Consider the following 57,086-nt stretch of genomic DNA (forward strand, 5'->3'; position numbering starts at 1 on the left):
CCGCCGACGACAAGCAATCTTGTGTTTTTCGCGCCCTTTAAGATGCTGATTAGCGCCCTGCCTGCCTCAACATGAAGATGTTCCTGGCCAGGAGCTGCTCCAAAAGCGTTTACAACCGCGTCGAAAGGCTTGATGTCTTCCGCAGTCAGTTCAAACACATCTTTCTCCAAAATCGCTATGTCCTGCTCCTGCACTTTTGAAGCGTTTCGGACAATGGCAGTCACTTCATGCCCTCTTGTTTTCGCTTCTTTCAAAATCTCTTTTCCAGCTTTTCCGCTTGCACCGATAATTCCAATTTTCATTTTCATTTCCTCCTTATTTGTAACGATTTTAGTTACATGTCAGTGGTGAGAAGTCATCTCTTTTTAATTAAAAGAGATGATTCATAACATCTTTTAATGACTTACTTGCCAGTTCATTTTCCATCGCTCTTTGGACACTTTCAAACGTTTCATCCAGGGCATTCTGAATTCTTTTCCCTACCGGACATTTCGGGTTTGGGTTTTCATGAACCGCAAAGAGTTCTTCTTGCTTTTGGACAGCCCGATATACTTCTAAAAGAGAAATATCAGCCGGATCTTTTTTAAGGCTTGCCCCCGCCACCCCGGCGCGTGATGTAAGAATATCCGCTTTTTTCAGCAGGCTGATCATTCTTCGCACGACAACCGGATTTGTGTTGACGCTGTCAGCGATGATTTCTGAAGATGCTTTTTCATCCATCGAAATGAGGGATAAAATATGAATGGCAACAGCAAGACGGCTGTTAATCATGTTTTTCACCACCGTTGTAACCATAATAGTTACATTTAATTCGTTTGTCAACATCTAATATACACTAAATACGGTGTTCTTGTGCACGTTTTTAGTCAATAAACGGCCGGATGCATTCCGGCCGCTTCTTATCAGAATAAGAAATATCTTTGTCCGAGCGGAACGTAATCGACGGGCTGGCAAGACAATTCCTCTCCATCAGCGAAAACTTGATAGGTTTTTGGATCAACCTCGATTTTCGGCAAAGCTGCGTTCAATTTCATATCAAGCTTGCTCAGCTTTCTGATATTTTTGACAGGAGAAATCCTTTTTTCCAGCCTTAAGCTTTCTGCCACACCCCGCTCAATGCTTGCCTGGGACATAAATGTAATAGAGGTTGAGCGGTTGGCTTTTCCGTAAGACGCATACATCTGGCGCATAAATACAGGTTCAGGGGTCGGGATGGACGCATTCGGATCTCCCATTTGCGCACGTGCAATCATGCCGCCCTTTAAGACCAGTTCCGGTTTTACGCCGAAAAATACCGGGTCCCACAGAACGAGATCAGCGAGCTTTCCTTTTTCCACCGAACCGACTTCATGGCTGAGCCCATGAGTAATCGCCGGGTTGATTGTGTATTTGGCAACATAGCGTTTTGCGCGCACATTGTCGTTTCCGTTTTCTCCTGCAAGAGCGCCGCGCTGCTTTTTCATTTTATCAGCTACCTGCCATGTTCGGATGATAACTTCACCGATACGCCCCATCGCTTGGGAATCCGATGATGTCATGCTGATCGCGCCGATATCATGGAGAATGTCCTCTGCCGCAATGGTCGCAGCCCTGATTCTGGAATGGCTGAACGCCACATCTTCAGGCACTTTCGCATCTAAATGGTGGCAGACCATCATCATATCCAGATGCTCATCCATCGTATTAACGGTGTAAGGAATCGTTGGCGTTGTGGATGACGGCAGAATGTTCGCGTAAGAGGCGAGCTTCATAATATCCGGGGCGTGGCCGCCGCCTGCTCCTTCAATGTGATAGGTGTGAATGACCCGGTCCCCGATCGCATCGAGCGTGTTTTCCAGGAAACCCGCTTCGTTAATCGTATCGGTATGGATGGCGACTTGAATATCAGTCTCGTCCACAACTTCCATACACGTTTTAATGGCGCTTGGCGTCGTGCCCCAGTCTTCATGAAGCTTAAGGCCGATGGCGCCCGCTTCCACCTGCTCGATCAGCGGCGCTTTATCGGATGCATTCCCTTTTCCTAAGAAACCGACGTTGATCGGAAACTCCTCGGCCGCTTCCAGCATCCTTGCCATATACCACGCGCCAGACGTACATGTTGTCGCTTTGCTTCCAGTAGCCGGGCCTGTCCCGCCTCCTAAAAGTGTCGTCACACCTGAAGAAAGCGCAACTTCCATCTGCTGAGGGCAAATAAAGTGAATGTGCGTGTCTACTCCTCCGGCTGTTAAGATTTTGCCTTCACCGGAAATCACCTCTGTACCCGCGCCGATGACCATATGCGGATCAACTCCGTCCATGATATCAGGGTTGCCGCTTTTTCCGACGCCGACAATCCGGCCGTCTTTCACACCGACATCCGCTTTGACAATGCCTGTGTAGTCCAATAGCACGACGTTGGTGATGACCAAATCCAAAGCGCCGTCCTTCCCTGTGATTCTGCCGTTTTGGCCCATGCCGTCGCGGATTGTTTTGCCGCCGCCAAAGATCATTTCTTCACCGTATACAGTGAAATCCTTTTCGACTTCAATCCATAAATTGGTGTCACCCAATCTGATTTTATCGCCCGTTGTCGGGCCAAACAGCTCTGCATATTCCTTCCGTGACATTTTCATCGGATCACACCCTCCATCCAGCCGGCTTGTTTTAGGTTGGCTAACGTTTTTTCTTTGCCGCGTTCATCGATAAACGTGTCGGCCATTCCGTTCAGGCCTCTAATTGTCTTTCGCCCTCCGATTTCCACAAGTGTGACCGTTTTCTGCTCTCCAGGCTCAAAACGGACCGACGTGCCAGATGGAACATCAAGGCGCATGCCGATCGCCAGCTCACGGTCAAATAATAAAGCCCCGTTTGCTTCCGCAAAATGAAAATGCGAGCCAACTTGAATGGAGCGTGATCCGGTGTTTTTTACCGTTACCTCCCGTGTTTCACGGCCTTCATTAATCGTTATCGTTCCCTCAGCAATTTGAAATGCTCCCGGCTTCATGACTTCACCTCCGCAGAAATCGGCTGATGTACCGTAACAAGCTTCACTCCATCCGGAAATGTGGCCTCCACCTGAATGCTGTCCAGCATCTCAGGCACACCCTCCATCACATCTTTTTCCGTTAACACATGGCGGCCGGCTTCCATCAGCTCTGCTACTCCCTTTCCGTCACGCGCGCCTTCCATGATAAAGCAGGTGATATAAGCGGCAGCCTCAGGGTAGTTGAGCAGAACGCCCCGCGCCTTTCGCTGTTTAGCTAATTCCCCCGCCGCAAAAATGAGTAATTTCTCTTGTTCAACCGGTGTCAGTTTCATCTGTAGTCCTCCTTCTTTTGTCTTTTAAAGCGGATTCGGTTACTGCGAATTTGTGGAGCATGCAGGCGGGACATCACCTCCCTCTCCTCGAGAATGGGGGTCATACGGTAAGATGCCTTTCAAAGCGGCGTGCCGTTTCTTCATCGGCCTTGCCATGGTCAACAACCGTTCCCCTGTCGATCACATAAAGATAGTCAGCACAGGTTAACGCGTTTTCCAGACTGTGCTCGACTAAGATAACGGAAATGTCTTTTTTTCTGGAAATTTCCATAATAACTTGTCTGATTAGTTCGACAATTGACGGCTGAATTCCTTCCATTGGTTCATCAAGTAAAATCATTTTCGGATTTCCCATCAGCGCTCTGGCAATCGCAAGCTGCTGCTGTTGCCCCCCGCTCAAATCGCCGCCTTTGCGGTCAAGCATCTCCTTCAAAACGGGAAACCACTGAAAAATCTCTTCCTTGACCTGCCCTGTCCGCCTCTTCTTTGGAAGCGGCTCTTCACCTAGCAGAAGGTTGTCACGAACAGTTAAGGAAGAAAAAATGTCTCTTCCCTGCGGAACGTACGCAATCCCCGCTCTTGCCCGTTTTCCCGCTTTTTCATTTTGAACAAACGTTTGATTAAAGCAAATATCTCCTTGTTTAGCCGGAAGCAGGCCGACGATGGTTTTCAGCAAAGTGGATTTGCCGACTCCGTTTCGGCCTAATACAGCGACAACCTGCCCCGGGCGAGCCTCCATGCTGAGGCTGTGCAAAACCATGGATTGATCATAACCGGATGTTACATTTCTGACGGCAATCATGACACACCGCTCCTCCCTAAATACACCGCTGCCACCTCTTCATTGCTTGTGATGTCATCCATTGATCCTTCACAAAGCACTTTGCCTTCATGCATCACCGTGACTTTTCTGGAAAACGAACGCACAAAATCCATATCGTGCTCGACAATCAGAACAGAGCACGTTTTCGCAATTTTCTCAAGCAGGGCTCCCGTTTTTTCCCGCTCCTTTCCCGTCATGCCGGCAATCGGTTCATCCAGCAGCAAAAGCTTCGGCTCCATGGCCAGCTGCATGCCGATTTCAAGCCATTGCTTCTGTCCGTGTGACAGGCTGCCCGCTGCGATGTCCCGCTTTTCCTCTAACCCAATCAGCCGCAGGATGCCGATGATTCTGTCCCTTTGCTGTTTCGTCATCCGCGCTGTCAGCAATGAAAGGATTGTTTTTTTCTGTTTCATGGCAAGCTCGAGATTTTCAAACACCGTCAGCTGCGAAAAGACACTTGGGGCCTGAAACTTTCTGGCGACCCCCAGTTTGGCGATCTGATACTCTCGCGCTTTTGTCAGTTCAATCGTTTCCTGAAACAGAACCTCGCCAGAATGCGGTTTCGTTTTTCCGCAAATGATGTCCAGCAACGTCGTTTTTCCCGCGCCGTTCGGCCCGATCAGAAAATGGATATCGCACTCCTGCACACTGATATCAGCGCCCTGCAAAGCCCAAAATCCGTCAAACTCAACCTTTACGTCACGGCAGGTAAGTATCGGTTTCATAAGCAACGGCTCCTTTCTTTTTTGAGGAAGAAAACCGGGTTTTAAGCTTCTCGAACAGCCCGACAATCCCTTTTGGCATATAAAGCACGACAATGATAAACAGCGCGCCGAGGAAGTACAGCCAAATATCGGGATAATATTCGCTTAAATAGCTTTTCATGCCGTTTGTTAACAGCGCGCCAAGCACCGCTCCGATAATGGAGTGCCTGCCGCCGATCGCCACCCACAGCACCATTTCCACCGAAGGGATGATGCCCATCATTTCCGGCGAGATCATTCCGTCCTGAAGCACAAACAGCATCCCGGCAGTCCCCGCCATCGCAGCGGATACACAGTAAATGAACACTTTAAAAACAGTGGAATGATACCCGAAAAAACGGACTCTGTTTTCTCCATCACGCACCGCCTGCAATAGCCGCCCAAAACGGCTTCTCGTCAGAAACAAAGCGAACACGACAGAAACACCGAGAAACAAAACTGTCGCAAAATAAAAAATCTGCTTCATTGCGGGATCGTCGAGAGCATATTGAAAAATGGTATAAAAATTCGTGAGGCCATTTGTGCCGCCGGTGATGTCCTGGCTGCCGATGAACAATGTGACAACCACCACAACAACTGCCTGAGAGATCAACGAAAAATAAACACCCTTTATGTTGTTGCGGAATGTAAAGAACCCAAGCAAAAAGGCCAAAAAGACAGGAACAATGACAGCCGCGGCAATCGCTGCAAAAGGATTCCTGAATATCGCCCAGATCCATGGCAGTTCATTGGCACCGGTCCATTCCATAAAATCGGGAATGCCTGTCGGCGAGGCTTCTATTTTTAAATACATCGCCATGCAGTATGCACCCAACCCGAAAAAGACGCCATGCCCCAAGCTCAAAATGCCTGTATATCCCCAAATCAGGCAAATGCCGACCGCTACAATCGCGAAGCATAAATATTTTGCCAACAGCCCTAATCGAAACTCCTGCAGAAAGAACGGAGCGGCGATAAAAAGGGCGAACATCGCCAGATACGGACTAAACTGTGAAAACCGCTTCATCCGGTTCCCTCCTAATCAAGTAATCTCGTTCTGACACTCGCGAGACCTGAAGGCCGCCATTGCAAAAAGAAAATAATACATGCAAACACGACAACCTTTGCAATCGTAGCGCTTGAGGAATACTCAACGAATGTGCTTAGCAAACCGACTGTTACCGCGCCGATTATGGTTCCTCTTAATTTTCCGATTCCGCCTAAGATGACGATCATGAAGGCGTCGACAAGGTATGACGAGCCGAGAGTGGGCCCGATCGAACCAAGCAATGTGAGTGAACTACCCGCGATACCGGCCAGTCCGCTTCCGAGAGCGAAAGCCAATGTATCGGTTTTTCTCACAGATACGCCGAGACACGATGCCATGCCCCGGTTCAGCGTAACAGCCTGCATCCGCCGTCCCGCAGAGGTTTTAAATAGATAGAAACCGAGCAGCGCCAGCGTAAAAAGAACGAGCGCCAAAATAAACAGCCTTTTATACGGGAAGGTAACGGAGAACAGCGTCACGCCTCCCGTCAGCCACTCAGGTGACCTGACAGCAACATTCGGCGCGCCAAAAATCGATCTGGCCGCCTGCTGCAGAATCAAGCTCACCCCCCACGTCGCCAAAAGGCTGTCAAGCGGACGGTCATACAGCCGCCTGACAATCACTTTTTCAATGACAATTCCAATAAGCGCCGCGACCGCAAACGCCATGATGATCGCAATGAAAAAGTAGTAAGAAAACAGAGAAGCAGGCAAATAGCTTATAAACAGCTGCTGAACGACATACGTCGTGTAGGCTCCGGCCATAATCAGCTCACCGTGCGCCATATTAATCATGTTCATCAAACCGAATGTAACAGCCAATCCAATCGCAATGAGAATCAAAATAGAGCCGAGGCTGATCCCGTTAAATAATTGAGTCACGATGACCGACATGTTTCGCCCCTCCCCCGAAAACGGCTTTGATTTATTTAGATAACCCCTTTGCCCAGTTGTATGTTTTCAAATACGGATCAGGTTTTACGGGATCACCTGAGTTCCATACTTCTTTAAACTGCCCATTTCCCGTGATTTGCCCGATTCTGACCGTTTTGTAAAGATGCTGTGTATCCCCGTCGATTTTCACTGTGCCGCCCGGAGCCTTGAATGCAATCCCGTCAGCCGCTTTCTTCACCTTATCAACATCAAAAGACTTCGCTTTTTTAACAGCCGCCGCCCAAAGGTAGACCGCATTATAGCCAGCTTCAATCGGATCGCTCGTCACCCGGCTCTCACCGTTCATTTTTTTATAATTTTTCACGAATGTTTGATTCTCGTTCGTATCGGTTGTCTGAAAATAATTCCACACCGCATAATGTCCTGTTAGCACATCAGGACCGATGCCCCGAATTTCTTCTTCAGCGACACTTGCCGACATGACAGGCATATCGTCAGCCGATATCCCAGCATCTTTCAGCTGTTTGAAAAACGCCACGTTGCTGTCACCGTTTAATGTGTTAAAAATGACATCAGGCTGTTTTTCTTTGATTTTGCTGACGAGCGTACTGTAATTTGTGTGGCCGAGCGGCGTATACTCTTCTCCGGCAATTTCTCCTCCGGCCGCTTTCACCTGCGCTTTAATGATGTTGTTAGCTGTTCTCGGGAACACGTAATCTGATCCAATCAGAAAGAACTTTTTCCCTTTGTTTTTCAGCAGCCAATCGACAGCCGGCACAATTTGCTGATTCGTCGTTGCTCCGGTATAAAAAATGTTTGGTGATGACTCCATTCCTTCATACTGCACCGGATAGAAGAGCAGCCCATTGTTTTGCTCCACAACCGGAAGCATGGCTTTGCGGCTTGCTGATGTCCATCCGCCAAAAACGGCAGCAGCTTTGTCTTGCTGAAGCAGCTTTCTCATTTTTTCCGCATATGTAGGCCAGTCTGAAGCGCCGTCTTCCACGATGGGTTCAAGCTTTTTGCCGAGAACTCCGCCTTTTTGGTTGATTTCTTGAATCGCCATTAACTCTGCATCATGGACAGATACCTCGCTGATCGCCATTGTTCCGCTTAACGAGTGAAGAATCCCGACCTTCACTGAATCCCCGCTTGTGTCGATATCAACAGTTTTTTTCGCACTCCCGCTGGCTTCCGACACTTTTTTCGGCCCAGTACATCCCGTCATCAAAACCATGATCAGAAACAATAAAAAAACGGCCTGTATTCCAACCCCTTTGTTTTTCATTCAGAACCTCCCTTTTCCTGGTTTCACTAAGTGATGTTATAAAAGTTGACAACTTATGTCATTATTATATAGAAGAGGTTCACTGATTCAAAGAATATTTGAAAAATTTAGATACTTTAACCAAATCGTTTATTCTTTTTGTTATATTTGGTTACATCAAAAAAGGCAAGAAACATATCGTTTCCCGCCTCTTTCGTATGATTACTCTTTATTTGTGAATGAATCCTTTGCTTTTCCAATATCCTTTTGGATTTCGCCTTTCGCCTTATCTTTTTTTCCTTCAGCCTGCATGTCCGCTTTATCGGTCACCTCTCCGACTTTATCCTTCGCTTCTCCTTTGGCTTTATTTAAGCCGCCTTTCATTTTATCTTTTAAACTATCGTTACCCATGTTGATTCTCTCCCTTCAGTTTATGTGTACTTGTTACCTTCCCGATCTGAGGGACGATAAACATTTGGATGTTATTTATCGATTTCGTAGCGCTCTCCGTAGCGGAGCATCTTGTAAATCGCAAGTCCGTCTGATGACTTTTTCTCAGAATATCGAACCGGCAGCAAGGCGAAAAATACATAATACGTAGAAAAATAGACAAACTGATAAAAAAACATATTCGGCTTTAATACACTGTGTGTAATCAGAAAATTGACCGCAAAAATCGTGATAAGGTTAAACAGGCTGCCCCCGGCATACACGAGTGCACGCGAGAACCGATTGTCGGTTTTCAGCTCACCAAATCTGCAAAAGGAATCTATGAAATAGATCGCTCTGACCCGTATCACCCCGATCTTGAACAGCGTTTTGCCCATTCCAATATCCAATGATCCTTTTCCGCCAAAAATCAAGGCCATAAAGCTGTGCCCTGAAACATGTATAATCTGTACAAGCGGCAGAACAATGAGGAAAGACCAGAGAAACTTCACCATATCATTGAAACCAAACATCGAATTCCCCCTCATGCGTGCATATCTGCATCCCAACACGGCTTGTGTTCAAAAACAGCGCTGTAGCGATTTTTCCTGTTCTCCCCGAAATTAAACGTTTCGATGCTCTCTTTTTTCTCATATAAAAAAACCATCTGGCAGCAGATGGTTTCGCCTCACACTTGATATAGGCAATCGTTCCTTTGAATTTTCTCTCTTGTGCTGACCACTTTTTCATAAAAATACACCGCTTCTTTGTAGTATTCGCGCTGACTGAAATAAGCGGCAGCATCCAAAGCGAATTCTTCAATGTATACGTAAAGGGCTTTTTCTTCCATATAGTCAAATACTTCTTGAATCATATCCAGATTGACAGATTCCACATATAACGCCTGCAAAAATTTATATTTTGCCAGGCTGAAGAGGTCGTTTCGTGTTTGAGCGATGGCCGTCCCTTTTTCATAATATCGCATCGCAGCTTGGACATCTTGTTTTTTGAAAAGAACGCGAGTCAGACTGAAGAGCGCTTTCGGAAGCTGTTCCAGCTGATGCTCCTCAAAGACAGGAAGCGCTTTTTCAAAGTATTCCGCAGCTTGATCCAGCTCTCCTTTGTCATCAAAGCAATTCCCCATATTGTAGAGGGATGAGCCAATCAAACGGGGCTGTCCTTCCAATAAAGACAGATGATACGCTTCATCCAAATGCTTAAGCGCTTTTTCATAATTTCTGTAGTCAATATAGTTTCCTGATATGACGAAATGGGTTTGAATTCTTCTGACTCTGTAAAAATCGTGAGCCTTGTACGTCTCAAGCGCCTGTACGGCGTGATTCATGGAAAAGTGCGTCTGCTTCATGATATAAAAGACTTCCGCTACTTTAAAATGAAATTCCGCTCTCTCAATTTCATCTTCTACAAACGCGAGCATCTTCTCAGCTTTCCGATAAAAGGATATGGCCAAGATGTAATTGTTCTGTTCAAATTCGTACATTCCCCTGAACAAATGAAAATAATACTCAGACAACCCGGAGATACTGTCCTGATTGCTTTCCAGCGTTTGGATCAATTCACGATATTGAAGCTTAGATTCCTCATGCAGGTCGGGCTTTACATAATCCAGCATAATTTGGTGCCGGTAACTGATTAGCTGATAGTACAGCAGAAGCAACTGATCCTCTTCCATATGTTCAATGTCTCGATCAATCTCTTCCTTCAGCTTAACGGCATCAGCCACTTGAAATGCTAAAATGTGCTTATACCACTTATTGATTTTCACTCCTACTTGAGATGACGGGATCTCGTACGCGGCCATGCCCCTCCAACCCTTTCTATTTTCTAATTGGTTATATTTTATCATAATGTATGGCTTTGGAATTAAAATTTCTTACAATGATCCCTTCCTTATGCCTATCTTTATATATTTCGGTATTTACAAGTATTTTTTGCACATTGATTTCTATAAAAAAGGCTTACCGGACTGCGCCGATAAGCCTTTTACTTCATATTAACCGCCAATATAAGACATTTCTACTTTCTTTTTGTCTGATGCTTTTGATAGAGTGCGATCGACTGAATACTGATCGATCCGATTTTTCCATACAGTGCCGATCATCTCCGACAATTCGTCATCGCTTAATTCCTGCCGAACCGGCCCTCTGAGGTCAAATCCGCTTGAAGCGAATAAGCAGGTGAACAGCTCGCCTCTCGCGGAAAGACGGGCTCTGTTGCACGATCCGCAGAACGCATCGGATACAGATGATATGACGCCGATTTCCCCGGATCCGTCCAAGTAGCGGAATCGGGAAGCCACTTCACCGTGATAATTTGGCGCTATCGGTTCAACCGGCATGTGTTCATTGATTAAATCAATGATTTCCGCCTTTGTCATGACATCCTTCTTTTCCCATTGGTTGGTATTGCCCACGTCCATAAATTCAATGAATCTCAGAATATGCCCTTTTTCTTTAAAATAACGGGCCATAGGCAGAATATCTTTTTCGTTGAGGCCCTTTTGGACGACCATGTTGATTTTAACACCTAGCCCCGCTTGCTTCGCCGCCTCAATGCCTTCCAGCACCTTGCTGACAGAAACCCCGCGCCCGTTTATTTTTTTAAATCGCTCGTCCTCTAACGAATCAAGGCTGATCGTAACCCTTTTCAGCCCTGCTTCCTTGAGTCTCTCCGCATAAACAGGCAGCAGTGATCCGTTTGTCGTCATGGCAATATCTCGGACACCCGGAATGCGGGCCAGTTTTTTGATTAACTCGGGCATATCCTTTCTCATGAGGGGCTCTCCGCCGGTTAAGCGGATTTTTTCAACGCCGAACCTTGTGACAAACAGCGTCGCAAGCCGTTCCAGCTCCTCAAATGAAAGCAGCTCCTCTTTTTTTAAAAAAGGATAATCCGGACCGAATAATTCAGCGGGCATACAATACGTGCATCGGAAGTTGCAGCGGTCTGTAACAGAAATGCGAAGGTCTCTCAGCGGTCTGTTCCTTTTATCCAACATCTGACGCGATTCTGTAATCATAGCTACAGCCCCTTCCTATCCCCCGATTCTCTCAGGGTGTGTATATACATTAAATGATTCGTTTCGGACAAACCCGATCGCTGTGATATTTAATTCTTCCGCCATTTGAACGGCAAGCTCCGTCGGGGCCGATTTGGAAATCACAATCGACACGCCGATTTTTGCCGCTTTTAACAGGACCTCTGATGAAATTCTGCCGCTGAACACAATCAGTTTGTCACGGACGGACATTCCGTTCAGAAGGCAGTGTCCGTATAATTTATCAAGCGCGTTGTGCCGGCCGATATCTGTTCGCATTAACAGCAGTTTCTCTGTATCGCAAAGCGCCGCATTATGGACGCCTCCCGTATCCTGAAACGTCTCGCTCCTATGTTGCATCTCTTTCATAAGCGACATACACGCTTCAGGCGATATATTGATGTGGCTGACAGCCGTTTTAGCGGTTTTGACATCCTGCTGAAAATAAAAATGACGGCCCTTTCCGCAGCATGAACCGATCACCCGTTTCGTATAATCCTTTTGATCCAATGTCTCAGGATGAACGAGATCGACATAAACAAAACCGAGACTTTCATCTATTGTAAACCTTTTAATCTCTTTTTGAAATCGTATAACACCCTCTGATGCGAGAAATCCGATGACAAGCTCTTTGATATGCTCAGGCGTACAAACAAGCGTCACAAATTCACTCCCGTTCAGTATCACTGTCAAAGGGTATTCCGTCACCATCCGGTCTTCTATTTTGCTGACTTCCCCTTTTTCATAGCGCCATACATCCCTGACCGCAGTTACTTTATCGTTCAACGTCTCTTCCCCTCCGCAATGTTCCTACCTTTATATTTTTTCACACTCCTCAGATTTTGTCGAATTCTGAGACATAAAAAAGCCCCTCTATTAAAGGGCTTTCACAGGACATGATAGCGGCGGTGTTTAGGCAGGACAACGCCTAAGCATTTAGCCGCAATCCTTCCTTTTATAACAGATGCATTGTCAGCGAGCGCGAGGATTGCCGACACGCTGAGAGCCCTCTGTATAAAGGGCTCTATGTTTGATTATGCTGATTTTTTTTCAGGATCACAAACAGGACAATAGCTGCGATCAAAGTGAGCATGCTGACAAAAAAGAAGGCTGCCAGCTTTAGAAAAACACCGAGCAATATGAATGCCACGGCGGCAATAAGAAAAATCAATCCTAATAATTTCATATATCCAACCCCTTTTTAAGGGTATCATTCCCGCCCAAGCTGATTTTAAACCAATGAAAAAAGGCGCCTGGGGAGCGCCTAAAGCGTTTAGATTCTTTACTCGGCAAATTTTTGTGCTTCTTTTTCCCAAGCCTGTTCAAACTCATCTGCGCTGTTTACTGAAATATATTCTCCGCCTCCAGCAACAGCCGCTTGTTTCATCTCTTCATTTCCTTTGACATCAAAGTTGAAGCCAATGATGTTTACAATGGTCTCCACATTCGATTCACGGAGCTTTTCAATTTCCGCCGCAGGGTCTCCGCCGCACGTTTCTTCACCGTCAGTGATTAAATACACCACGTTTTTACCGTTTGCGTCAAATGCTTCAAATTCTTTTCTTGTATCTGCAAGTGCTTTGGCAATCGGTGTCCAGCCGGTCGGCTTGATATCACTCAATGAATTGTCAAACAGCGCTCCTTCATATGGATGAAGGGCGTAAATGGTTTCCGTTGTGCTGCACGAAAGAGCTTTTCCGGACAGTTTATTGTTTCCAGCATGCCCGAAAACGCGAAGCATGAGATTTGTATCCTTCGGAAGCAGCTCGGCAAAAGACTTTACTGATTTTTTGGCTATGTCTATTTTGCGCTCTCCCCCTGTTTTTTGAACCATGCTACCGCTTCCGTCAAACAAAACAGCTACATTTGTATCAGCCTGTTTCCCAGCAGCAAAAGACGGGGACGCAAAAGAGACAGTCAGCAATCCAATGATACATACAGCCAGACATTTTTTCATACCTTACTTCCTTTCTTTATCAAATTTTCCAACAATACGTTGGATTCTTCTCTATGCTAGAATATGAAAAGACAAAAAGATATAGGGCAAGCTGCCTTTTGTGCGCTTTCACCCTCTGTCCAAAATCGATTGAAATACCGATGATTTTTAGACTTTTCCGCCCAGAAAGCGTACACAGATTGTGTGCCATTCATTCTTTTTTCGCCTTGATTATGACAGGGAAGCGGAAATCTGCTACTATGCGACAGGCAGACAGCTAATTGGTTTTGAAGTTTTTGTTACATACAAAAAAGAGGCTGACCGCTGGCAGCCTCTTTTTCTTATTTAGATAGCATCAGGGATTGCTGCGTGAAAATTTTCTCAACATCTTTTTGAGTATAAGCCGGGAAGTATTCACCGCCGCCTACTTTCGCAATCGCGTTCAGCTGGCCTTTGTATCCCTCTTTATAATCAAAACCGATCACATTCACAGTAATATTATCTTTTTGCAGTTCTTTTGCTGTTTTAATCGGATTTCCTCCGCACGTTTCCTCACCGTCTGTCAGCAGATACACCACTTTTTCTCCTTTTGCATCAAGCTGGTCAAAAGAAGACTTCGCCTCATTCAGCGCTTTGGCAATTGGCGTCCAGCCAGTCGGCCCAATTGTATTGAGAGAATTGAGAAAGCTTTGCTCGTTAAAACTTTGGAAACCGTATACGTTGCGGATAGCTTCACAGGACTGAACTTTTCCGGAGTTTTTATTGTTTCCTTCTGAACCAAACACACTCATTTTCACCTGAGTTCCTTCCGGCAGTGAGCTTGCAAACTTAGAAATTTCTTTTTTAGCGGAATTAAATTTAGAGACACCGTCTATTCTTTTCGCCATACTTCCGCTGGCATCAAGCAAGACTGCCACGTTTGCCGGAGCTTCAGACTCTGTTTCTTTCTTTTCAGCCGCAAAAGCAGGTGAAGTTAATCCAAATAGCAAGCCTGTCATCATGATCAGTGAAAATCTTTTCTTCATGTTCGTACCCCTTTACAATTTGGTTTCTGCGTACAGATGTTCAACGCTGAACATAACTTATCGTAATCGACAAAAACAGAGAAATAAATAGGGCGGGCTTCCTCATTGCCGTTGTTTACTTTTGCATAGAAACCTTTATTTTTATTAGTGATTTCCACCTAACCCCGCTATAAAAAAAGAAGATTGCCGGCCTTTCGGCTTTCGTTATATGAGTCTGCCGAAGTCTGTTGATAAATGTGGATTACTTTACCACAGGAAAAAGGGATCTATTCCCTTTGTATCATAAAGACTGCCAGGAGCCTATCTGAGCGTTTTCAACTGTTCTTAGACCAAAGATATGCAAAACAGAAAAAGACGCTCCATTGAGCGTCCTTGATTACTTTTTCGCCATATATTTATTCAAAAACGAGTCTGCGTCAGAAATTTGTGTGCCTTTGTAATAGTACTTCACAATTTGATCAACTGTTTTGCCTTCTTTCGCCATAAAATTCGCGCCATATTGGCTCATCCCGACACCGTGTCCAAATCCTTTTGTCGTGACGGTGATCGTGTCTCCGTTTCGCTTCCATTCAAAATCTGCTGAATTGAGGCCCAGCTTTTCGCGTATGTCTCTTCCTTTCAGCGTCTTGCCGTTAATAATGGCCGTTGCGACCTGGCGGCCCGGTGTCTCTCCGGTAATTTTCCCGACGTCGGAGGATCCATCCAGTTTGACGCCAAGCTTTTGCTCAAATTCCGCCGCTGTAAAGGTTTTCGTTGCCAAGTATTTCGGCGACTTTTTATCCCAGGCGCTTTTGACGCTTTTTAGATAAGGGATGGCACTTGTCCAATAGGCTTCTGCATTTTCAGTGTAGCCGTTGCTTGTGGAGAAAAAAGAGGCTTCAATCGGCTTGTTGTTGTACGTTAAGATTTTGCCTTGCGTGCTGGCGACCGCATCAGTGATTTTTTTCAGCTTCGCTTCATACCTCGCGCCCCACTGCTTTTTCAGCTCCGCTTTGCTTTTATACACTTGGAACATCTGTGTATCATCTACCAGCGAGCCTTTAGGAGCCTCTACCGCTGAATTTGAGACCATCAGCCTGACAATAAACGTTCTGGCGGCGAGAGCCTGGGATTTCAGCGCTTCAGATTCAAAGGTGGCCGGCATTTCGGAGGCGACGACCCCAATCACATACTCTTCAAGCGGAATGTTTTCTACGGATTGATTCGCGGTTCGATAGACGGGAATAGAAACAGGTGATGCTTTCAAGGTTTCCGCTCCTTTTGATGCTGGTTTCGTCCTGACTGCTGTCTTTCCTGATTCTGCACTGATGCCCGCTTCTTTGTTATGCTGGAACGGGATGACCAAAAGTGTGGGAATCAAGAGAATTAATGCACATAGTACAGATAGTGTGATTACGAATTGTTTCATATTCAGCTGCCTCCTGCTCGGAATTCGACTCTAGTCTAATCTATGGGCAGAGACAAGCTAATATGACTCTCGTTTTGGACAGAAACTTAATTTGTTATTTACGTATTCTTTTTTGCTATTTTGCGCATAATGATGATAATACACGAAAAATAAAAAACCAGTATGCCAGAGTGACATACTGATTTTCAAGTAAGTTTATGCGTTTAAGTCAGAAACGACTTCTTTGTTCTCTTGCTCAGAAGCAGACTCATCATTTACACGTTCGATGTCTGCGCCGATAGCCGCAAGCTTCTTATGGAAATCAACGTAACCGCGGTCTAAGTGCTTCAGTTCAGTAACACGTGTATGACCTTCAGCCACTAACCCCGCAAGAATCAGCGCTGCACCCGCACGCAAGTCCGTCGCTGCAACTTCTGCTCCCTGAAGTTGTACAGGGCCGTTAATGATGACAGAACGTCCTTCAATCTTGATATCACCATTCATCCGGCGGAATTCTTCCGCATGCATAAAACGGTTTTCAAAAACAGTTTCTGTAATCATGCTTGTGCCGCTTGCACGAAGCAGAAGCGCCATCATTTGTGACTGCATATCAGTCGGGAAGCCCGGGTGAGGCATTGTTTTAATGTCGATCGGTTTGAGTTCTTTCGGACCGATGACACGCAGGCCTTCACCTTCATCCTTAATCGTTACACCCATCTCTTCCATTTTAGCAATTAAAGAGGTGAGGTGTTCAGGAACCGCTCCTTTAACTAGTACGTTTCCTTCAGTGATTGCAGCGGCAACCATAAATGTGCCCGCTTCAATACGGTCAGGAATAATATGATGTTTTACACCGTGAAGCTTTTCGACTCCTTCGATTTTGATGGTGCCGGTACCCGCTCCGCGGATTTTTCCGCCCATGCCGTTGATATAGTTTGCTAAATCAACGATTTCAGGTTCTTTCGCCACGTTCTCCAGCGTTGTTGTTCCTTCAGCTAGAGCGGCTGCCATAATCAGGTTCTCTGTAGCTCCTACACTTGGGAAGTCCAGATAGATTTTTGCGCCTTGCAGACGGCCTTTTACTTCAGCTTCGATGAAGCCGTTGCCGACTTTGATTTCTGCGCCCATCGCTTCAAAACCTTTTAGATGTTGATCGATCGGTCTGGAACCAATTGCGCATCCGCCCGGAAGCGCAACTCTTGCATGACCTGTACGCGCAAGAAGCGGCCCCATGACAAGCACGGACGCACGCATTTTACGTACATATTCAAAAGGTGCTTCAGTTTGCAAAGCGTATGAAGCATTCACAGTCACTTCATTATTTTCAAAATGCACATCTGCTCCTAAATGACGCAACACTTCATTAATTGTATATACATCGGAGAGCGTAGGTACATCACAAATTACGCTTTTTTCTTCACTTGCTAACAAAGATGCAGCGATAACAGGTAAAACGGCATTTTTAGCGCCTTCAACTTTGACTGTGCCGTTTAACTTTTGACCGCCGCGGACGATGATTTTTTCCAAGGTATTCCCCTCCGCGTCCCTAAATTCTCTATATTAATATTCAGTCGTAACGATTGGTGTGCCAACCGTAACGGTATGTTTTCCGCCCATTCCTGCACTTCTAAGTGCAATTTGCAAATTCATTCTGTGTTTCGAGGTCATGATGGACTCTTCCCACTCATCTGTAAACGCAGAAATAGAAACGAAATTTGGCTCAACTACATGTTCTACAGATCTTGCTTGAAATTCGTTTAATAACTGATTTGCTTTTTTTTGCAAAACAATATTCATATTATCATCTACATGACCATTTAGACAAGTAAAAATAACTACTTTTTCTTGGAATATCCCGAGTGTGTCCCGTTCAAACTGTTCATATGTATCATTCCAGCTATCCGGTGTCTCAAGACTCATTTGCTCATATAATAAATACGAAGTTGGGTTATGTTTTTTGAGGGTTGTGACAAGTTGCAGTCTAAAAGAAGTGTGATTTTTTTTGTCAGTATATGTGCCGATTGCCTTTACGATTTTATCTTCCTGTGCAATTACCCAATGATATTGACGATACTCTAGTTTTAAACGTTGCACTTTTTGATAAAATTCTTTCTTGGTCATCGACATGTTTTGTTTTGCATGCAATGTCCACTTATCTATTGACACATCTTGGCGCTCCATCCCCTCTGCCATTTGGGCTAACGGCGTTAACTCACTCGCATGGATTGTATGGAAAACCGCAATGACGAAGCTTAACATGACGGATATGATAATGGCGTGGCTTACTTGTTTTTTCTTCATATTCATCTTTCCCCCTTATCCCCAGTTTTGCCGGGGGCAAGAGGCGCCATACGTAAAAATCTTCGTCAAAACTCGAGCTATTCGCTTCCCCAACCATTCCCGTGATTATGGGAGTTAAAACCTATTAAAATAGATAGGGAAGCTGCTGTGAATAATTGAGGTAATCTAAAAAGAAATTCGCAGCGGTCGTTCCAATGGCGATTGTCAGTAAAATCATCAGGAGTCTCGCCTGAATGACTTTGCCTTTTTTAATTAACGGATCTATATTGACGGCTTGAAGCGCCCACCAAGTCACTGCTATAAAAATCAGGTGAACGACAATGCCGATTGCAGCCTGCTGTCCCAATACACTCATCTATTACACTCCTTTCTCCGCGTTCATACCCTTTCTTATTATATAAGAAGCACAGATAAAGATGATACATTTTATACAGAATGGAATAATCATCTAAATCTAGGGCTAATCCCCGCTTAAAGTACGATTCTTTTACATGGTATACTTTACTGGAAAGGAGCTGGCAAATATGGATCATTCTTTTTTTCAGCCTGAAAAGCAATACGGTGAGGACCTGCCAATTTTTGAACAGGAATGGGAAGCTATTGCATTCTATTATGATTATAGACAGTCACAGATTGAAGAACTGAATGAATTGTGTCAGTTTTATAACATTTCTCTTACCTATACGAGAGAAAGCCTTGAAGAGCTTGAAAACCTTTATTTTCAAAGTATACAAGAGCTTTTGCTAGCTGATTGGAATCTTCCTATTGAAGAATTCGAGAAAATGATCAGTGTTTATCTTATAGATTGCGTGATTGCCCACCATGAAGATGCTGAATGGGTTGTAAAACCTTATCCGTATACAGACGGCGCATATACAATGGGCTTCAGAAGACACCGCAAATCATGGCACACAATGAATACCTGCGACGGTTTATACTTGCGCCAAAAAGAGGATCAGCCGCTGCTGTCTCTGTTTGACTCTCTTGTGCGTTCATAAAAAAATCCTTCTCGTAAAGAGAAGGATTTTTTCTTATTTCCCTGCTACATCCAATCTGTTCAAAGCCCGCTGTAACGCAAGCTCAGCCCGACGAATGTCAGTATCATCTGATTGAGAATTCAAACGCTCCTGCGCCCGCTGACGTGCAGCTTCTGCGCGCTCTTTATCGATGCCTTCTGCTGTCTCAGCAGTCTGGGCAAGGATGGTAACATGATCAGGACGGACTTCTACAAATCCGCCGCTGACAGCAACCAATTCAGTCTGTCCGTCTTTTTTGAGACGGACAGCGCCGATTTTAAGAGGAGCCACGGTTGGAATATGACCTGGCAAAATACCGAGATCGCCGCTTTCGGCTCTCACACTCACCATTTCAATATCCGCATCGTATACTGGGCCGTCGGGAGTAACGATATTGACTTTAACGGTCTTCATGCTTTTACCCTCCTAGGACCAGATTAAACTTCTACACCCATTTCTTTTGCTTTCTCAATAACTTCTTCAATACGGCCTACAAGACGGAACGCATCTTCAGGAAGATGGTCGTATTTGCCGGCTAAGATCTCTTTGAAACCTTGAACCGTTTCTTTTACAGGCACGTAAGAACCTTTTTGTCCAGTGAACTGTTCAGCCACGTGGAAGTTTTGAGAAAGGAAGAACTGAATGCGGCGTGCACGTTGAACGACAAGTTTGTCTTCATCACTCAATTCATCCATACCGAGAATCGCAATGATATCTTGAAGCTCTTTGTAACGCTGAAGCGTTGACTGTACTTCACGGGCAACTGCATAATGCTCTTCTCCCACAATTTCAGGAGCGAGAGCGCGTGATGTAGATGCCAACGGATCAACCGCAGGGTAAATACCCATCTCAGTTAATTTACGCTCAAGGTTTGTAGTCGCATCCAAGTGAGCGAACGTTGTTGCCGGCGCCGGGTCAGTGTAGTCATCGGCAGGCACGTAGATCGCCTGGATAGATGTAACTGATCCAACGTTTGTAGATGTGATACGCTCTTGAAGCTGACCCATTTCAGTTGCAAGCGTCGGCTGATAACCAACCGCTGAAGGCATACGGCCAAGAAGGGCAGAAACCTCTGAACCCGCTTGCGTGAAACGGAAAATGTTATCGATGAAGAACAATACATCCTGTCCTTGTTCATCACGGAAGTGCTCAGCCATTGTAAGGCCTGTCAAAGCAACACGCATACGTGCGCCCGGCGGCTCGTTCATTTGTCCGAATACCATGGCTGTTTTGTTGATTACGCCAGAGTCACTCATTTCGTAGAAAAGGTCGTTCCCTTCACGAGTACGCTCCCCTACACCGGCGAATACAGAGATACCGCCGTGCTCTTGCGCGATGTTGTTGATTAATTCCTGGATTAATACGGTTTTACCTACACCGGCACCGCCGAACAATCCGATCTTACCGCCCTTGATGTACGGAGCAAGCAAGTCAACAACTTTAATACCTGTTTCAAGAATTTCAACTTCTGTTGACAGCTGATCAAATGAAGGCGCCTGTCTGTGAATCGGATCCTTTTTCGCATCCGCAGGAAGCGGCTCATTCAAATCAATATTTTCTCCAAGTACGTTAAATACACGGCCAAGTGTTACATTTCCAACCGGTACAGAAATTGGCGCTCCTGTATCAACAGCTTCCATTCCGCGCTGAACACCATCCGTAGATGCCATTGCGATTGTACGGACTGTATCATCGCCTAAATGAAGAGCGACCTCAAGCGTTAATTCAATACCTACTTCGTTTTCACTAGCTGGCTGTGAAATTTTAATCGCATTATAAATTTCAGGCAAATGACCGTCTTCAAAACGCACGTCGACGACTGGTCCTAATACCTGGCTAACGCGTCCTTTCTTCATCGCTATCCCTCCTGACAAAAATCTTTCTATTCTAAAGCGGCTGCTCCGCCGACAATTTCCGTAATTTCTTGTGTGATGGCTGCTTGGCGAGCGCGGTTGTAAGAAAGCGAAAGTGAATCGATAAGTTCCTTCGCGTTGTCTGTCGCGTTTTTCATCGCCGTCATTCTTGCAGCGTGCTCACTTGCTTTACTGTCAAGAAGCGCGCCGAAGATTAAGCTTTCTGCATATTGAGGAAGCAAAACCTCCAGAACCTCCTCTTCAGACGGTTCAAATTCGTAAGATGCCGTTCTCTTTCCTGCGCCGCTTCCTAAATCAGATAACGGCAGAAGCTTTTTCTCCGTCACTTCTTGAGAAATGGCGCTGACAAAATGGTTATAAACAAGGTGCAATTCGTCAAACGCACCGTCTATAAACATTTGAATCGTTTGACGGGCAAGATCCTTGATTTCTGTAAACGTTACTTCATCTCCAAGTCCTGTTAACTCGGAAATGATCGGAATCTCACGTTTCTTAAAGAAATCACGGCCCACTCTTCCGATGACGATCACCGCATACTCATCCTTCGATTGATGACGTTCTTGCATGGCCTGATAAGCATTTCGTAAAACCGAACTGTTAAAAGCGCCGGCAAGCCCGCGGTCAGACGTAATGACGAGATATGCCGTCTTTTTCACTTCTCTGCTGAGAAGCATCGGATGCTTCACGTTGCCGGAAACTCTCCCGACGTTAGACACAACCTCTTGAATCTTATCCATATATGGCACAAATGATTTTGCATTATTTTCTGCACGATTCAGCTTAGCCGCAGATACCATCTGCATGGCTTTTGTAATCTGGCTCGTTTTTTTCGTTGACGTGATCCTTGACTTAATATCGCGTAATGAGGCCAAAGATTTCACCACCTTTTCTCTTCATCTGCGTAAAAAGAGAGAAAAAGAGAACCTTTTTCTCTCATCAGCATTCGAGTTAGTTGCTTGGTGCAAATGTGCGTTTGAAGCCTTCGATTGCAGCATTGAAGTCTTCATCAGCAGGAAGGTTTCCTGTTTTCGCAATTCCGTCAAGCAGGTCTTTATGGTTTTGGTCAAGGTACATGTAGTACTCTTCTTCAAAACGTCTAATATCCGCTACAGGAATATCATCAAGATGTCCTTTTGTCAGCGCATAAAGAATAGCTACTTGCTTTTCAACCGGAAGCGGCTTGTTCAGATCCTGCTTCAGCACTTCAACTGTACGCGCACCGCGGTTCAGTTTCGCCTGAGTCGCTTGGTCGAGGTCAGATCCGAATTGAGCGAATGCTTCCAGCTCACGGTATGACGCAAGGTCAAGACGCAAAGTTCCTGATACTTTTTTCATCGCTTTGATTTGCGCTGAACCGCCGACACGGGATACAGACAATCCGGCGTTGATCGCTGGACGTACGCCTGAGAAGAACAAATCAGATTGCAGGAAGATCTGTCCGTCGGTGATGGAAATAACGTTCGTCGGAATATAAGCAGAGATATCTCCGGCTTGTGTTTCTACGAACGGCAGAGCTGTAATTGATCCTGCGCCTTTCGCGTCGCTAAGCTTTGCTGCACGCTCAAGCAGACGGGAATGAAGATAGAATACATCCCCAGGGAACGCTTCACGGCCCGGCGGACGGCGAAGAAGCAAGGACAGCTCACGATAAGCAGCCGCTTGTTTAGAAAGATCATCGTATACAACAAGAACGTGCTTGCCGTTGTACATAAATTCTTCTGCCATTGTAACCCCAGCATACGGAGCCAGGTACAGAAGCGGTGCCGGCTGTGACGCAGACGCCGTTACAACGATTGTATAGTCAAGCGCGCCGTGCTTACGCAATGTTTCTACTACGCCGCGGACTGTTGATTCTTTTTGACCGATCGCAACGTATACGCAGATCATGTCTTGGTCTTTTTGGTTCAAGATCGAATCGATCGCAACAGAAGTTTTACCTGTTTGACGGTCACCGATGATCAGCTCACGCTGGCCGCGGCCGATTGGAATCAGTGCATCGATCGCTTTAATACCCGTTTGAAGCGGTTCATGAACGGATTTACGGTCCATAACGCCTGGTGCAGGGCTTTCGATCGGACGTGTTTTGCTTGTGAGGATCGGGCCAAGTCCGTCTACCGGCTGTCCCAATGGGTTCACAATACGGCCGATTAATTCTTCGCCGACAGGAACCTCCATGATGCGGCCTGTTCTTTTTACTTCGTCTCCCTCGCGGATCTCACTGAAAGGTCCTAAGATGACGATACCTACGTTTGATTCTTCAAGGTTTTGAGCCATACCCAAAACACCGTTTGAAAATTCGACAAGTTCACCGGCCATACAGTTGTCAAGGCCGTGTACACGAGCAATACCGTCACCGACTTGGATGACAGTACCTACGTCTTGAACTTCAATATCAGATTGATAATTTTGTATTTGCTGTTTTATCAGCGTGCTAATCTCTTCAGCTTTGATGCTCACTTAGGTTTCACCCCTTCTATCGATTTTCCCCGGCTAGCTGACGTTCAATGCGCTGAAGCTTTCCGCTTACGCTGCCGTCAAAAATCCGGTTTCCAATGCGGACTTTAATGCCGCCTATTAAATCCGTCTGCACTTCATTTCTGATTCTCAGTGAAGCGACTCCGGCTTTTGTTGCAAACACTTGTGATAATGATAAAATTTCCGCTTCCGTCAGCGGTTTCACTGAATATACGGTCGCGTCTTCTATTTGACGAGCCTCATTTGCGAGTTTGATGAACTCATCTGTGAGCTCAGGTACAATCGCGGCACGATGGCGGTCAATCAAAAGAAAAATCGTATTGAGTACAGACTGTGACAAAGAGCCAAATGTATTCTGAATCAGCTCTTTTTTCTTCGCAGCCGGCACCTTCGGATGGTTTAACACATCATTAAGCGCTTTTTCATTTTGAAATACTTGTTTTACAACAGTTAACTCTTCTTCTACTTGATTCAGCTGAGCGGACTCATTGGCGATATCAAAAAGAGCTAACGCATATCGTTTCGAGACAGCTGATCCACTCATCGGCTCTCTCCTACCTCTTTAAGATAGTCCTGGATCAATTTCTCTTGAGCTTGTTCATCCAGTTCTTTTTCGATCACTTTCGACGCAATCATGACAGAAAGAGACGCTACTTGCTCACGGAGAGCAGAAACCGCCTGTTCTTTTTCCTTCACGATTTCAGTTCTAGCTGCTTCTTTCAGACGTTCAGATTCTGCACGCGCAGCCTGAACAATCTCTTCTTTTTGCTTCTCTCCCAGTTTCTTTGCGTTTTCGATAAGAGTTTGGGATTCCTGTCTTGCTTCTTTTAAAAGAACGCGCTGCTCTTCAATCAGCTGCTGCGCTTCTTTATTTTTTTCTTCAGCAGACGTAATTTCTCCAGCGATGTGGTCTTCACGCTGTTTCATTATGTTTAATAGCGGCCCTAAAGCGTATCTCTTTAGAAGCGCTAATAAGATTAACATAGCTAACAGTTGGAACAGGATATCTCCGCCGTTAAACGACAATCCTAGTTCAAGTGGTAATTGAGACATCTACTACGGCAACTCCCTTCTGCAGGTTTTTCTTTGCTGATCCAGCAGCCGCACTTGTCTCTTTTCAGCCGGCAAGGCGGGTTGCTTATCAGACATAAAGCAATGGCGAAGGTTCTCTTGGAATGATCTTCGCCATTTTTAGTTCATATAAGGCTTTTATGCTTAGCCAAAGAACGCTAAGAATGCGATAACGACAGCGATAATAGGAAGGGCTTCAACTAATGCGATACCCATGAACATAAGAGTTCTAAGTTCCTTACCTGCTTCCGGCTGACGGGCAATCCCCTCTACCGTACGTGAAACAATCAAACCGTTACCAATACCTGCACCAAGTGCGCCTAAACCAATTGCAATCGCAGCTGCTATTAAATTCATGAAAAAGTTCCTCCTTTAAGATGTTATCCGTTTGGATATAATGTTTTAATGATCATGACTTATTTTATGAGACATGTACACCATCGTCAGCATTGTAAAGATAAACGCTTGGATGGCACCTATAAATAAACTGAACGCTTGCCATGCCAGCATCGGCAGAATGGCGCCGATTGTACCGACAAGACCGAGAGCGAAGCTATGCGAATAATGGTTTGTCGCCAGACCCGCAAGCAGGCCGAGAAGAATCTCGCCGGCGAAAATGTTACCATAAAGCCGCAAACCGAGAGTCAGCGTATTCGCAAACTCTTCGATGATTTTCATCGGGAGCATGAAGGGAACAGGTCTTAAATAGTCTTTTGAATATTCCTTGAGCCCTTTCATCTTCACGCCATAGTAATGGGTTAAAGCAACAACCATCACGGCTAGCGTTAATGTAATGGCAGGATCGGCTGTCGGAGATTTCCACCAGAGCTCATGTCCGATTGTAATAGAAAACGGCAGCCCCAGCATATTCGACACAAATATGTACATCAGCAATGTGACACCAAGTGCCAAGAAGTTAGCCCCTGTTTTTAAATCCATTGTACTGCCGATAATATTACGGACGAAATCAACAACCCATTCCATAAAATTCTGGGCTTTTCCGGGACGGATCGAAAGCGTTCTTGTCGTCAATATAGCAATCAATAAAACAATCACACTCGCCACAGTAATCATCAGAATGTTTGTCAGATTAAAAGTAAGACCTAGAAATTCAATAGTTTTGTATTCATGATTCAAAGGGTTTTCACCTCTCTTCCATTGATGAGCGTTTAAGCTGGATAAAGGAATCTATCATAATGACAGGATATATTGTCATTAATCCAATAACTGTACTTGCCATATGAAAATGCTCTGGATTTTTATAGGCGATAGCCGCAGCAAGAATCGCATTGCACCACCGCGCTGCGCTCCCAAGAGATCGTATGGACTTGCCTTTCTCAACAGCTCTGTCAAAAGCGTTCATCCTCCTGACGAGCAGCAAAAAATTAAACAAACTGAAAACAGTTCCCAGAATAAGGCCTAAAAAAACGGGTTTATACGCTGTTAAACCATAACCCAGTACATACACTGCCAAAATGAACAATAAATATTTGCGTTGTCTGCTAAATGTAAGCTTGGGATCGTCCATCAATTATCTGTCTCCTGATGAAAAAATAATGTCTATCTTGGATACGGCAAAAATCAGCGGTTAACCCTAGTAGAAGACCTTTTTTGACCGGCAAAACGGGCCTGTTCGAAAAAATCATTCATCCGCAAGCCTTGCAGGGATGCTGTTTCATTCGCTTAAATAAATCCTCATAATACGGGTTTTCTGAGAGGATTCACATTGAGGATGAGGACTATATTGAAAGCTATGAAAACCTTCTCATAATACCCTCGTTTAGCATACAATAGCCCCCAACAAGTGTCAATCTGTTTAAAGTTAAAAAACTTTTTATACTGTACGCCTCCACAGAATGTTCACATTTTCACCTATAATTGTATACAAACTGGCCGAATATCAAATAACTGGATAAAAAAGAAAACCCTTTTAAGGGGTTTTCTTTTTTTATTTTGTTCCAAACATACGGTCTCCCGCATCTCCAAGCCCCGGAACAATATAACCTTTTTCGTTTAGTTTTTCATCAAGTGCCGCAATGTAAATATCTACGTCAGAATGATGCTTCTGCAATTCTTCCACACCCTCAGGAGCCGCTACAAGACACATGAAACGAATATGTTTCGCACCGCGTTTTTTGAGGCTGTGAATGGCTTCAACTGCGGAACCGCCTGTGGCCAGCATCGGGTCAACCACGATGAATTCACGCTCTTCTACGTCGGACGGAAGCTTGACATAGTATTCCACGGGTTTTAAGGTTTCAGGATCACGATACAGACCGACATGTCCCACTTTTGCCGCAGGGATCAGCTTTAAGATGCCGTCAACCATTCCCAATCCAGCTCTGAGAATAGGAACGACTCCAAGTTTTTTCCCTGAGATGACTTTCGATTTCGCAGCCTGAACCGGTGTTTTGATATCCACCTCTTCCAGGGGAAGATCGCGGGTGATTTCAAATGCCATGAGTGTTGCAACTTCGTCTACAAGCTCTCTAAAATCCTTCGTACCTGTATTTTCATTCCGTATATATGTCAGCTTGTGCTGAATTAAAGGATGATCAAATACATAAACCTTTCCCATACAGTGTTTCAGCTCCTTTTTTATTGTCCCATCAACAAATACACACTTCTATTGATTCTACAAAAAAAGACATGGAGTTTCAAGAACATCGTCAAAAAACCCGCCGGCCATAAGCCGAGCGGGTTTTTTGATTTTAGTAGTCTAATTCTTTATATAAAGGAAACTTATCGGTCAGAGCAGCTACACGCTGTCTTGCTTCCTCAAGTTTTCCTTCATCTTCGTGATTTTTCAACGCAAGCGCAATGATGGCTCCGACTTCGTCCAATGCGTCTCCGTCAAAACCGCGGCTTGTCACAGCAGCTGTACCAAGACGGATGCCGCTTGTTACGAAAGGTTTTTCCGGATCGTATGGAATCGCGTTTTTGTTAGACGTAATACCGATTTCATCAAGCACGTGCTCAGCAACCTTACCTGTCAATCCGAGAGAACGCAGGTCAACAAGGATAAGGTGGTTGTCAGTTCCGCCAGAAACGAGCTGGACGCCCTCTTTCGTTAATGCTTCAGCCAGGCGTTTTGCATTGGAAATGACGTTTTGCGCATATGTTTTGAAATCGTCCTGCAATACTTCACCAAATGAAACTGCTTTTGCGGCAATAACGTGCATTAGCGGGCCGCCTTGAATGCCTGGGAAGATGGATTTATCAATTTTCTTGCCGAACTCTTCACGGCAAAGGATCATACCGCCGCGAGGTCCGCGAAGTGTTTTATGTGTTGTTGTTGTTACGAAATCAGCGTAAGGAACAGGGTTTGGATGAAGGCCTGCCGCAACAAGTCCTGCGATATGCGCCATATCCACCATGAAATAAGCGCCGACTTCATCAGCAATTTCACGGAATTTCTTAAAGTCGATTTCACGAGGATACGCACTTGCTCCTGCTACGATAAGCTTCGGCTTATGAGCGAGGGCTTTTTCACGCACGTCATCGTAATCAATATATTGAGTTTCTTTATCTACACCGTACTCAACAAAGTTATATTGAACACCGCTGAAGTTGACTGGGCTTCCGTGTGTTAAATGACCGCCGTGGGAGAGGTTCATCCCAAGTACAGTATCGCCTTGTTCCAAAATCGTGAAGTACACTGCCATGTTTGCTTGCGCGCCTGAATGCGGCTGAACGTTTACATATTCCGCTCCAAAGATTTCCTTCGCGCGGTCACGAGCGATATCTTCAACGACATCGACGTACTCACATCCGCCATAGTAACGTTTGCCCGGATATCCTTCAGCGTATTTATTTGTCAAAACAGATCCTTGTGCTTCCATCACCGCTTCACTTACAAAGTTCTCAGAAGCAATCAACTCGATCTTTGTCTGTTGGCGTTCACGCTCATTTTTAATGGCGTTAAACACTTGTTCGTCTTGCGCAGGTAAATGTTTCATCAGCGAGATCCTCTCCTATCCGTATCCTGTTCTTTGTTTTTACCACCACTATTGTACATGGTTTTTAAGACCGATGTAAAAGATTATTTTAAAAAAATCAAAATTTTTATTGGTAAAAACGAATATTGACGACTTAAATTTAAAGTAAAGTTCGGAATTTATTCCGCCGCTTTAAAATAAAAGAAAAGACTGGCCATGCAGTCCTTTCATTCACACCCATAAACCGCCCGTACTCCGCCGATCAGTTTCGGCCGCGTACGCGCTAATGTCACATGCGCTGCTCCAAGACTGTTTTGAGAGACGCGCACAGGGACAGCCACCGGCTTCAGATGCATGCCGATAAACGTATCGCCTATATCTATTCCAGCGTCAGCTTGAATGGTTTCGACAAGAACGGGAGACTTCATCTGCTTAAATGCATAAGAAGCCATCGCCCCGCCCGCTTTTGGAACGGGTACGGCAGAAACAGTCGGAAGCATAAACAGCTTAGCCGTTTCTTCCTCTATGACAAGCGCCCTGTTCAAATGCTCGCAGCATTGAAACGCGAGATGGATTCCCGTTTTTTCCTGAAGATCAGCAAGTCCGCTGTAGATGCTTTCAGCGATGTCTACACTGCCCGATGTGCCGATCCGGCTGCCGGCCACTTCGCTCGTGCTGCATCCAAGGACGAAGAGCTGATCTTGTTTCAATCCCGCTTGCTCCTGAAATTCAGACAGCATCGTACTCCACGTTTGTTTGATCTCATCCATTGAACTGCACCCCTATAGGTTTTTCTCTTCATAATCTGAGATTTTTCCAATACGCGTTTGATGTCTTCCCCCGGTAAACTCAGTGGTCAGCCAGATTTTTGCAATTTCACGAGCCAAGCCGGGGCCGATCACCCGTTCACCCATCGCGAGGATGTTTGTGTCATTATGCTCTCTCGTTGCTTTGGCGCTGAATGTATCGTGCGCCAGCGCACAGCGGATGCCTTTGACTTTATTAGCGGAAATGCTCATGCCGATGCCTGTCCCGCAAATTAAAATACCTCTGTCAACTTCACCGCTTACCACTTTTTCGGCCACCGGAAAAGCATAGTCCGGATAATCTACAGATCCGCTGCCGCAGTCACAGCCCATATCAATATATTCAATTTGCAATTCGTCCATTAACTCTTTGATTTCATTTCGAATGTGAACGCCGCCATGATCCGATGCTATGGCTACTTTCATCAGCTTTTCCTCCCAGCGTGTGTGATGCGGCGCCCGCTATGTTCTATGTTGACCGCGCTGCCTATCCGCTCTTTCATTCACACCATGTGATGTGCTTTTCACTATATTCTACTCCTTCACGCAGGATTTGCAAATGACCTGTTTGCAGATTTTCTGACAACTTACATGCCGTCTTTTTTCAGCTGTTTTGCCAGCTGCCGAAGAAGCTCTTCAAGCTCATCTCTTGTTTGTTTATAAATATCAATTGAGCCGCCGAACGGATCGATGACGTCCCCATGGCTGCCTGTGACGTATTCTTTCAGCGTAAACACTTTATCACGATAACGTGCAAATTGGCTGGCAATAAGCTGCTTATGCTGATGGGTCATAGTCAGAACCAAATCAGCCGATTCCATATGCTCTTCAGTTAGCGGAGAAGACGCATGATTCAAGGCAATATGTTTTTCAAACAGCGCTTCGACAGCTTGAGGCGTCGCTCTCCCATTAGGCGAAGCAAACACGCCCGCCGAACGGACACTGACATTCAGCCCTTCCGTTTCCGCAATTGATTTAAAAAGCGCCTCAGCCATTGGGCTGCGACACGTATTTCCAGTACAGACAAAAATAATATTCATGTCAGTCACCCCTTATTTTTCTCTATTATATATGAAGAAAAAAGAAACGGCGACTTCGTTTCTTTTATTGGTATATTAAATTGGCAAAAGCAGCTTGAGGCCGAATGCGATTAATATGATGCCCCCGAGCGCTTCGCTGTATGTGCCAAGCCACGACTGCACTTGTTTTCCGATCAGCAGGCCCAGCCACGTCAGCATCATGCTGAACAGCCCGAACAGGGTAATGGTGAGGAGCGGATGCGATCCGTAGATCCCCAAGCTCAAACCGACGGAAAAACTGTCAAGGCTGACGCCGACGGCAAACAGCAATAAGCCTGGCCCTGCCGGCGACATGAGTCGATCTTCTGACTGTTTGAAAGAAGCCATAAGCATTTGAACTCCAAGAACAAAAAGCAGCGAACCCCCGATATAAACCGCTAACACGCCGAGGAGACCTGACAGCATGTTACCGGCCGCCATCCCTGCAAGCGGCATGATGACGTGAAAGAGGCCGATGATGAAACCAATATTGAATATTTGCTTCTTTCTGAGTTTGACCATGCCCATTCCAAGACCAACAGAAAAAGCATCCATCCCTAAAGCAAACGCCATGATGCTTAATGTCATCAGTTCGCCTATAAACAAATCCGACATACATAAATAACCCCCTTGGACACGCCCGCTTTTTTAGCCTATGCGTGTCCAAAAAGGGTTAGAACATCTGACTGTATTCAGCGGATCACTCTTCCTCCGGCGGCTTTCATCAGTCTGTTCATAATGGCGAGACCGACACCTGTGTCCGGAAAGGATTCCGAGATAATAAAATCCACCTTCTTCTCATCAAAGCGGCGCAAGGCATCATACAGTCCTGCCGCAACCGTCTCAAGCCGCGCCCGTCTGCCGCAGCTCTTCACATAATCAGCGGAATACACACCCGCGTTTTCTTCTGTCGTCAGAACACCGACCCGTCGGCCGCCTTGTTGATATTCCTGAATGAGTTGCTGAATGCGCTCCGGGCCGTCTTCGCAGATGGCAAGCGGCGCTGTCGGCGCATAATGTGTATATTTCATGCCCGGAGAAATCGGCTTCTCATTTTGATCGCTGAGCCCTTTATCCACAAGGATCGGCCCGATCTCCGCTTCAATTTGTTCTTTCGTAATGCCGCCCGGACGCAGGAGAACAGGAATGTCGCCGGCACATGAAAGCACGGTTGATTCAACCCCGATCCCGGTCGGGCCTCCGTCCATAATACCGGCTATGCGGCCGTCCAGATCGTGAGCGACATGTTCCGCTTTTGTGGGACTTGGCTTGCCTGATAGATTGGCGCTCGGTGCGGCAATCGGCAACCCCGACTCACGAATCAACGCAAGGGCAAGCGGATGATCCGGCATTCTAACGGCAACCGTTTCAAGTCCTGCCGTTACACGAGGTGAGAGCGCACCAGGCTTGCAAGGCAGAATGAGCGTGAGAGCTCCCGGCCAAAACCGTTTCATCAATGTTTTTGCCTGTTCAGGCGCCGGACCCGTTAAATCGTCAAGCTGGCTGATATCCGCAATGTGGACAATCAAGGGATTATCGCTCGGACGGCCTTTTGCCTCGTATATCTTTTTGACGGCATCTGTGTTTTTCGCGTTTGCACCGAGTCCGTATACCGTTTCTGTCGGGAACGCAACGACCTCATTTTCCCGGAGCAAAGCAGCTGCTTGTGCAATTTGTGGATCATTTGTGGATAACTCGCCAATGACATCCACAAACCATCTTTTCGTTTTCATTTTTGACCAAACTCCTTATTCACAACAATAAAACGACTGTTTTACGCGTGTAATCCTTTTGAAAGTATAAAAGATGTCCTGTAATAAAACAAGCGTTATCCACAAATTGTGGACAACGCTAATGAAGAAGTGGATAAGTATGTGTATAACCCCACTTATCCAGATGCTTTTTTCATCAAGACGGCCCCTTCCGTTTGCCGCGATTCACGGAAGTGATGAGAGGTAAACAGCTCTTCCGGTACGCTTTCAGCTGGTTCAAATCCCATAGCCTTCAGGAAATCAGCCGAGGAATGCTGATTCGCTATTAAATATACCGTTTTGATCTGGTGCTTTTCGCACAGCAGTTCCATGCTTTGAAAGAGCGTCACAATGTGGCCTTGGTGAAGCTTGTCCGATATCACGAGTGATCGCAGCAGTCCTTGATCACAGCCTATTTTTTCAATTCCGAGACATCCGGCAATGTTTTTCTCGCCGTCCTCCAGCATAAGAAATTGGGCAAAGTCTTCCTTCACGCCTTCATGATTGGTTTTCGCCTGTTTTAAAAATTCCTCAAGCACGCCTCTGTCCTTTTCCCTTGCCACCCGCAGTTGATAAAACATCCGTTCACCCCGTTTTTGCATTCTTTCTTCAAATCTATGAGGCAAATCTATTTTTAGACCAGATGATTAGGAAAAAAGGTCGGAAATCCATTCGACTAAGAAGAATTTCACTTCTGTGCCGTCTTCCTTTTCTTCTTTCTCTTCGTTTTTGGCTTTTTCTGCTTTAGCGGTTACATCCTCAAGCACTTTTTCTGTTTGCTTTTTTGAAGCTTCTTTATCTTCTTGTTCTTTGACGGCTTCCCCGTTGGAAAAATCGAGAAAGCAGAGCGGCGGGAACAGCACACACCACCAGTTGGCCCCTTCGCCGTTTCCAAGCGTAATCAGAATCGCTTCATACTCACCGGCTGGATAAACCATGTTGCCGTAAAGCTTTGTCGGAAATGAGATTTTGTCAAAATCAACGGATATCGATTGGCTGGCTCCTTCTTCCTTCATCGTTTCCTTAGCGATTTCTTTGATTTCAGACAGCTTTGAGCGAATCACACGACGAGCTTCTTCTATAGAAGTAATATCCTTTACCCAGGTTGTGATTTCTTTATTCACCGCGTCTCTGATATGACGCTTTAATTGCTGATCCTGATCACTATCGCTGTTTGCCAATATTCTCAAACGAATCGCCTGATCCGGTATGACCACCGGCTGATTCTCTGATTGCTGTGCCGTCTCTTCTTTAGCCAGCCCTACAAGCGCTCCGGATAATAAAAGAAAGATATATATACAAATGATTACTGTTTTTTTCATCGGTCCCCACCGTTCCTCTCCGTGCTTTGTTTCTAGCCCTATTATGGACAAGGAGAGCCGGCGGTAAACGTACGGGGTGAAAAAAATCTAGCAAGCTGTTAATCTTATTTATGGTACGATAGTGTTTTAGGAGGTTTAAGATGAAATATAATTATACAGTGCTGTTATCAGCCTTCACGATGTCGGTTTTTTATTCAATTATTTATATTCATTCATTTATCATTGCCGCTCTCATCACGATGGCATTTTATTTTCTGTTTCCTTATTTGATATTCGCGCTGCCGCTTCAATTCATGATGAATAAAAAACCGAAACGGTTCAGCCCTTTGTACCTGCTGTATTACCTTGCTGCGGCTTTTATAGCCAACGCGGTCATTTTCGGCGTGCTTCAGCCTTCAGGACAAGCTCTGTTTCAAAATACAGCTTTCTATCTTTTCGCTGTATTAACGGCGCTTGTCTATTGGATATGGGATTCTGTTTTATTGCAAAAAAAGGAAGCCTAAGGGGCTTCCTTTTTTACTAGAACAAAACCGTCAGCAAATAACATAGAATAGAAGGTATCGCTGCAACAAAGAAAGCAGCCGCTATTTTTAAGCGGGCTGTACGGCCTTCTTTGGTTTCTGAATGGTAGTTCGCCCGCTGATCACTTCCGCTTACAGCCAAACCCGATGTGATGATCGCAAGCCCAATTAAAACGAGAGACCCAACGCCAAACATCGTTTCATATGAAAATGCCTCCGGAAAAATGGTGCCAACCATGCTCTCAACCGCAATGAGCAAAATTCCTACTGTCAGGGCCTTTTTCATCTTTAACATCCCCTTTGCTGGTGTTAAAACAGCTTGATTCATCAACTCGCCGGCAAGCTGCTTATTTATTTTTATGAATCACAGCGCATATGGTTCTGTCTTTACCGTTAATATCTTTCAGCACTTCCACTTCCGCACTCTTAAACGCCTTGAGAATCAGGTCTTTGACAACATCTCCCTGTCTCCAGCCGATTTCAAAAACGACAAATACTTTATCCTTCATGACCAGCGGAATGTCTTCCATAAACCGCTTATAAAATTTCAGCCCGTCTCCGCCATCGGTAAGAGCGTGCAGCGGTTCATGAAAACGGACAATCTCTGATAGGTCAGCCATTTCTTCTTCTGAAATATAAGGAGGGTTGGAGACAACAATATCCGTTTTTTTTCCCGCCTTAATAAAAGGCTCAAGCAGATCGCCCTGATAAAAGCGCACATCCGCTCCGAGCTTTTCCGCATTGGCGGAGGCGACTTGCAGCGCCTCTTTCGAAATATCCACAGCAGACACAGAAAAGTTTTGGTTTTCAAGCGCAAGCGTGACGGCTATCGCGCCGCTCCCTGTACCGACGTCAACGACTTCCAGCTTGCCGTCTTCAGAAAAGACACGCCGATATTTGTCAAGCAGATGATAGACAACCTCTTCTGTTTCCGGACGCGGGATCAGCACGTCATCATTCACCATAAATTCCCGTCCGTAAAAAAACTCTTTGCCGATAATGTACTGAACCGGCACGCCTTCTTTATGCATCTCAACATGGCGCTTAAAGCGATACAGCTCATCTTCGCCAATCGGTTCCTGTAAGCTGGCGAGCAGCTTGCTTCTGTCCATTTCGGTATCATAAAGCAAAAGAAGCTCAGCCGCATTTTCTTCTCTTCCCGCTTCGGTTAAATAAGAAGAAGCCCATTTCAGGGCTTCAAATATCGTCTTCATCTTAGCCTTCCGACTGCTGAAGCTTGCTTGCCTGATCTTCAACGATCAGCGCTTCAACCACTTCATCAAGTTTTCCTTCAAGGATCTGGTCAAGCTTTTGAATCGTCAGGCCGATTCTGTGATCCGTCACACGGTTTTGCGGGAAGTTGTATGTGCGGATACGCTCAGAGCGGTCACCTGATCCAACTGCTGATTTCCGTGTTTGATCATATTCAGCTTGGGCTTCCCGCTGAAATTTATCATAGATTCTGGCACGGAGAACCTTCATTGCTTTTTCTTTGTTCTTGATTTGAGATTTTTCATCCTGACATGATACAACAACACCTGTCGGCAAATGTGTCAGACGAACGGCAGACATCGTTGTATTAACGCTTTGTCCGCCCGGTCCGCTTGATGCAAACGTATCGACGCGGATATCCTTCTCATGAATGTCAACCTCTACCTCTTCCGCCTCAGGAAGACATGCTACTGTTGCAGTAGAGGTATGAATACGGCCGCCTGATTCTGTTTCAGGCACACGCTGTACGCGGTGGGCGCCGTTTTCGTATTTGAGTTTCGAGTACGCACCGCTTCCCGTAATCATAAAGATGATCTCTTTGTAGCCGCCCGTTCCGGTTACACTCGCTTCCATGACCTCTGTTTTCCAGCCTTGAAGCTCGGCATAGCGGGAATACATTCTATACAGGTTGCCCGCAAATAAAGCGGCTTCCTCGCCTCCTGCAGCTCCGCGGATTTCCATGATAACGTTTTTGTCGTCATTAGGGTCTTTCGGGATCAGGAGCACCTTGAGACGTTCTGACAGTGTTTCCGTTTCCTTCTGAAGTTCGGAAATCTCTTCCTTCACCATATCGCGCATCTCAGCGTCCAGCTTCTCTTCAAGCATCGCTTTTGCATCAGCCAGCTGTTCTGACGCATCTCTGTATTGTCTATATACGTCAACTGTTTCTTGTATATCAGATTGCTCTTTTGAATATTCTCTTAGCTTTTTCGGATCGTTGACTACTTCTGGATCGCTTAAAAGCTCATTTAATTTTTCGTATCGTTCTTCGATTGACTTTAAACGGTCTAACACGGTCTTCACCTCTGTTTTCCTGTGCGTAACATTCTCATTATAGTATAGTGATGAACCCCAGTCAAAAGCATTTCAATCCCTGCCGGAAATGCCTCCTCTGCTATACTGGGAAGCAAGGAGGGATGAAGTTGCTGAAATCCATACATCATATTGCAATCATATGTTCAGATTATGAAAAGTCGAAAGCTTTTTACGTACATAAGCTTGGTTTTCAGGTGATTCAAGAAACGTACCGTGAAGAGCGCGGCTCCTATAAGCTCGATTTGTCGCTAAACGGCTCGTATATCATTGAGCTGTTCTCGTTTCCCGATCCGCCCCAACGCCTAACCCGGCCTGAAGCGGCAGGCCTGCGCCACCTCGCCTTTACAGTCAGCAGCTTGGATGAGGCGGTTCAGAGGCTTCATGAAGAAGGAATCGAAACAGAGCCGATCAGAACAGATCCGCTGACCGGCAAGCGTTTCACCTTCTTTTTTGACCCTGACCAGCTTCCTTTAGAGCTCTATGAACAATAACGGTTTTTGAAGAAAAAAAGGAGATACACACTTTCTTTGCCGAATCCTTTCTTGTTTTGTCTAACAGGAAGGGAACTGCATTCTACGGTCGAATACCTAGCTAAAAAGGAGGTATGGGATCATGAATACAAATATGGTGGCAAGTGAACTCGGCGTCTCCGCAAAAACGGTACAGCGGTGGGTGAAGCAGCTGAACCTCCCGGCCGAACGCAATGAGCTCGGGCACTACTCGTTTACGGCAGAAGACGTGAAGGTTCTAAAATCTGTTCAAAAACAAATCTCTGAAGGCACAGCGATTCAGGATATTCATGTGCCGCCAAGCGCTAAAAAGCGCACGGGCTTTCTTGTCCAAAAAACAAATGGCAACACAGAGCGAAGAATGGAACAGCTCGAACAGAAACTCGACACCCTTTTACAGCAAAAGCAGGACGAAAACGAACTGCTGGCAAGGATCGGGGAACTGGAACGCCAGCTGAAGCACAAGGCCGATGAAGGTGTATCATATCAGCTGCTTCAGCATCGCAGAGAAATTGATGACATCCTTGCAGACCTGCAATTACTGACCACACAAATGAAAGAATTCACCGCTCAGGCGATTCCCGAGACCGCTGCTGCTTCCGAAAAAACCAAAACAAGAAAAAAACCGCTCATGTCGCTGTTCAAATTTCAAACCTAAAGCAAAAAGCTCCCCGTAAAGGGAGCTTTTTTGATTACGCAGTAAGCGCGATAATAATCGGAAGTGAAATCAATGACAGAATCGCACTGATCACAAACGCTGTTGCAGTTTCTTCTTCTTGTTTCTCGAATCGAGTCGCAATCATGGCTGCTACTGCAGAGCCAGGGAATGCTACAAGAAGGATCGCTTTTGTCATTTGGTCAGCTGGAAGGCCGACTGCAAGAGCAATCAGGAACATTAACGCAGGCTGAACCGCAACTTTTAGTAACGCAATACCGATAGCCGGCATACTGAGTTTAATTTTACGAATACCAACGGTAACACCGACAGCAAAGAGAGCAACACCAGATGTTGTGCTTCCAAGCTGATCAAGCATTTTAACAGCCAGCTCAGGAAGAGTGAAGTTGAAAACCAACACTAAAACCATACTGATTAATGGAGCAGCAGCAAGCGGCTCACAAAGACCATGCAGAATTGATTTCCCTGTCATCTTCCAGAAGCTGTCTCCGTTCTCTTCGTTTTTCTTAGAAGACTCACCGACAGTAGCAATAATGATCGCGAGCGGATCAAGAATCGCGTTTACCACGATACCTGTAACCGCGATCGGAATCGCAACTTCATTCGCTCCGAACAAGCTTCCTAATACCGGAATACCCATAAAAGCAAATGTTGGCTGTGCAGAGTTCAATGAGAAAACAGATGAGTTCGTTAAATCATACTTGAAGATAAATCTGCAAACCAAAAGGATAATGATATAGAAACCAACAATCCCAATAAGTAAAGAAACCATCAATGGAACTTGTGATAAAAATTCACTTCTGGAAGTTGTCAAAATACCAGCAATAAAGTGAGCTGGAAGTGCGTATTTCGTTACTAACGTACTTACCCCTTTTGCCGACTTGGCATCATAACTTCCAAAATGTCCTGCAAACCAACCCAGCACGATAACAAAGAAGATCGGTGCCAGGAGGATTAAGATATCTAAGATGCTCAAAATATTCTCCTCCAAATCCTATGTCCGTATACTTTAGCTTTATACAAAGCTTTCCCTCGGACGAAAAAATTTACTCGCTAATTATTTTGCGATGACTTTTTTGTATTCTGGTGTCCACATTGCATCAAGAACTGCTTGTTTTACATCTTCAGGCTGACGATTTGCTACGCCTTCTTTAATAGCTGCTTCAGCAACGGCAATCGCCACTTTAATAGAAACTTCTTGAAGCTTATCGATGCTTGGAAGCAATCCTGCTCCAGGTGTTTCGAAGTCAACCATTTCAGCAATCGCATCAGCAGTTGCAGCAAACATCGCAGGCGTGATGATACGAGCTTCAGCTACAATTGAACCAAGTCCAAGACCAGGGAACGCGAATGCGTTGTTAGATTGTCCGATTTCATAAGAAACACCATTGTATTCTACATTGTCAAATGGGCTTCCTGTTGCGATAAGCACTTTTCCGTCAGTCCATTTGAACAAATCTTCTGGAACAGCTTCAGCAAGGTGAGTCGGGTTAGACATCGGCATGATAACCGGACGGTCCACGTGAGAAGCCATTTCTTTTACAATTTCCTCTGTGAACGCACCTGAAACTCCTGAAGTACCAATCAAGATTGTTGGTTTCGCTTGGCGAACCACTTCATCGAATGGAATTTGGCCTTTTTCATCGCGTTTCCAGCCTTTTACTTCATCCGCATTGCGAAGGTAAGGTTTTTGGAAATCAAGGATGCCTTCGATTTCTTCAGTCAGCAAGCCTCTGTAATCAATTGTATAGAAGCGTTTGTTAGCTTCTTCTTCAGATAATCCAGCAAGCACCATTGTGTCGCGGATTTGGTCAGCAATACCGATACCGGCAGAACCAGCACCGAAGACAACAACACGCTGATCTTTGATAGAAGCGCCAGTTTTCTTCATCGCTGCAAGCACACCAGCAAGTGTAATCGCGCCTGTACCTTGGATATCATCATTAAATGTAAGAATTTCATGGTTGTATTTTTTCATGATATTGCGTGCATTTTTGTTACCAAGGTCTTCCCAGTGAAGAAGGGCTTTAGGGAAGAATTTCAATGCCGCTTTCACATAAGCGTCAATGAAAGCTTCGTAGCGTTCACCTTGAACACGTTCATGCTTGTTACCAATATATAAAGGATCATTCAGAAGTTTTTCGTTGTTCGTACCGACATCAAGCACAACCGGGATAACACGGCTAGGGTCAATACCAGCTGCAGCAGTGTAAACAGCCAATTTACCGATTGCAATGTTAATACCGCCTACACCCCAGTCACCGATACCGAGAATGCTTTCAGAGTCAGTAGCAACAATAAGATCAATATCTCCTGCTGTCGCATGAAGGTTTTCAAAAGCTTTTTCAATCCCGTCAATGTTGTCGATTGACAAGTAGATACCTTGAGGTCTTCTATATTCATGGCTGTATTCCTGAATCGCTTCACCAACTGTCGGTGTGTACACAACAGGAAGCATTTCGCGTAGATGGTTTTTCAGCAATTTATAGAAAAGAACTTCGTTACGGTTTGCAAGATCACTTAAGTAAACATTTTGACGAAGGCGATCAGGCTGCGCTTGGAATTGCTCGTACGCGCGTTGTGCTTGTTGATCAAGAGAAAGTACAGTTGGCGGCAGAAGTCCTTCTAAGCCAAGCTCTTGTCTTTCTTCTACTGAAAAAGCAACGCCTTTATTTAAGGTTGGAATTGATAAAACTTCTTTTCCTCTAAGAGTTGTTTCTAAGTGGCCTTCTTTTGTTTTTTTTATGTTATTCAAGCAAATCTCCTTCTTTCTTGAAATAGTTAACCAAGTTAAGTAATAACCCTCTAAAAAATGACCGATCATGTTCTTTATACGACTTTGTGACAATTGTTCGAACAATGTCTCAAAACTATTTACATTACGTAAGCTATTGTATTCCTGTCAAAATCAAAATTCAAGAGAAGAAAATTACTTAATTTTTTAATAGACTTAATTAAATTTTTTAATTAAGTATTGTCAGAATATAAAAAAAACACCGGTGTTTCGGCCGGTGTTTTCTATCTATATACCCATGTTTTGGACTATTTTTTGGATTTTCCTGGGACTTCATGATGATGCCTGCATCTTGCTTCATACGATTCGGATGCACCGACCATGATGACCGGATCATCGTAAGAAGCCGGCTTGCCGTCAATCAGGCGCTGTGTTCTGCTCGCCGGTGATCCGCAGACGGAACAGACGGCTTGCAGCTTCGTCACACTCTCCGCAATCGCCATAATATCCGGCACGACGCCAAACGGCTCTCCCCTGAAATCCATATCAAGGCCCGCAGCAATCACGCGATAGCCTTTATCGGCAAGTGATGATAAAACCTCAACAATGTCCTGATCAAAAAACTGCACTTCATCAACCGCAATCACATCGGTACTCTCACTGATGTGATCCCAGATGTCCTCAGCAGAAGAAATGGCATAGCTCGTCATGGATGTTCCATTATGGGAGACAACGGCATCTTCGCTGTAGCGATTATCAATCACAGGCTTAAATACCCTGACTTCCTGCTTGGCGTAAGTTGCTCTCTTTACTCTTCTGATCAGCTCTTCAGATTTCCCTGAGAACATGCTTCCGCAAATCAGCTCAAGCCACCCGCTTTGTTTCATTATGTACATAGGCTCCGCTCCCCTCTCTCTGCCAGCTGTGTTTTAGACAATATAAAAAACAGGCAAGACTGCTTCCTGCCTGTTGAAAAATCTATTATTACTTAAGACCGTATTTTTTGTTAAAGCGATCAACACGACCATCAGCAGAAGCGAATTTTTGACGGCCAGTGTAGAATGGGTGGCATTCAGAGCAAATCTCAACGCGTACCTCTTCTTTTACTGAGCCTGTTTCAAATTCATTTCCGCAAGCGCATTTAACTGTTGCTTTTTTGAAATTAGGATGAATTCCTGCTTTCATTGTATCCATCTCCTTCCGCCCTGAATCCCGTGTGGAAACAGAGTTATTATTCCGGAACGTTGTCCGAAATGCATATGAAAAAATTATATCAGTAATTTACTTCTTTTGCAAATGTAATTTATCGTCTTGCTGATGATAGATTTGCCTGTTTCCATTCTTGATTGAGAATATCAAAAAATTCCTGGTTTGTTTTGGTTTTTTTCATCTTTCTCATGAATTTTTCTGCGAAATCAGGTGAATCAGACATTGTTTTGCGGATCGACCATAAACGATCAAGATGCTCTTTAGGCACAAGCAGTTCTTCCTTACGCGTTCCTGAACGGCGGATATCGATGGCCGGGAAAATACGGCGCTCTGCCAGAGAGCGGTCAAGGTGAAGCTCCATGTTACCCGTTCCCTTGAATTCCTCATAAATCACATCATCCATACGTGATCCTGTATCGACAAGAGCCGTAGCAAGAATCGTTAAGCTGCCGCCCTCTTCGATATTTCTCGCAGCCCCGAAGAAGCGTTTCGGACGGTGGAACGCCGCCGGGTCAATCCCGCCGGAAAGCGTTCTTCCGCTCGGCGGAATTACTAAGTTGTAGGCACGCGCAAGACGTGTGATGCTGTCCATCAGGATGATGACGTCTTTTTTGTGCTCTACAAGACGCATCGCGCGCTCAAGGACAAGCTCGGCCACTTTGATATGGTTTTCCGGCACTTCATCAAACGTTGAGCTGACGACATCCCCAGCTACAGAACGCTCAATATCAGTCACTTCCTCCGGTCTTTCGTCGATCAGAAGCACGATAAGCTCTGCTTCAGGCTGGTTTGCTGTAATACTGTTGGCAATTTCCTTCAGCAGCATCGTTTTTCCTGCTTTCGGCGGTGCAACAATCAATCCGCGCTGTCCAAATCCGACTGGTGCGATCATGTCCATAATTCTTGTAGACAAGAAGTTCGGCTTTGTTTCAAGCACCATTTGACGGTCTGGATAAAGAGGCGTAAGAGCCGGGAAATGCACACGTTCTTTTGCAGATTCAGGATCATCCCCGTTTACTGCTTCAACGTGCAAAAGTCCGTAGTAGCGCTCATTTTCTTTTGGCGGACGAACCTTGCCTGAGACTTTGTCTCCGTTCCGTAAATCGAAACGGCGAATTTGTGAAGCTGAAATATAAATGTCTTCTGAGCTTGGAGAATAGTTGATCGGTCTCAGGAAGCCGAAACCTTCAGATTGGATGATCTCAAGAACGCCTTCCATAAACAGCAGATCTTCCTGTTCTGCATTCGCTTTCAGAATGGCGAAAATGAGCTCTTTTTTTGTCAGTTTGCTGTAATAGGAGATTTTATAATGTCTTGCAAGTTCATAAAGCTCTTTCAATTTCATATTTTCCAAAGAGGAAATTGATACGTCTTTCATAAAAACACCACGCTTTTCATAGTCAATATCTTACTCTGCACATGTAAATCTGCTGCTTTTGCACATCATCCGCCAAAGCACATTCTTTTTTCAACATAAAGGAACTTCTATCGGTAACACTTCCACCCATGATCGGCGCTTTTGTTAAAAGGATTGTCTTAATGAGTTTTGAAGGAAGCGAGGACAAAAACATGAGAAGAACAATACTTATATCGTCTGTATGCGGTAGAAATTGAAATTTTCCTAGTGCTTAAAAGAAGGAATTACGCAGTAAATTTCGCAGCACTCTTTATTTTTACCTTATTTCAAAAAATTATTCAACTGAAATAAGGTTTTGACACGGAATTGATAGAGTTGACGCTTTTCTGCAAAAGAAAAACGGGCTCATACCCGCTTTTTCTGATTGTTATGGACGGATGACAAGGTTCGGCTTCTTTTTGAGGCTGTGTCTGCCGTCAACGAAGCGGACAGTACCTGATTTTGCACGAATCACTAAGCTTTCAGTTGTACCGACAGAACCTTTGAATTGAACGCCTTTTAGCAGCTCGCCGTCAGTTACACCTGTAGCTGCAAAAATCGCGTCTTCACCCTTCACAAGGTCTTCCATACGAAGAACTTTGCTTACATCAACGCCCATGTTATGACAGCGTATGATTTCTTCTTCGCTTTGCGGAAGAAGTTTACCGATAATTTCTCCGCCCAGCGCTTTTAACGCAACAGCGGAAAGCACCCCCTCAGGCGCTCCGCCTGACCCGAACAGAATGTCAACGCCCGTGTGTCGAAAGCCGTGTTGATGGCGCCTGCGACATCGCCATCATTGATCAATTTGATTCTGGCGCCTGCCTCACGAAGCTCAGAAATAATTTTTGCGTGTCTTTCACGGTTTAAGATTGTGGCAACAACGTCCTCAATGTCCTTGTTTTTCGCTTTTGCCACCGCTTTAAGGTTATCAATGACAGGTGCTTCAATGTCAATGCAGCCCACCGCCTCCGGACCGACTGCGATTTTGTCCATATACATGTCAGGAGCGTTAAGAAGCGTGCCATGGTCTGCGACCGCGATCACCGTCAGCGCGTTCCAGCCGCCGCTTGCCAGAATGTTTGTGCCTTCAAGAGGATCAACTGCGACATCGACGCGCGGGCCGTACCCGTTTCCGAGTTTTTCCCCGATATACAGCATCGGCGCTTCGTCCATTTCGCCTTCACCGATCACAACGGTTCCTTTCATCGGAACTGTATCAAAAACGTCTCTCATTGCGCTTGTCGCCGCTTCATCAGCCTCGTCTTTTTTCCCCGGCCCATCCATCTTGCAGATGCCAATGCCGCAGCTTCAGTCACACGTACCAATTCCATAGATAAACTTCTTTCCATTTCAATACGATCTCCTCTCACAAGAAACCATTATGAATTTTGAAGCTGTTCTATTTCTTCGTCAGTCATTCGTTCACGCCAGATTGTCGCTCCAAGCCCCTCAAGCTTCTTCTCAAGGTTGCTGTATCCGCGGTCGATATGCTCCAGACCGGTAATTTCCGTGACGCCGTCAGCCATCAGGCCGGCTACCACCAGACAGGCCCCGGCACGCAGATCGCTCGCCTTCACTTTTGCTCCTTGAAGCTCGACAGGACCTGTGATGATGGCAGATCTGCCTTCTACTTTCATATTGGCACCCATTCGTCTCAGCTCATCAATGTGCTTGAATCTTGCCGAGTAAATGGTGTCTGTGACGACGCTTGTTCCCTTTGCCCTTGTCAGGAGCGCCGTCATCGGCTGCTGCAAATCAGTCGGAAAGCCCGGGTATACAAGAGTTTTGACATCAACCGGCTTTAAATCCTTCTGCCCGCTGACGATAAGAAGCTGGTCGTCGCTCGTTTCGATGTGATAGCCCATTTCTCTCAGCTTTGCGGTTAACGATTCAAGATGAGTGGGAATGACGTTATCGATAATGACTTCCTTGCCCATCGCAGCCCCTGCAATCATAAATGTCCCGGCCTCAATTCTGTCCGGAATGATCGTATGCTTGCAGCCGTGCAGTTCCTTCACACCGTCGATTCGGATCACATTGGTTCCCGCACCTTTGATTTTGGCGCCCATGCTGGTAAGCAAAGTCGCGACATCAATGATCTCTGGCTCCTTGGCAGCATTTTCGATAATCGTTTTCCCTTCTGCCAAAACAGCAGCAAGCATAATGTTAATGGTTGCCCCTACGCTTACGACATCTAAATAAATCCGTGCTCCTCTCAGCCTTTCAGCACGCAAATAAATGGCGCCCTGTTCATTGGTCACTTCAGCCCCGAGCGCTTCAAAGCCTTTGATATGCTGGTCAATCGGCCGGGGCCCTAAGTGACAGCCTCCGGGCAATCCGATGACGGCCTGCTTGAAGCGGCCGAGCATCGCCCCCATTAAATAATACGATGCGCGAAGCTTTTTCACTTTCCCGTTAGGAAGCGGCATGCTGATCATCGACGCGGGGTCAACAACCATTTCCCCATTCTCAAAATGCACGTTGCCGCCGATTTCCTTTAACAGGTCACGCAGCGTTTCGATATCTGAAATCTCTGGAAGCCCTTCAATTGTCACCTCGGAATTTGCCAAAATGGTTGCAGGTATTAATGCCACAGCACTGTTTTTAGCGCCGCTGATATGTACTGTACCGTTTAACGAGTCACCGCCGGCAATATTCAACTTTTCCATGATAGTCTCCTTCCATAAGAAGATAGCTGCGGAGCTAAATAAAATGTCATTTTATTCTGTCTCAGCAAATAAAGCTCATGTCCAAAATCTAGCCAATTCGCAGAGAAAGAATACAATACAATGTAAAATATCAGGAAGAAAATAGCGAAGCTTTGCGGGGTACAGGTTTCGAAAGTTGCACAGAGCCCCGCCGGCTCAAGAGACATCGTCGTCATCTGGCAAAAGCAGTACGCAAACCCTTCATTCCGATATAGCTTCTGCAGCCCAATGATTCCTTCTCTGTAAAGCGGCGTCAGCATCTGCAGGTCCGCTGTGAAAAACAAAAGCCGCGGCAAACAGGCAAAAACTGTATGCCGCCCTTTGCCATTATTTATTCCAGTCTGCCAGGAATTGTTCGATTCCTTTGTCTGTTAACGGGTGTTTCGTGAGCGCATGAATAACTTTCAGCGGCATTGTGCCGATATGAGCCCCTCTTAAAGCAGCTTCTGTCACGTGCTGCGGATGGCGGATTGACGCTGCAATGATTTGTGTATCAAGACCATGAATGTCAAAAATCCGTCTGATATCTGAAATCAGGTCAAGTCCGTTGTGGCCAATGTCATCTAAACGTCCCAAGAAAGGTGATACGTACGTTGCCCCTGCTCTGGCAGCGAGCAGCGCCTGGTTAGCATTAAAAATCAATGTGACGTTTGTTTTGATGCCTAAATCAGTAAGTGCTCTTACCGCTTTTAAACCGTCAGGCGTCATCGGGATTTTCACCGTAATGTTTGGAGCGATTTTCGCCAGTTCTTTTCCTTCCTCGATCATTTCCTCAGCTTTCAAAGAAATAACCTCTGCGCTTACAGATCCTTTCACAACGTCTGTGATCTCGCGAAGGCGGTCGTGGAATGATACGTTAGCTTCTTTTGCTACTAAACTAGGATTCGTCGTTACACCGGCGAGAATTCCTAATTCATTCGCTTCTCTGATTTCATCGATATTAGCTGTATCAACAAAAAATAACATTTACAAAAAGCCTCCTTGAGTAAGAAATTTTCTGAACTGTGAATATGATTGCGCTTTCTAAAGATAGACAGAAAACCGCCTGTCAAGCTGTCAGGCGGTTATATCATTCCAATTGAATTAAGCTTGGTTTGAAGAACCAAATTCACGCATTTTACCGATAACTGTTTCTTTGATTGCTTCGCGAGCTGGTCCAAGGTATTTACGAGGATCGTACTCGTCAGGCTTAGCTGCCAATGTATCGCGAACAGCTTTTGCAGAAGAAATTTGGTTTTCAGTATTCACGTTGATTTTAGCTGTACCAAGTGAGATTGATTTTTTGATGTCATCAGTCGGAATTCCAGTACCGCCGTGAAGAACTAGCGGAAGACCAGTTGACTTTCCGATCTCTTCCATTTCTTTGAAACCAAGGTTTGGTTCGCCTTTGTAAGGGCCGTGAACAGAACCTAATGCAGGTGCAAGGCAGTCAATGCCAGTGCGCTCAACAAGCTCTTGGCACTCTTTAGGATCAGCGTAGATTACGCCTTCAGCGATAACGTCATCCTCTTGTCCGCCTACTGTTCCAAGCTCAGCTTCTACAGATACTCCGTGGAAATGAGCAAGCTCAACAACTTTAGAAGTTGTTGCTACGTTTTCTTCAAATGGATGGTGAGAAGCGTCGATCATAACAGATGTGAAACCTGCATGAATCGCTTTCGCACAAGATTCAAAGCTTGAACCGTGGTCTAAGTGGATCGCAACAGGAACTGTCACTTTGTACTCTTCCATAAGTGCTTTTACCATAGCTACGACTGTTTTGAAGCCGCCCATGTAGCGTCCCGCACCTTCGGAAACACCAAGGATCACTGGAGATTTTTCTTCTTCAGCTGCTTGTAAAATCGCTTGAGTAAACTCAAGGTTGTTTAAGTTGAATTGTCCTACTGCATAACCTTTTTCTTTAGCTGTATTCAACATTTCTGTCATTGAAACTAAAGGCATGTCGAACGTCCTCCTTATGTAGCCTGATTGTCTTCTAGCGAAAAAAGCTCTCCATCCTAGCATGACCCATTAAATGCTGTCATATGTAAATACCAGATCGCTTTTTCTCCATAACTAGAATACCAACTTTTCGACAAATCGGCAACATAATGACATGATTCATTTGTTTCTTCCTTTTGTCAATTAGACTTCAGGGGCAGATATTTTTTGACAGCTTCTCTGATTTCGTCGATATCAAACGGCTTCGCAAAGTGCGTTAAAGCGCCCAGCTCCTTTGATTCCTGGATCATGTCGAGTTCTCCGTATGCCGTCATGATGATCACCCGGATGTTTTCGTCAATGACCTTCATCCGTTTTAGAATTTCGATTCCGTCCATGCCGGGAATTTTCATGTCCAGCAGCACAAGGTCTGGCCGTTCTTTTGTCACGATGTCAAGCGCCTGAAGGCCGTTTGCAGCCTGAAACGTCTGGTAGCCTTCTTTATTGAACACTTCGTTAAGCAAAATACGTATGCCGTATTGATCATCCACGATTAAAATTTTTTCATTCATCATTTTACACCCCAATATTATGATTTTCGTCAAAAGTAAGCAGTAGTGTATGTATTCTGTTTGATTTTCCTATTTCCTTTAATTATAATAGTCTACTTTACGACATTTTCTGAGCATTTTCTCTTTTGTTGTATACTGATATTGTACGTTATAAAGGAGGATTCACTTATGTTGAAAATATTTACGACGCAGTTAACAGGTATTTTTTCCCGCATTCAGGATAAGGAATCTGACGCGATTGAAGATGGGGCGCGGCTGCTTGCTCAAGCGGTGATCAGCGGGCATTCCATTTATTTATACGGAGCAAATGAGCTTCAGGGCGTCTTTTATGAGGCAACCGAAAGCAGAGAGCCATTCCCATCCGTTAAAGCCTTTCCCGAAAGCGCTGAGGAAGTGACAGAAAGCGACAGAGTGCTGATGTTTTGCTCGGGGACAGGCAAAGCCGAGGAGCAGGCGCTCGCGAAAGAGCTCTATGAAAAAGGCGCGGGAGTCGTATGCGTATCGCCAGCTGCCAAAGAGAGTGCTGGAGTTGAACAATATTGTGATGTGCATATTGATTCTAAATTAAAAATGCCGCTTGTTCCCGATGAAGACGGCACCCGTTACGGGTTTCCCTCTTTAATGACAGCACTGTATGTCTACCATGCTTTATCGTTTACATTAAAAGAAATTCTGCAAGAGTATGCATAATATCTTATTGTACATGCTGTATCTTGCCGGAAACAAATAAAAAAGACTTGCCCGCTATTGACAAACGGCAAGTCTTTTTTTATTACTTCTGATTTGCAGCTTCGACAGACGCTCCGATGAAGCCTTTGAATAGAGGCTGAGGTCTTGTCGGTCTTGACTTGAACTCTGGGTGGAACTGAGAAGCCACGAACCAAGGGTGGTCTTTCAGCTCGATGATTTCAACTAGGCGTCCGTCAGGGCTTGTTCCTGAGAATACGAAGCCTTTGTCTTCCATTTGCTGTCTGAATTCGTTGTTGAATTCATAGCGGTGGCGGTGACGCTCGTACACCACTTCATCCTGATATACTTCAAAGGCTTTCGTGCCTTCTTCAAGCTTACAAGGATATAGGCCGAGTCGCAGCGTTCCTCCGAGGTCCTCAACATCCTTCTGCTCAGGAAGAAGGTCAATGATCGGGTATTGAGTTGACGGGTCAATTTCCGCTGAGTGAGCGCCTTTTAAGCCCAATACATGTCGTGCGTATTCAATTGATGCAACCTGCATACCTAAGCAAATGCCCAAGAATGGAATGTTGTTTTCACGCGCGTATTTTGTTGCGACGATCTTGCCTTCAACACCGCGGTCTCCAAATCCGCCCGGCACGATGATGCCGTCCGTTCCGTTTGTCAGCTCTTCGATGTTGCTTTCGGTCACTTCTTCAGCGTTGATCCATTTCACTTTTACATCTGTGTCAAACGCATAGCCCGCATGGCGGAGTGATTCAACGACAGAAATATATGCGTCAGGAAGCTCAACGTATTTACCGACAAGGCCGATTGTGATCGTTTGAGACAGGTTGCTGACTTTGTTCACAAGCTCTTTCCACTCGGACATTTCCGCCTCTTTGCATTCTAACTTCATGTGATCGCAAACCAGTTTATCAAGCCCTTGTTTTTGAAGCTCAAGCGGAATGGAGTATAGGTTGTCCGCATCTTCACACTCGATAACCGCTTTTGTATCGATGTCGCAGAACAGCGCGATTTTATCTTTCATATCTTGAGAAATCGGCATTTCTGTACGAACGACGATGATGTTTGGCTGAATGCCCAAGCTGCGCAATTCTTTTACGCTGTGCTGTGTCGGTTTTGTTTTCAATTCGCCAGCAGCTTTGATGTAAGGTACAAGCGTACAGTGGATGTACATGACGTTTTCACGGCCGATGTCGCTCTTCATTTGGCGGATCGCTTCAAGGAATGGCAGTGATTCGATATCTCCGACAGTACCGCCGATTTCTGTAATGACAACATCTGCGTTTGTTTCTTTCCCCGCGCGGTACACACGGTCTTTCAATTCGTTTGTGATATGCGGAATGACCTGTACGGTTCCGCCAAGGTAGTCTCCGCGTCGTTCTTTTTTAAGAACTGTTGAATAAATTTTACCTGTTGTCACGTTGCTGAATTTATTCAAGTTGATGTCGATAAAACGCTCATAGTGACCAAGGTCCAAATCAGTTTCAGCGCCGTCATCCGTTACAAATACTTCACCGTGCTGATATGGGCTCATTGTTCCCGGGTCAACGTTGATGTATGGATCGAATTTTTGAATCGTCACGTTCATTCCGCGGTTTTTCAGCAAACGTCCTAATGAAGCTGCTACAATACCCTTTCCAAGTGAGGATACAACTCCCCCGGTTACAAAAATATATTTCGTCATTTCGTTTGCTCCTCTCTTCGCTCTTAGCTACATTTTTAAAATGTACTGTTTTATAAAAAATCATTTAGCCTTTTAAATGATTTATAAGAAAAATGAGGGGTGAAAATAAGAAAGCTCCCTTTCAATTTCTTGAAAGGGAGCATAACATACTATGTTCTCTCTTCGTTTTTGAAGAGCCCAAAATACATACTACATAGTTCGACTATGAAAGTCAAGATCGTTTGAAGATGAATTCTTTGACTATTTGATTTCCTCTTCGTCCTCATCATAGTCTTCTTCATCTTCATCATCTTCATCGATAATATCTTCTTCGATTTCAAGACCATCGTCGTCTTCATCAAGATCTTCTTCATCGTCAAAATTGCCGGCGTCAAGATCGAGTTCTTCCTCAACTTCATCTAAATCAATGTCGTCTTCGTCAATTTCTTCAAACTCGTCAAGATCAAGATCTTCCTCGACTGCTTTCTTCGCTTTTTTCTTTTTCGCCTTGACTGTAGGCTGAGTTTCTTCATCAAGCTGATCATACGGATACCAGCTGCGAAGCCCCCACGTCTGGTCAGAAAGCGCCAGGAAGCGGCCGTCAATATTTAAATCGGTATAAAATTGAACGATGCGGTCTCCAAGCGATTCTTTTGTCACGCCAAGCAAAGACGCAATTTCATTTAAAAGCTCCTGAAATGGAACTGGTTTTTTATGTTCTTCAAATAATTCGTGAGCGATTTCAACTAAAGCCATTTCCTTTAGCTCTTCCTGTGAATATTGTTTGATACCCAAGGTCGGACACTCCCTTTCTATTACTTATATGTATCTGTTTTATCAATAATGAAAGCGATTTTGTATCGTTCTTATACAAACCATACCTCTCATTATAAACAAAATAAAACAGAATATGCTACCCTTAACAGCGTTAATTTAAATAATTTTACAAGAGTGATCCGACTGATAGATGTTTTGCGTCAATCCGCGAGCATTCTGGAGATGACAAGTCTTTGAATTTCTTGGGTGCCTTCATAGATTTGCGTGATTTTTGCATCACGCATATACCGTTCAACCGGATAGTCTTTTGTATAGCCGTAGCCGCCGAAGATCTGCACGGCTTCGGTCGTCACCTTCATCGCCGTATCTCCCGCCAGCAGTTTGGACATGGCGGAGGCTTTTCCATATGGAAGGCCTGATAATTCAAGCCACGCCGCCTGATAGGTCAATAGCCTAGAAGCTTCTATCATTGTAGCCATATCCGCGAGTTTAAATGCGATGCCCTGCTGCTTGGCGATTGATTTTCCGAATTGTTTTCTCTCTTTTGCGTATTGAAGCGCGGCATCAAGCGCCCCTTGAGCGATGCCAACGGCTTGAGCGGCAATGCCATTTCTGCCGCCGTCAAGTGTCTTCATCGCGATTTTGAAACCGTCTCCCTCTTCTCCGAGACGGTTTGCTGCGGGCACAACACAATCTTCGAACATGATTTCCGTAGTTGGAGACGAACGGATGCCCAGCTTCTTTTCTTTCTTGCCTGTCAAAAATCCTTCGAAATCCTTTTCTACTATAAAAGCGGAAATCCCTTTTTTCTTTTCCTCGGGATCGGTAACTGCAAAAACAATGTAAATATCCGCGATCCCGCCGTTTGTGATAAACACCTTTGACCCATTCAACACATAGTCATCGCCAATTCGTTCAGCGGTTGTTTTCATGCCGCCGGCGTCAGAACCGGACCCTGCTTCTGTCAAAGCGAAAGCGCCGATTTTCTCTCCGAGGGCCAGCTTTGTTAAATACTCTGTCTTCTGTTCTTCCGTCCCGTAGGCAAACAGCGGCCAGCTGCAAAGAGAGATATGGGCGGAAAGCGTCACACCGGTGGATGCGCACACTTTTGACAGCTCCTCCACCGCGATGACGTAGGCCAGATAGTCACTTCCGATTCCTCCGTATTCTTCAGGCCACGGAATTCCAGTCAGTCCCAGATTCGCCATTTCCCGAAAAAGCTCGCGGTCGAAGCGTTCTTGCTCGTCGCGTTCTGCCGCTGTCGGGCCCACCTCATGTTTGGCAAAGTCCCGTACCAATTTCCGTATCATTTCGTGTTCTTCTGATAATGAGAAATTCATGACTTCTCCTCCATTTTCATATCAGCACCTAAGACGGATTGAGACAGAAGCTCAGCGACGTCATATGTTTTAACCTGGTCTTCGGCTTCCTTCGCCTTTGTGCCGTCTCCAAGCATTGTGAGACAGTACGGACAGCCTGAGCTGATCACTGATGGGCTGACTGCGAGCGCTTGCTCTGTCCTGGCGACGTTAATCCTATTGCCCGTTTCTTCCTCCATCCACATTAATCCCCCGCCGGCGCCGCAGCACATGCCGGTTTCCCGGTTTCTCTCCATCTCAATCAGCTGCACGCCCGGAATGGCTCTCAATATCTCCCTCGGCGGATCATAGACCTCGTTGTACCGTCCCAAATAGCACGAATCATGGAAGGTAATCGTCTCTTGAAGCGGGTGCTGCGGTTTTAATTTCCCGTTCTTCACCAGCTCTGCCAGCACCTCTGTATGGTGATAAACCTCGCCTTCGAAGCCGAAATCTGGATATTCATTTTTAAATAAATTGTATGCATGAGGATCGATGGTAACGATTTTTTTAACATTATTTTTTTCAAATTCAGAAATATTCTTCTCAGCCAGCTCTTGGAATAAAAATTCATTTCCGAGGCGGCGCGGCGTGTCTCCTGAATTTTTTTCTTTATTGCCGAGGATCGCGAAGGACACACCCGCGTGGTTGAGCAGCCTGGCGAAGGAAATCGCGATTTTCTGGCTTCTGTTGTCGTAAGACCCCATGGAACCGACCCAGAAAAGGTACTCAAACTCTTTTCCTTCTTTTTTCATTTCTTTTACAGTCGGAATCTCGGCATCCGGTGCGGCGTCACGCCAATTTTCACGTTCCTTGCGGTTAAGGCCCCACGGATTTCCCTGCCGTTCAATGCTAGTCATGGCGCGCTGTGCGTCACTGTCCATTTTTCCTTCTGTCAGTACAAGGTAGCGGCGGAGGTCAATGATTTTATCGACATGCTCGTTCATCACGGGGCATTGATCCTCACAGTTCCGGCAGGTGGTGCACGCCCAAATTTCTTCCTCTGTGATGACGTCGCCGATCAAGCTTGGGTTGTAATCCAGCGCGGCGGCGGCTTCCCGGGACCCGCTTCCCGCTGACGCTGCCGCCAGCTGATTGCCTCTCGTATGCCGGAACGCTGCCGCCGGCACCCATGGCGAGCGCGAAGTCACGGCGGCGCCTTTTTCCGTCAAATGGTCTCTTAGACGCACTATTAAGTCCATCGGCGACAGCATTTTTCCGGTGCCTGTCGCTGGGCACATATTGGTGCAGCGGCCGCACTCGACACACGCGTACAGATCAAGCAGCTGAGACTGCCTGAAATCTTCAATTTTACCTGCTCCGTAGCTTTCTTTCGTTTCGTCGGTAAAATCGATTTTTTCAAGCTTTCCGGCAGATTCCATTCTATTGAAGAAGACATTGGCAGGACCGGCGATTAAGTGCGCGTGCTTTGATTGAGGCACGTACACTAAAAAGCTTAGCAAAAACAGAAGATGCACCCACCATGCGATATAGAAAATCACCGCCGCACCCGTTTTCCCGACACCGCCTAGCAAAAACGCGATGCCCGATGCAATCGGCTCACTCCAAGAAAGTCCATGCTCATGCCAGATCAGATTCATCCCGTTCCCAAGCAGAACAGTCAGCATTAATCCTCCGATAAAAATGAGAACGAGCCCTGCTTTAAAACCGCGTTTCAGCCTGACAAGCTTTTCGATATAACGTCTGTAGAATGCCCAGCCTACAGCGATTAAAATAAGAAATGTTACAATTTCCTGAAAAAAGGTGAAAGCGGGATAGACGGGTCCAAGCGGCAGATTCCTGTCAGGAGCCAGTCCTTTGATGATAAAGTCTATGGCTCCGAATTGAACCAATATAAATCCGTAGAAAAACATGACGTGAATGATCCCGCTTTTCTTGTCCTTAAGCAGTTTTTTCTGCCCGAATACATTCACCCATATGGCGTGAAGCCGTTCCTTGAACCGTTGATCAAACTCTTCCTTCTGGCCGAGTCTAATGTAGGCCAGTCTCGTTTTGACCAAGTAGACAAACAAATAGACAGCGTAAGCGGTTACAAGAAGAAATAACAATGCATTTGCGATGAGAAAGCCGCTCATTCCAATTCCCCCTTTTTACTGATAAAGACCGCAGTCCCCCTACTCTCGAATCCGTATAAGATTATCTTTATGATAAATAATGAATGAGTGTTCAGTCAATAATTAAATTCCTGTTGTTCGGGCACACTACCTTTACTACGGAAAGGAGTGCCGGGATGAAGGGATTGTTCGTGATAATAATCATTGTGGTTATTCTTTTTGCTTTGATTTTGCTTGATATCTTCATGGGCCGCGCAGGATACAAAAAGAATGCGTACGAGCCTGTTTTTTCAAAAAAGAAGAGTGACATCAAATTGATCCACTGCGGCACCGACCTCGTTGAACGGATGATGAAAGATATCAGCCAGGCCGCCTCTTCTGTCCACATGATGTTTTTTATTATGAAAAACGATGAGGTCAGCCACAAGATGTATACCCTGCTGAAGACAAAAGCCGAGGCTGGCGTTTCCGTTTATTTGCTTCTGGATTGGGCGGGCTGCCGGACAATTAAAAAAACAGCGCTCAAGACGATGAAAAATGCCGGCGTTCATGTTCATGTGATGAACCAGCCTCGTTTTCCTTATTTCTTTTTTCACATGCAAAAACGAAATCACCGAAAAATAGCTGTGATAGATGGAAAAATCGGTTATATCGGCGGGTTTAACATCGCTGAGGAATACCTTGGAAAGAAGGCGAAATTTGGGAATTGGGAGGACTATCACTTACGTGTGAAGGGAGAAGGCGTGCACGATCTTCAAACGCTATTTGCTTCCGATCTCAAGCGAAATACCGGAATCGCACTAGGTTCGGATGTTTTTCCAAAGCTTCCGCAAGGGAATACCTCTCATAAGATTTATGCGACCGACGGCTATTCACTTGAAAAAAAGTATTTGGCCAATATCGCGCAGGCCAAGAATCGCCTTACCATTTGCACGCCTTATTATATTCCGTCAAAACCGCTTCAAGCAGCTCTGCTTAATGCGAGAAAAAACGGCGTATCCGTGAGAATCATTGTACCGATGAAATCAGACCATCCGCTGGTACGAGAAACAGCTTTTACGTATTATTCGGAGCTCTTGGATGCCGGCTGTCTGATTTATCGCTACTATCAAGGGTTTTATCATGTAAAAGCCGTCATCATAGACGACCATCTCAGCATCATCGGAACAGCCAACTTCGATAAGCGAAGCCTGTTTTTAAATGAAGAGGTCAATGTCGAAATTGATGATGAGGCTTTTACTCGTGAAGTCTATGCCACGATTGAGGAAGATATAAAGAAGTCGGAGCTGCTGACAAAGACGGCTTTCAGCAAACGCACATTCAGACAGCGCCCGGCGGAATGGCTTGGCAGAGCATTATCTTATTTTTTATAAAGGAGAGTACCTATGATTTTCAGATTCGGGTTCGTTTCAAATGCGATGAGCCTTTGGGATGCGTCCCCCGCTAAAACATTAACATTTGCGCGTTATTCAAAGCTATCAAAGGATGAAAGAAAAGAAGCCCTGCTGACTGTGACAAAAGCCAATTTGCGCAATACGATGAGAACCCTTCACTATATTATCGGCCACGGCATTCCTTTGTATCGTTTTTCCAGTTCGATTGTGCCGCTGGCCACGCATCCCGATGTGATGTGGGATTTTGTGACGCCGTTTCAAAAGGAGTTTCGGGAGATCGGAGAGCTTGTGAAAACACATCACCTGAGAACAAGCTTTCATCCCAACCAATTCACTCTGTTTACGAGCCCGAAGGAAAACGTCACAAAAAATGCGGTAACCGATATGGCGTATCACTATCGCATGCTTGAAGCCATGGGCATTGCTGACCGCTCGGTTATCAACATTCATATTGGCGGCGCTTACGGAGATAAAGATACCGCCACTGCACAATTTCATCAAAATATGAAGAAGCTGCCACAGGAGATCAAACAGCGGATGACGCTGGAAAACGATGATAAAACATATACGACCGAGGAAACGCTTCAAGTTTGTGAGCGAGAGGATGTACCGTTTGTCTTTGATTTTCATCATTTTTATGCCAATCCAGATGACGACGCAGACCTAAATGAAGCACTGCCCCGGATGATCAAAACGTGGGAGCGGATCGGCCTGCAGCCGAAGGTTCACCTGTCTTCTCCAAAATCGGAGCAAGCCCTGCGCAGCCATGCCGATTATGTTGACGCGAACTTTTTGCTGCCGCTGCTGGAACGCTTCAGGCAATGGGGAACAAATATTGATTTCATGATTGAAGCAAAGCAAAAAGACAAGGCGCTTCTGCGATTGATGGATGAATTAGGCTCCATACGCGGTGTCAAACGCATTGGCGGCGGCACACTGCAATGGAAATCATAAATGTGCAAAATCAGGTTTACGGCTCGCCCGCTCTGGGAACATACCCTATATAAGACAACAACCGATGGAGGAGAAAGATCATGAAAAACATCAAGT

General features: G+C 45.4%; 64 protein-coding genes and 2 pseudogenes (2 of these 66 only partly in view). 8 read left to right on the forward strand and 58 right to left on the reverse strand.

What is annotated here, in order from left to right; translation table 11 throughout:
• From V756_RS0105370 to V756_RS0105480, 22 genes are all read right to left on the reverse strand, one after another.
• Nucleotides 1–302, reverse strand: partial view of an NAD(P)-dependent oxidoreductase gene (locus V756_RS0105370; protein ID WP_024713778.1) — the 5' portion only. Its footprint begins 340 nt before the window's first position; only the first 302 of its 642 coding nucleotides appear in the window; the start codon lies at nt 300–302; its stop codon lies off the left edge, out of view.
• Nucleotides 303–369: 67 nt separating this feature from the next.
• Entirely contained in the window at nt 370–771 is a 402-nt protein-coding gene (locus V756_RS0105375) for an Rrf2 family transcriptional regulator (protein ID WP_024713779.1), read from the reverse strand.
• A 131-nt stretch (nt 772–902) separates the two neighbouring features.
• Nucleotides 903–2,612: an urease subunit alpha gene (gene ureC, locus V756_RS0105380; protein WP_024713780.1), complete on the reverse strand. Its 1,710-nt coding sequence runs from the start codon at nt 2,610–2,612 to the stop codon at nt 903–905.
• Entirely contained in the window at nt 2,609–2,983 is a 375-nt protein-coding gene (gene ureB / locus V756_RS0105385; RefSeq protein WP_024713781.1) for an urease subunit beta, read from the reverse strand. Before ureB ends, ureC begins: the two co-directional genes overlap by 4 nt.
• A complete protein-coding gene (gene ureA / locus V756_RS0105390) occupies nt 2,980–3,297 on the reverse strand; it encodes an urease subunit gamma (protein ID WP_003227724.1) in 318 nt (105 codons plus the stop codon). Before ureA ends, ureB begins: the two co-directional genes overlap by 4 nt.
• 100 nt (nt 3,298–3,397) lie before the next feature.
• A complete protein-coding gene (gene urtE, locus V756_RS0105395; protein ID WP_024713782.1) occupies nt 3,398–4,099 on the reverse strand; it encodes an urea ABC transporter ATP-binding subunit UrtE in 702 nt (233 codons plus the stop codon).
• Nucleotides 4,096–4,845 (reverse strand): urea ABC transporter ATP-binding protein UrtD, encoded by a 750-nt coding sequence (urtD, locus tag V756_RS0105400; RefSeq protein ID WP_024713783.1) that lies wholly within the window; start codon nt 4,843–4,845, stop codon nt 4,096–4,098. Before urtD ends, urtE begins: the two co-directional genes overlap by 4 nt.
• Entirely contained in the window at nt 4,820–5,890 is a 1,071-nt protein-coding gene (urtC, locus tag V756_RS0105405; RefSeq protein WP_024713784.1) for an urea ABC transporter permease subunit UrtC, read from the reverse strand. The genes urtD and urtC overlap by 26 nt, the downstream gene beginning before the upstream one ends.
• 11 nt (nt 5,891–5,901) lie before the next feature.
• Nucleotides 5,902–6,804, reverse strand: coding sequence for an urea ABC transporter permease subunit UrtB (gene urtB, locus V756_RS0105410; RefSeq protein WP_024713785.1), 903 nt, complete (start codon nt 6,802–6,804; stop codon nt 5,902–5,904).
• A 31-nt stretch (nt 6,805–6,835) separates the two neighbouring features.
• Nucleotides 6,836–8,092 carry an urea ABC transporter substrate-binding protein gene (gene urtA / locus V756_RS0105415; RefSeq protein WP_024713786.1) on the reverse strand — a complete coding sequence of 419 codons (1,257 nt, stop codon included), beginning with the start codon at nt 8,090–8,092 and terminating at the stop codon, nt 6,836–6,838.
• A gap of 201 nt (nt 8,093–8,293) precedes the next feature.
• Nucleotides 8,294–8,482 (reverse strand): stress response protein CsbD, encoded by a 189-nt coding sequence (gene csbD, locus V756_RS0105420; protein ID WP_024713787.1) that lies wholly within the window; start codon nt 8,480–8,482, stop codon nt 8,294–8,296.
• 71 nt (nt 8,483–8,553) lie between these two features.
• Nucleotides 8,554–9,033: a hypothetical protein gene (locus V756_RS0105425; protein ID WP_024713788.1), complete on the reverse strand. Its 480-nt coding sequence runs from the start codon at nt 9,031–9,033 to the stop codon at nt 8,554–8,556.
• Between the two features lie 155 nt (nt 9,034–9,188).
• Nucleotides 9,189–10,322, reverse strand: a complete 1,134-nt coding sequence (locus V756_RS0105430) for a Rap family tetratricopeptide repeat protein (RefSeq protein ID WP_024713789.1) — start codon at nt 10,320–10,322, stop codon at nt 9,189–9,191.
• 192 nt (nt 10,323–10,514) lie between these two features.
• Nucleotides 10,515–11,540: a GTP 3',8-cyclase MoaA gene (moaA, locus tag V756_RS0105435; RefSeq protein ID WP_024713790.1), complete on the reverse strand. Its 1,026-nt coding sequence runs from the start codon at nt 11,538–11,540 to the stop codon at nt 10,515–10,517.
• Nucleotides 11,541–11,555: 15 nt separating this feature from the next.
• The gene (gene fdhD / locus V756_RS0105440; RefSeq protein WP_024713791.1) at nt 11,556–12,344 is read right to left on the reverse strand and encodes a formate dehydrogenase accessory sulfurtransferase FdhD; all 789 of its coding nucleotides are present in this window, start codon (nt 12,342–12,344) and stop codon (nt 11,556–11,558) included.
• A gap of 238 nt (nt 12,345–12,582) precedes the next feature.
• Complete coding sequence (locus V756_RS01000000121890) at nt 12,583–12,744, reverse strand: hypothetical protein (protein ID WP_032681785.1); 162 nt, start codon at nt 12,742–12,744, stop codon at nt 12,583–12,585.
• A 96-nt stretch (nt 12,745–12,840) separates the two neighbouring features.
• The gene (locus V756_RS0105450; RefSeq protein ID WP_024713792.1) at nt 12,841–13,515 is read right to left on the reverse strand and encodes a vWA domain-containing protein; all 675 of its coding nucleotides are present in this window, start codon (nt 13,513–13,515) and stop codon (nt 12,841–12,843) included.
• Between the two features lie 320 nt (nt 13,516–13,835).
• Nucleotides 13,836–14,519, reverse strand: coding sequence for a vWA domain-containing protein (locus tag V756_RS0105460; protein ID WP_024713793.1), 684 nt, complete (start codon nt 14,517–14,519; stop codon nt 13,836–13,838).
• A 376-nt stretch (nt 14,520–14,895) separates the two neighbouring features.
• Entirely contained in the window at nt 14,896–15,927 is a 1,032-nt protein-coding gene (gene spoIID, locus V756_RS0105465; RefSeq protein WP_024713794.1) for a stage II sporulation protein D, read from the reverse strand.
• A 195-nt stretch (nt 15,928–16,122) separates the two neighbouring features.
• Entirely contained in the window at nt 16,123–17,433 is a 1,311-nt protein-coding gene (murA, locus tag V756_RS0105470; protein ID WP_003221875.1) for a UDP-N-acetylglucosamine 1-carboxyvinyltransferase, read from the reverse strand.
• Between the two features lie 33 nt (nt 17,434–17,466).
• Nucleotides 17,467–18,207: a YwmB family TATA-box binding protein gene (locus tag V756_RS0105475; RefSeq protein ID WP_024713795.1), complete on the reverse strand. Its 741-nt coding sequence runs from the start codon at nt 18,205–18,207 to the stop codon at nt 17,467–17,469.
• Between the two features lie 124 nt (nt 18,208–18,331).
• Nucleotides 18,332–18,562: a DUF1146 family protein gene (locus tag V756_RS0105480; RefSeq protein ID WP_024713796.1), complete on the reverse strand. Its 231-nt coding sequence runs from the start codon at nt 18,560–18,562 to the stop codon at nt 18,332–18,334.
• Between the two features lie 169 nt (nt 18,563–18,731).
• Between V756_RS0105480 and V756_RS0105485 the strand changes: the two genes are divergently transcribed.
• A complete protein-coding gene (locus tag V756_RS0105485) occupies nt 18,732–19,205 on the forward strand; it encodes a YwmA family protein (protein WP_024713797.1) in 474 nt (157 codons plus the stop codon).
• A 33-nt stretch (nt 19,206–19,238) separates the two neighbouring features.
• On the opposite strand, the gene V756_RS0105490 is transcribed toward V756_RS0105485, so the two are convergent.
• The 18 genes from V756_RS0105490 to spoIIR form a co-directional block, all read right to left on the reverse strand.
• Entirely contained in the window at nt 19,239–19,637 is a 399-nt protein-coding gene (locus tag V756_RS0105490; protein ID WP_024713798.1) for a F0F1 ATP synthase subunit epsilon, read from the reverse strand.
• A gap of 23 nt (nt 19,638–19,660) precedes the next feature.
• Complete coding sequence (gene atpD, locus V756_RS0105495; protein ID WP_024713799.1) at nt 19,661–21,079, reverse strand: F0F1 ATP synthase subunit beta; 1,419 nt, start codon at nt 21,077–21,079, stop codon at nt 19,661–19,663.
• Between the two features lie 26 nt (nt 21,080–21,105).
• Nucleotides 21,106–21,969 (reverse strand): ATP synthase F1 subunit gamma, encoded by an 864-nt coding sequence (gene atpG, locus V756_RS0105500; RefSeq protein WP_024713800.1) that lies wholly within the window; start codon nt 21,967–21,969, stop codon nt 21,106–21,108.
• Nucleotides 21,970–22,045: 76 nt separating this feature from the next.
• Entirely contained in the window at nt 22,046–23,554 is a 1,509-nt protein-coding gene (gene atpA, locus V756_RS0105505; protein WP_024713801.1) for a F0F1 ATP synthase subunit alpha, read from the reverse strand.
• Nucleotides 23,555–23,570: 16 nt separating this feature from the next.
• The gene (locus V756_RS0105510) at nt 23,571–24,116 is read right to left on the reverse strand and encodes a F0F1 ATP synthase subunit delta (protein WP_024713802.1); all 546 of its coding nucleotides are present in this window, start codon (nt 24,114–24,116) and stop codon (nt 23,571–23,573) included.
• On the reverse strand, nt 24,113–24,625 hold the full coding sequence (gene atpF, locus V756_RS0105515; protein ID WP_024713803.1) for a F0F1 ATP synthase subunit B: 513 nt from the start codon (nt 24,623–24,625) through the stop codon (nt 24,113–24,115). Before atpF ends, V756_RS0105510 begins: the two co-directional genes overlap by 4 nt.
• 162 nt (nt 24,626–24,787) lie before the next feature.
• Complete coding sequence (atpE, locus tag V756_RS0105520; RefSeq protein WP_003151167.1) at nt 24,788–25,000, reverse strand: F0F1 ATP synthase subunit C; 213 nt, start codon at nt 24,998–25,000, stop codon at nt 24,788–24,790.
• A gap of 45 nt (nt 25,001–25,045) precedes the next feature.
• Nucleotides 25,046–25,780: a F0F1 ATP synthase subunit A gene (gene atpB / locus V756_RS0105525; protein ID WP_024713804.1), complete on the reverse strand. Its 735-nt coding sequence runs from the start codon at nt 25,778–25,780 to the stop codon at nt 25,046–25,048.
• Nucleotides 25,781–25,787: 7 nt separating this feature from the next.
• A complete protein-coding gene (gene atpI, locus V756_RS0105530; RefSeq protein WP_024713805.1) occupies nt 25,788–26,171 on the reverse strand; it encodes an ATP synthase subunit I in 384 nt (127 codons plus the stop codon).
• A 420-nt stretch (nt 26,172–26,591) separates the two neighbouring features.
• Nucleotides 26,592–27,221: a uracil phosphoribosyltransferase gene (gene upp / locus V756_RS0105535; RefSeq protein ID WP_024713806.1), complete on the reverse strand. Its 630-nt coding sequence runs from the start codon at nt 27,219–27,221 to the stop codon at nt 26,592–26,594.
• Nucleotides 27,222–27,354: 133 nt separating this feature from the next.
• On the reverse strand, nt 27,355–28,602 hold the full coding sequence (gene glyA / locus V756_RS0105540; RefSeq protein WP_024713807.1) for a serine hydroxymethyltransferase: 1,248 nt from the start codon (nt 28,600–28,602) through the stop codon (nt 27,355–27,357).
• A gap of 206 nt (nt 28,603–28,808) precedes the next feature.
• Nucleotides 28,809–29,351 (reverse strand): TIGR01440 family protein, encoded by a 543-nt coding sequence (locus tag V756_RS0105545; RefSeq protein ID WP_024713808.1) that lies wholly within the window; start codon nt 29,349–29,351, stop codon nt 28,809–28,811.
• A 12-nt stretch (nt 29,352–29,363) separates the two neighbouring features.
• Entirely contained in the window at nt 29,364–29,813 is a 450-nt protein-coding gene (rpiB, locus tag V756_RS0105550; protein ID WP_003221910.1) for a ribose 5-phosphate isomerase B, read from the reverse strand.
• Nucleotides 29,814–29,974: 161 nt separating this feature from the next.
• Nucleotides 29,975–30,427 carry a low molecular weight protein arginine phosphatase gene (locus V756_RS0105555; RefSeq protein WP_024713809.1) on the reverse strand — a complete coding sequence of 151 codons (453 nt, stop codon included), beginning with the start codon at nt 30,425–30,427 and terminating at the stop codon, nt 29,975–29,977.
• A 75-nt stretch (nt 30,428–30,502) separates the two neighbouring features.
• Nucleotides 30,503–31,060 (reverse strand): manganese efflux pump MntP, encoded by a 558-nt coding sequence (locus tag V756_RS0105560; RefSeq protein WP_024713810.1) that lies wholly within the window; start codon nt 31,058–31,060, stop codon nt 30,503–30,505.
• 77 nt (nt 31,061–31,137) lie between these two features.
• Complete coding sequence (locus V756_RS0105565; RefSeq protein WP_024713811.1) at nt 31,138–32,178, reverse strand: L-threonylcarbamoyladenylate synthase; 1,041 nt, start codon at nt 32,176–32,178, stop codon at nt 31,138–31,140.
• A gap of 155 nt (nt 32,179–32,333) precedes the next feature.
• Nucleotides 32,334–32,777: a GNAT family N-acetyltransferase gene (locus V756_RS0105570; RefSeq protein ID WP_024713812.1), complete on the reverse strand. Its 444-nt coding sequence runs from the start codon at nt 32,775–32,777 to the stop codon at nt 32,334–32,336.
• Between the two features lie 66 nt (nt 32,778–32,843).
• The gene (gene spoIIR, locus V756_RS0105575) at nt 32,844–33,518 is read right to left on the reverse strand and encodes a stage II sporulation protein R (protein ID WP_024713813.1); all 675 of its coding nucleotides are present in this window, start codon (nt 33,516–33,518) and stop codon (nt 32,844–32,846) included.
• Nucleotides 33,519–33,658: 140 nt separating this feature from the next.
• Between spoIIR and V756_RS0105580 the strand changes: the two genes are divergently transcribed.
• Nucleotides 33,659–34,021 carry a UPF0715 family protein gene (locus V756_RS0105580; protein WP_024713814.1) on the forward strand — a complete coding sequence of 121 codons (363 nt, stop codon included), beginning with the start codon at nt 33,659–33,661 and terminating at the stop codon, nt 34,019–34,021.
• Between the two features lie 16 nt (nt 34,022–34,037).
• Here V756_RS0105580 and V756_RS0105585 read toward each other — a convergent pair whose 3' ends face one another.
• The 3 genes from V756_RS0105585 to prfA form a co-directional block, all read right to left on the reverse strand.
• Nucleotides 34,038–34,325: a DUF5316 family protein gene (locus V756_RS0105585; protein ID WP_024713815.1), complete on the reverse strand. Its 288-nt coding sequence runs from the start codon at nt 34,323–34,325 to the stop codon at nt 34,038–34,040.
• 61 nt (nt 34,326–34,386) lie between these two features.
• Nucleotides 34,387–35,253 carry a peptide chain release factor N(5)-glutamine methyltransferase gene (prmC, locus tag V756_RS0105590; RefSeq protein ID WP_024713816.1) on the reverse strand — a complete coding sequence of 289 codons (867 nt, stop codon included), beginning with the start codon at nt 35,251–35,253 and terminating at the stop codon, nt 34,387–34,389.
• Nucleotide 35,254: 1 nt separating this feature from the next.
• The gene (gene prfA / locus V756_RS0105595) at nt 35,255–36,325 is read right to left on the reverse strand and encodes a peptide chain release factor 1 (protein WP_024713817.1); all 1,071 of its coding nucleotides are present in this window, start codon (nt 36,323–36,325) and stop codon (nt 35,255–35,257) included.
• 122 nt (nt 36,326–36,447) lie between these two features.
• Here prfA and gloA2 point away from each other — a divergent pair, with 122 nt between their 5' ends.
• Both gloA2 and racA read left to right on the forward strand, forming a co-directional pair.
• On the forward strand, nt 36,448–36,837 hold the full coding sequence (gene gloA2 / locus V756_RS0105600) for an SMU1112c/YaeR family gloxylase I-like metalloprotein (RefSeq protein ID WP_081719780.1): 390 nt from the start codon (nt 36,448–36,450) through the stop codon (nt 36,835–36,837).
• A 121-nt stretch (nt 36,838–36,958) separates the two neighbouring features.
• Entirely contained in the window at nt 36,959–37,513 is a 555-nt protein-coding gene (gene racA, locus V756_RS0105605) for a chromosome-anchoring protein RacA (RefSeq protein ID WP_024713819.1), read from the forward strand.
• A gap of 34 nt (nt 37,514–37,547) precedes the next feature.
• Here the strand turns inward: racA and V756_RS0105610 are convergent, their stop codons facing one another.
• The 11 genes and pseudogenes from V756_RS0105610 to spo0F form a co-directional block, all read right to left on the reverse strand.
• Nucleotides 37,548–38,507, reverse strand: a complete 960-nt coding sequence (locus tag V756_RS0105610; protein WP_024713820.1) for an AEC family transporter — start codon at nt 38,505–38,507, stop codon at nt 37,548–37,550.
• A gap of 81 nt (nt 38,508–38,588) precedes the next feature.
• The gene (malS, locus tag V756_RS0105615; RefSeq protein WP_024713821.1) at nt 38,589–40,286 is read right to left on the reverse strand and encodes an oxaloacetate-decarboxylating malate dehydrogenase; all 1,698 of its coding nucleotides are present in this window, start codon (nt 40,284–40,286) and stop codon (nt 38,589–38,591) included.
• A 287-nt stretch (nt 40,287–40,573) separates the two neighbouring features.
• Nucleotides 40,574–41,161, reverse strand: coding sequence for a thymidine kinase (locus V756_RS0105620; RefSeq protein WP_024713822.1), 588 nt, complete (start codon nt 41,159–41,161; stop codon nt 40,574–40,576).
• An 88-nt stretch (nt 41,162–41,249) separates the two neighbouring features.
• Nucleotides 41,250–41,450: a 50S ribosomal protein L31 gene (gene rpmE, locus V756_RS0105625; protein ID WP_003151132.1), complete on the reverse strand. Its 201-nt coding sequence runs from the start codon at nt 41,448–41,450 to the stop codon at nt 41,250–41,252.
• 118 nt (nt 41,451–41,568) lie between these two features.
• Nucleotides 41,569–42,852: a transcription termination factor Rho gene (gene rho / locus V756_RS0105630; protein WP_024713823.1), complete on the reverse strand. Its 1,284-nt coding sequence runs from the start codon at nt 42,850–42,852 to the stop codon at nt 41,569–41,571.
• Nucleotides 42,853–42,882: 30 nt separating this feature from the next.
• Nucleotides 42,883–43,045 (reverse strand): annotated as a pseudogene (locus V756_RS1000000123835) (hypothetical protein).
• A gap of 213 nt (nt 43,046–43,258) precedes the next feature.
• A pseudogene (gene glpX, locus V756_RS01000000121905) lies at nt 43,259–44,222 on the reverse strand (class II fructose-bisphosphatase).
• A gap of 30 nt (nt 44,223–44,252) precedes the next feature.
• A complete protein-coding gene (gene murA / locus V756_RS0105640) occupies nt 44,253–45,542 on the reverse strand; it encodes a UDP-N-acetylglucosamine 1-carboxyvinyltransferase (protein ID WP_024713824.1) in 1,290 nt (429 codons plus the stop codon).
• 366 nt (nt 45,543–45,908) lie between these two features.
• The gene (fsa, locus tag V756_RS0105650; RefSeq protein WP_024713826.1) at nt 45,909–46,547 is read right to left on the reverse strand and encodes a fructose-6-phosphate aldolase; all 639 of its coding nucleotides are present in this window, start codon (nt 46,545–46,547) and stop codon (nt 45,909–45,911) included.
• Between the two features lie 117 nt (nt 46,548–46,664).
• Nucleotides 46,665–47,522 carry a class II fructose-bisphosphate aldolase gene (locus tag V756_RS0105655; protein WP_024713827.1) on the reverse strand — a complete coding sequence of 286 codons (858 nt, stop codon included), beginning with the start codon at nt 47,520–47,522 and terminating at the stop codon, nt 46,665–46,667.
• Nucleotides 47,523–47,701: 179 nt separating this feature from the next.
• Nucleotides 47,702–48,076 (reverse strand): sporulation initiation phosphotransferase Spo0F, encoded by a 375-nt coding sequence (gene spo0F / locus V756_RS0105660; protein ID WP_081719782.1) that lies wholly within the window; start codon nt 48,074–48,076, stop codon nt 47,702–47,704.
• Between the two features lie 165 nt (nt 48,077–48,241).
• On the opposite strand from spo0F, the gene V756_RS0105665 reads away from it, so the two are divergent.
• Nucleotides 48,242–48,763, forward strand: coding sequence for a DUF2529 domain-containing protein (locus V756_RS0105665; protein ID WP_024713829.1), 522 nt, complete (start codon nt 48,242–48,244; stop codon nt 48,761–48,763).
• A gap of 82 nt (nt 48,764–48,845) precedes the next feature.
• Here the strand turns inward: V756_RS0105665 and pyrG are convergent, their stop codons facing one another.
• From pyrG to V756_RS0105685, 4 genes are all read right to left on the reverse strand, one after another.
• A complete protein-coding gene (pyrG, locus tag V756_RS0105670) occupies nt 48,846–50,453 on the reverse strand; it encodes a glutamine hydrolyzing CTP synthase (protein ID WP_024713830.1) in 1,608 nt (535 codons plus the stop codon).
• Between the two features lie 240 nt (nt 50,454–50,693).
• On the reverse strand, nt 50,694–51,227 hold the full coding sequence (gene rpoE, locus V756_RS0105675; RefSeq protein ID WP_024713831.1) for a DNA-directed RNA polymerase subunit delta: 534 nt from the start codon (nt 51,225–51,227) through the stop codon (nt 50,694–50,696).
• A 182-nt stretch (nt 51,228–51,409) separates the two neighbouring features.
• Nucleotides 51,410–52,549, reverse strand: a complete 1,140-nt coding sequence (acdA, locus tag V756_RS0105680; protein WP_024713832.1) for an acyl-CoA dehydrogenase AcdA — start codon at nt 52,547–52,549, stop codon at nt 51,410–51,412.
• Nucleotides 52,546–54,663, reverse strand: a complete 2,118-nt coding sequence (locus tag V756_RS0105685) for a heterodisulfide reductase-related iron-sulfur binding cluster (protein WP_024713833.1) — start codon at nt 54,661–54,663, stop codon at nt 52,546–52,548. The genes acdA and V756_RS0105685 overlap by 4 nt, the downstream gene beginning before the upstream one ends.
• Nucleotides 54,664–54,818: 155 nt before the next feature.
• Between V756_RS0105685 and cls the strand changes: the two genes are divergently transcribed.
• From cls to V756_RS0105700, 3 genes are all read left to right on the forward strand, one after another.
• The gene (gene cls / locus V756_RS0105690) at nt 54,819–56,015 is read left to right on the forward strand and encodes a cardiolipin synthase (RefSeq protein ID WP_024713834.1); all 1,197 of its coding nucleotides are present in this window, start codon (nt 54,819–54,821) and stop codon (nt 56,013–56,015) included.
• Nucleotides 56,016–56,027: 12 nt separating this feature from the next.
• On the forward strand, nt 56,028–56,990 hold the full coding sequence (uvsE, locus tag V756_RS0105695) for a UV DNA damage repair endonuclease UvsE (protein ID WP_024713835.1): 963 nt from the start codon (nt 56,028–56,030) through the stop codon (nt 56,988–56,990).
• 80 nt (nt 56,991–57,070) lie between these two features.
• On the forward strand, nt 57,071–57,086 hold the beginning of the coding sequence (locus V756_RS0105700) for a hypothetical protein (protein ID WP_024713836.1). The gene runs 257 nt beyond the window's last position; 16 of the gene's 273 nt are visible here — the first part of the coding sequence; its start codon is at nt 57,071–57,073; its stop codon lies beyond the right edge, outside the window.

It is taken from the genome of Bacillus tequilensis KCTC 13622, from assembly GCF_000507145.1.
GTDB lineage: Bacteria > Bacillota > Bacilli > Bacillales > Bacillaceae > Bacillus > Bacillus tequilensis.

Coding starts and splice junctions, on each gene's coding strand:
- V756_RS0105375 (WP_024713779.1), bottom strand. CDS start 771: ATGATTAACAGCCGTCTTGCTGTTGCCATTCATATTTTATCCCTCATT.
- ureC (WP_024713780.1), bottom strand. CDS start 2,612: ATGAAAATGTCACGGAAGGAATATGCAGAGCTGTTTGGCCCGACAACG.
- ureB (WP_024713781.1), bottom strand. CDS start 2,983: ATGAAGCCGGGAGCATTTCAAATTGCTGAGGGAACGATAACGATTAAT.
- ureA (WP_003227724.1), bottom strand. CDS start 3,297: ATGAAACTGACACCGGTTGAACAAGAGAAATTACTCATTTTTGCGGCG.
- urtE (WP_024713782.1), bottom strand. CDS start 4,099: ATGATTGCCGTCAGAAATGTAACATCCGGTTATGATCAATCCATGGTT.
- urtD (WP_024713783.1), bottom strand. CDS start 4,845: ATGAAACCGATACTTACCTGCCGTGACGTAAAGGTTGAGTTTGACGGA.
- urtC (WP_024713784.1), bottom strand. CDS start 5,890: ATGAAGCGGTTTTCACAGTTTAGTCCGTATCTGGCGATGTTCGCCCTT.
- urtB (WP_024713785.1), bottom strand. CDS start 6,804: ATGTCGGTCATCGTGACTCAATTATTTAACGGGATCAGCCTCGGCTCT.
- urtA (WP_024713786.1), bottom strand. CDS start 8,092: ATGAAAAACAAAGGGGTTGGAATACAGGCCGTTTTTTTATTGTTTCTG.
- csbD (WP_024713787.1), bottom strand. CDS start 8,482: ATGGGTAACGATAGTTTAAAAGATAAAATGAAAGGCGGCTTAAATAAA.
- V756_RS0105425 (WP_024713788.1), bottom strand. CDS start 9,033: ATGTTTGGTTTCAATGATATGGTGAAGTTTCTCTGGTCTTTCCTCATT.
- V756_RS0105430 (WP_024713789.1), bottom strand. CDS start 10,322: ATGGCCGCGTACGAGATCCCGTCATCTCAAGTAGGAGTGAAAATCAAT.
- moaA (WP_024713790.1), bottom strand. CDS start 11,540: ATGATTACAGAATCGCGTCAGATGTTGGATAAAAGGAACAGACCGCTG.
- V756_RS01000000121890 (WP_032681785.1), bottom strand. CDS start 12,744: ATGAAATTATTAGGATTGATTTTTCTTATTGCCGCCGTGGCATTCATA.
- V756_RS0105450 (WP_024713792.1), bottom strand. CDS start 13,515: ATGAAAAAATGTCTGGCTGTATGTATCATTGGATTGCTGACTGTCTCT.
- V756_RS0105460 (WP_024713793.1), bottom strand. CDS start 14,519: ATGAAGAAAAGATTTTCACTGATCATGATGACAGGCTTGCTATTTGGA.
- spoIID (WP_024713794.1), bottom strand. CDS start 15,927: ATGAAACAATTCGTAATCACACTATCTGTACTATGTGCATTAATTCTC.
- V756_RS0105475 (WP_024713795.1), bottom strand. CDS start 18,207: ATGAAGAAAAAACAAGTAAGCCACGCCATTATCATATCCGTCATGTTA.
- V756_RS0105480 (WP_024713796.1), bottom strand. CDS start 18,562: ATGAGTGTATTGGGACAGCAGGCTGCAATCGGCATTGTCGTTCACCTG.
- V756_RS0105485 (WP_024713797.1), top strand. CDS start 18,732: ATGGATCATTCTTTTTTTCAGCCTGAAAAGCAATACGGTGAGGACCTG.
- V756_RS0105490 (WP_024713798.1), bottom strand. CDS start 19,637: ATGAAGACCGTTAAAGTCAATATCGTTACTCCCGACGGCCCAGTATAC.
- atpD (WP_024713799.1), bottom strand. CDS start 21,079: ATGAAGAAAGGACGCGTTAGCCAGGTATTAGGACCAGTCGTCGACGTG.
- V756_RS0105510 (WP_024713802.1), bottom strand. CDS start 24,116: ATGAGTGGATCAGCTGTCTCGAAACGATATGCGTTAGCTCTTTTTGAT.
- atpF (WP_024713803.1), bottom strand. CDS start 24,625: ATGTCTCAATTACCACTTGAACTAGGATTGTCGTTTAACGGCGGAGAT.
- atpE (WP_003151167.1), bottom strand. CDS start 25,000: ATGAATTTAATAGCAGCTGCGATTGCAATTGGTTTAGGCGCACTTGGT.
- atpI (WP_024713805.1), bottom strand. CDS start 26,171: ATGGACGATCCCAAGCTTACATTTAGCAGACAACGCAAATATTTATTG.
- upp (WP_024713806.1), bottom strand. CDS start 27,221: ATGGGAAAGGTTTATGTATTTGATCATCCTTTAATTCAGCACAAGCTG.
- glyA (WP_024713807.1), bottom strand. CDS start 28,602: ATGAAACATTTACCTGCGCAAGACGAACAAGTGTTTAACGCCATTAAA.
- V756_RS0105545 (WP_024713808.1), bottom strand. CDS start 29,351: ATGGATGAGATCAAACAAACGTGGAGTACGATGCTGTCTGAATTTCAG.
- rpiB (WP_003221910.1), bottom strand. CDS start 29,813: ATGAAAGTAGCCATAGCATCGGATCATGGCGGCGTTCACATTCGAAAT.
- V756_RS0105555 (WP_024713809.1), bottom strand. CDS start 30,427: ATGAATATTATTTTTGTCTGTACTGGAAATACGTGTCGCAGCCCAATG.
- V756_RS0105560 (WP_024713810.1), bottom strand. CDS start 31,060: ATGTCGGATTTGTTTATAGGCGAACTGATGACATTAAGCATCATGGCG.
- V756_RS0105565 (WP_024713811.1), bottom strand. CDS start 32,178: ATGAAAACGAAAAGATGGTTTGTGGATGTCATTGGCGAGTTATCCACA.
- V756_RS0105570 (WP_024713812.1), bottom strand. CDS start 32,777: ATGTTTTATCAACTGCGGGTGGCAAGGGAAAAGGACAGAGGCGTGCTT.
- spoIIR (WP_024713813.1), bottom strand. CDS start 33,518: ATGAAAAAAACAGTAATCATTTGTATATATATCTTTCTTTTATTATCC.
- V756_RS0105580 (WP_024713814.1), top strand. CDS start 33,659: ATGAAATATAATTATACAGTGCTGTTATCAGCCTTCACGATGTCGGTT.
- V756_RS0105585 (WP_024713815.1), bottom strand. CDS start 34,325: ATGAAAAAGGCCCTGACAGTAGGAATTTTGCTCATTGCGGTTGAGAGC.
- prmC (WP_024713816.1), bottom strand. CDS start 35,253: ATGAAGACGATATTTGAAGCCCTGAAATGGGCTTCTTCTTATTTAACC.
- gloA2 (WP_081719780.1), top strand. CDS start 36,448: ATGAAGTTGCTGAAATCCATACATCATATTGCAATCATATGTTCAGAT.
- racA (WP_024713819.1), top strand. CDS start 36,959: ATGAATACAAATATGGTGGCAAGTGAACTCGGCGTCTCCGCAAAAACG.
- V756_RS0105620 (WP_024713822.1), bottom strand. CDS start 41,161: ATGTACATAATGAAACAAAGCGGGTGGCTTGAGCTGATTTGCGGAAGC.
- rpmE (WP_003151132.1), bottom strand. CDS start 41,450: ATGAAAGCAGGAATTCATCCTAATTTCAAAAAAGCAACAGTTAAATGC.
- rho (WP_024713823.1), bottom strand. CDS start 42,852: ATGAAAGACGTATCAATTTCCTCTTTGGAAAATATGAAATTGAAAGAG.
- murA (WP_024713824.1), bottom strand. CDS start 45,542: ATGGAAAAGTTGAATATTGCCGGCGGTGACTCGTTAAACGGTACAGTA.
- fsa (WP_024713826.1), bottom strand. CDS start 46,547: ATGTTATTTTTTGTTGATACAGCTAATATCGATGAAATCAGAGAAGCG.
- V756_RS0105655 (WP_024713827.1), bottom strand. CDS start 47,522: ATGCCTTTAGTTTCAATGACAGAAATGTTGAATACAGCTAAAGAAAAA.
- spo0F (WP_081719782.1), bottom strand. CDS start 48,076: ATGATGAATGAAAAAATTTTAATCGTGGATGATCAATACGGCATACGT.
- V756_RS0105665 (WP_024713829.1), top strand. CDS start 48,242: ATGTTGAAAATATTTACGACGCAGTTAACAGGTATTTTTTCCCGCATT.
- pyrG (WP_024713830.1), bottom strand. CDS start 50,453: ATGACGAAATATATTTTTGTAACCGGGGGAGTTGTATCCTCACTTGGA.
- acdA (WP_024713832.1), bottom strand. CDS start 52,549: ATGAATTTCTCATTATCAGAAGAACACGAAATGATACGGAAATTGGTA.
- V756_RS0105685 (WP_024713833.1), bottom strand. CDS start 54,663: ATGAGCGGCTTTCTCATCGCAAATGCATTGTTATTTCTTCTTGTAACC.
- cls (WP_024713834.1), top strand. CDS start 54,819: ATGAAGGGATTGTTCGTGATAATAATCATTGTGGTTATTCTTTTTGCT.
- uvsE (WP_024713835.1), top strand. CDS start 56,028: ATGATTTTCAGATTCGGGTTCGTTTCAAATGCGATGAGCCTTTGGGAT.